Annotated in this window: 49 protein-coding genes and 1 tRNA gene (1 of these 50 cut by a window edge); 32 read left to right on the forward strand and 18 right to left on the reverse strand. The window is 70.5% G+C overall.

All coding sequences use genetic code 11. From position 1 onward, the window contains the following. Positions 1-191: 191 nt before the first annotated feature. Positions 192-1,190, reverse strand: coding sequence for a LacI family DNA-binding transcriptional regulator (locus tag DEJ30_RS15385; protein WP_110862576.1), 999 nt, complete (start codon positions 1,188-1,190; stop codon positions 192-194). A 164-nt stretch (positions 1,191-1,354) separates the two neighbouring features. Between DEJ30_RS15385 and DEJ30_RS15390 the strand changes: the two genes are divergently transcribed. From DEJ30_RS15390 to DEJ30_RS15405, 4 genes are all read left to right on the forward strand, one after another. Next, positions 1,355-3,421 (forward strand): glycoside hydrolase family 127 protein, encoded by a 2,067-nt coding sequence (locus tag DEJ30_RS15390; protein WP_110862577.1) that lies wholly within the window; start codon positions 1,355-1,357, stop codon positions 3,419-3,421. Beyond that, positions 3,418-4,734, forward strand: a complete 1,317-nt coding sequence (locus tag DEJ30_RS15395; protein ID WP_258369987.1) for a sugar ABC transporter substrate-binding protein — start codon at positions 3,418-3,420, stop codon at positions 4,732-4,734. The genes DEJ30_RS15390 and DEJ30_RS15395 overlap by 4 nt, the downstream gene beginning before the upstream one ends. Before the next feature lie 90 nt (positions 4,735-4,824). Further along, complete coding sequence (locus tag DEJ30_RS15400) at positions 4,825-5,793, forward strand: carbohydrate ABC transporter permease (RefSeq protein WP_110862579.1); 969 nt, start codon at positions 4,825-4,827, stop codon at positions 5,791-5,793. Between the two features lie 4 nt (positions 5,794-5,797). Next, the gene (locus DEJ30_RS15405) at positions 5,798-6,751 is read left to right on the forward strand and encodes a carbohydrate ABC transporter permease (RefSeq protein WP_110862580.1); all 954 of its coding nucleotides are present in this window, start codon (positions 5,798-5,800) and stop codon (positions 6,749-6,751) included. 141 nt (positions 6,752-6,892) lie between these two features. Here DEJ30_RS15405 and DEJ30_RS15410 read toward each other — a convergent pair whose 3' ends face one another. Further along, entirely contained in the window at positions 6,893-7,942 is a 1,050-nt protein-coding gene (locus tag DEJ30_RS15410; protein ID WP_110862581.1) for a substrate-binding domain-containing protein, read from the reverse strand. Between the two features lie 180 nt (positions 7,943-8,122). Here DEJ30_RS15410 and chvE point away from each other — a divergent pair, with 180 nt between their 5' ends. The 3 genes from chvE (at position 8,123) to mmsB (ending at position 12,075) form a co-directional block, all read left to right on the forward strand. Then, positions 8,123-9,250 carry a multiple monosaccharide ABC transporter substrate-binding protein gene (gene chvE, locus DEJ30_RS15415; protein WP_110862582.1) on the forward strand — a complete coding sequence of 376 codons (1,128 nt, stop codon included), beginning with the start codon at positions 8,123-8,125 and terminating at the stop codon, positions 9,248-9,250. Between the two features lie 103 nt (positions 9,251-9,353). Beyond that, positions 9,354-10,907 (forward strand): multiple monosaccharide ABC transporter ATP-binding protein, encoded by a 1,554-nt coding sequence (mmsA, locus tag DEJ30_RS15420; protein ID WP_110862583.1) that lies wholly within the window; start codon positions 9,354-9,356, stop codon positions 10,905-10,907. After that, the gene (mmsB, locus tag DEJ30_RS15425; protein ID WP_027466160.1) at positions 10,894-12,075 is read left to right on the forward strand and encodes a multiple monosaccharide ABC transporter permease; all 1,182 of its coding nucleotides are present in this window, start codon (positions 10,894-10,896) and stop codon (positions 12,073-12,075) included. Before mmsA ends, mmsB begins: the two co-directional genes overlap by 14 nt. An 81-nt stretch (positions 12,076-12,156) precedes the next feature. Here the strand turns inward: mmsB and DEJ30_RS15430 are convergent, their stop codons facing one another. Continuing rightward, positions 12,157-13,497, reverse strand: coding sequence for an alpha-amylase family glycosyl hydrolase (locus DEJ30_RS15430; protein WP_258369988.1), 1,341 nt, complete (start codon positions 13,495-13,497; stop codon positions 12,157-12,159). A gap of 82 nt (positions 13,498-13,579) precedes the next feature. Between DEJ30_RS15430 and DEJ30_RS15435 the strand changes: the two genes are divergently transcribed. Further along, positions 13,580-13,978, forward strand: a complete 399-nt coding sequence (locus DEJ30_RS15435) for a DUF3253 domain-containing protein (protein WP_110862584.1) — start codon at positions 13,580-13,582, stop codon at positions 13,976-13,978. Positions 13,979-14,000: 22 nt separating this feature from the next. On the opposite strand, the gene DEJ30_RS15440 is transcribed toward DEJ30_RS15435, so the two are convergent. After that, the gene (locus tag DEJ30_RS15440) at positions 14,001-14,387 is read right to left on the reverse strand and encodes a hypothetical protein (protein WP_146238617.1); all 387 of its coding nucleotides are present in this window, start codon (positions 14,385-14,387) and stop codon (positions 14,001-14,003) included. Positions 14,388-14,398: 11 nt separating this feature from the next. Further along, positions 14,399-14,992, reverse strand: coding sequence for a nucleotidyltransferase domain-containing protein (locus DEJ30_RS15445; RefSeq protein ID WP_110862586.1), 594 nt, complete (start codon positions 14,990-14,992; stop codon positions 14,399-14,401). A 122-nt stretch (positions 14,993-15,114) separates the two neighbouring features. Here DEJ30_RS15445 and DEJ30_RS15450 point away from each other — a divergent pair, with 122 nt between their 5' ends. Next, positions 15,115-16,215, forward strand: a complete 1,101-nt coding sequence (locus DEJ30_RS15450; protein ID WP_110862587.1) for an SDR family oxidoreductase — start codon at positions 15,115-15,117, stop codon at positions 16,213-16,215. A gap of 16 nt (positions 16,216-16,231) precedes the next feature. Here the strand turns inward: DEJ30_RS15450 and DEJ30_RS15455 are convergent, their stop codons facing one another. Then, positions 16,232-17,305 carry a spore photoproduct lyase family protein gene (locus DEJ30_RS15455; RefSeq protein WP_258369990.1) on the reverse strand — a complete coding sequence of 358 codons (1,074 nt, stop codon included), beginning with the start codon at positions 17,303-17,305 and terminating at the stop codon, positions 16,232-16,234. A gap of 44 nt (positions 17,306-17,349) precedes the next feature. Here DEJ30_RS15455 and DEJ30_RS15460 point away from each other — a divergent pair, with 44 nt between their 5' ends. Continuing rightward, on the forward strand, positions 17,350-17,655 hold the full coding sequence (locus DEJ30_RS15460; protein WP_110862589.1) for a biopolymer transporter Tol: 306 nt from the start codon (positions 17,350-17,352) through the stop codon (positions 17,653-17,655). Positions 17,656-17,766: 111 nt separating this feature from the next. On the opposite strand, the gene DEJ30_RS15465 is transcribed toward DEJ30_RS15460, so the two are convergent. From DEJ30_RS15465 to DEJ30_RS15480, 4 genes are all read right to left on the reverse strand, one after another. Further along, positions 17,767-19,596 (reverse strand): beta-galactosidase family protein, encoded by a 1,830-nt coding sequence (locus DEJ30_RS15465; RefSeq protein WP_110862590.1) that lies wholly within the window; start codon positions 19,594-19,596, stop codon positions 17,767-17,769. Positions 19,597-19,682: 86 nt separating this feature from the next. After that, positions 19,683-21,017, reverse strand: a complete 1,335-nt coding sequence (locus tag DEJ30_RS15470; RefSeq protein ID WP_181420171.1) for a sugar ABC transporter substrate-binding protein — start codon at positions 21,015-21,017, stop codon at positions 19,683-19,685. A 97-nt stretch (positions 21,018-21,114) separates the two neighbouring features. Beyond that, complete coding sequence (locus DEJ30_RS15475; RefSeq protein WP_220032968.1) at positions 21,115-22,086, reverse strand: carbohydrate ABC transporter permease; 972 nt, start codon at positions 22,084-22,086, stop codon at positions 21,115-21,117. Next, a complete protein-coding gene (locus tag DEJ30_RS15480) occupies positions 22,083-23,027 on the reverse strand; it encodes a carbohydrate ABC transporter permease (RefSeq protein ID WP_110862592.1) in 945 nt (314 codons plus the stop codon). Before DEJ30_RS15480 ends, DEJ30_RS15475 begins: the two co-directional genes overlap by 4 nt. Before the next feature lie 197 nt (positions 23,028-23,224). Between DEJ30_RS15480 and DEJ30_RS15485 the strand changes: the two genes are divergently transcribed. After that, complete coding sequence (locus tag DEJ30_RS15485) at positions 23,225-24,250, forward strand: LacI family DNA-binding transcriptional regulator (RefSeq protein WP_181420174.1); 1,026 nt, start codon at positions 23,225-23,227, stop codon at positions 24,248-24,250. Between the two features lie 324 nt (positions 24,251-24,574). On the opposite strand, the gene DEJ30_RS15490 is transcribed toward DEJ30_RS15485, so the two are convergent. Next, entirely contained in the window at positions 24,575-26,080 is a 1,506-nt protein-coding gene (locus DEJ30_RS15490; RefSeq protein WP_110862594.1) for an alpha-N-arabinofuranosidase, read from the reverse strand. A 308-nt stretch (positions 26,081-26,388) separates the two neighbouring features. Here DEJ30_RS15490 and DEJ30_RS15495 point away from each other — a divergent pair, with 308 nt between their 5' ends. From DEJ30_RS15495 to DEJ30_RS15505, 3 genes are all read left to right on the forward strand, one after another. Next, positions 26,389-27,744, forward strand: a complete 1,356-nt coding sequence (locus DEJ30_RS15495; protein ID WP_110862595.1) for an extracellular solute-binding protein — start codon at positions 26,389-26,391, stop codon at positions 27,742-27,744. A gap of 84 nt (positions 27,745-27,828) precedes the next feature. After that, complete coding sequence (locus DEJ30_RS15500) at positions 27,829-28,800, forward strand: carbohydrate ABC transporter permease (RefSeq protein WP_110862596.1); 972 nt, start codon at positions 27,829-27,831, stop codon at positions 28,798-28,800. 1 nt (position 28,801) lies between these two features. Further along, positions 28,802-29,716 carry a carbohydrate ABC transporter permease gene (locus tag DEJ30_RS15505; protein ID WP_110862597.1) on the forward strand — a complete coding sequence of 305 codons (915 nt, stop codon included), beginning with the start codon at positions 28,802-28,804 and terminating at the stop codon, positions 29,714-29,716. Positions 29,717-30,230: 514 nt separating this feature from the next. On the opposite strand, the gene DEJ30_RS15510 is transcribed toward DEJ30_RS15505, so the two are convergent. Continuing rightward, positions 30,231-31,061: a siderophore-interacting protein gene (locus tag DEJ30_RS15510; RefSeq protein WP_110862598.1), complete on the reverse strand. Its 831-nt coding sequence runs from the start codon at positions 31,059-31,061 to the stop codon at positions 30,231-30,233. A gap of 28 nt (positions 31,062-31,089) precedes the next feature. Here DEJ30_RS15510 and DEJ30_RS15515 point away from each other — a divergent pair, with 28 nt between their 5' ends. The 6 genes from DEJ30_RS15515 to DEJ30_RS15540 all read left to right on the forward strand — a co-directional run bounded on the left by DEJ30_RS15515 (position 31,090) and on the right by DEJ30_RS15540 (position 36,287). Further along, positions 31,090-32,193 (forward strand): iron ABC transporter permease, encoded by a 1,104-nt coding sequence (locus DEJ30_RS15515; protein ID WP_258369991.1) that lies wholly within the window; start codon positions 31,090-31,092, stop codon positions 32,191-32,193. A gap of 11 nt (positions 32,194-32,204) precedes the next feature. Then, a complete protein-coding gene (locus tag DEJ30_RS15520; protein WP_110862600.1) occupies positions 32,205-33,347 on the forward strand; it encodes an iron chelate uptake ABC transporter family permease subunit in 1,143 nt (380 codons plus the stop codon). Next, positions 33,344-34,327 carry an ABC transporter ATP-binding protein gene (locus tag DEJ30_RS15525; protein WP_110862601.1) on the forward strand — a complete coding sequence of 328 codons (984 nt, stop codon included), beginning with the start codon at positions 33,344-33,346 and terminating at the stop codon, positions 34,325-34,327. Before DEJ30_RS15520 ends, DEJ30_RS15525 begins: the two co-directional genes overlap by 4 nt. 11 nt (positions 34,328-34,338) lie before the next feature. Then, positions 34,339-35,358 carry an ABC transporter substrate-binding protein gene (locus DEJ30_RS15530; RefSeq protein ID WP_110862602.1) on the forward strand — a complete coding sequence of 340 codons (1,020 nt, stop codon included), beginning with the start codon at positions 34,339-34,341 and terminating at the stop codon, positions 35,356-35,358. Positions 35,359-35,470: 112 nt separating this feature from the next. Further along, positions 35,471-36,040 (forward strand): GNAT family N-acetyltransferase, encoded by a 570-nt coding sequence (locus tag DEJ30_RS15535; RefSeq protein ID WP_220032969.1) that lies wholly within the window; start codon positions 35,471-35,473, stop codon positions 36,038-36,040. A 55-nt stretch (positions 36,041-36,095) separates the two neighbouring features. Then, a complete protein-coding gene (locus DEJ30_RS15540) occupies positions 36,096-36,287 on the forward strand; it encodes a hypothetical protein (RefSeq protein WP_110862603.1) in 192 nt (63 codons plus the stop codon). 44 nt (positions 36,288-36,331) lie between these two features. Here the strand turns inward: DEJ30_RS15540 and DEJ30_RS15545 are convergent, their stop codons facing one another. Next, the gene (locus DEJ30_RS15545) at positions 36,332-36,826 is read right to left on the reverse strand and encodes a MarR family winged helix-turn-helix transcriptional regulator (RefSeq protein WP_110862621.1); all 495 of its coding nucleotides are present in this window, start codon (positions 36,824-36,826) and stop codon (positions 36,332-36,334) included. A gap of 104 nt (positions 36,827-36,930) precedes the next feature. Between DEJ30_RS15545 and DEJ30_RS15550 the strand changes: the two genes are divergently transcribed. Further along, positions 36,931-37,863, forward strand: coding sequence for an NADP-dependent oxidoreductase (locus DEJ30_RS15550; protein WP_110862604.1), 933 nt, complete (start codon positions 36,931-36,933; stop codon positions 37,861-37,863). A 59-nt stretch (positions 37,864-37,922) separates the two neighbouring features. Continuing rightward, complete coding sequence (locus DEJ30_RS15555; RefSeq protein WP_110862622.1) at positions 37,923-38,912, forward strand: alpha/beta hydrolase; 990 nt, start codon at positions 37,923-37,925, stop codon at positions 38,910-38,912. Between the two features lie 18 nt (positions 38,913-38,930). Here DEJ30_RS15555 and bla read toward each other — a convergent pair whose 3' ends face one another. Next, positions 38,931-39,833, reverse strand: coding sequence for a class A beta-lactamase (bla, locus tag DEJ30_RS15560; RefSeq protein WP_375231883.1), 903 nt, complete (start codon positions 39,831-39,833; stop codon positions 38,931-38,933). Between the two features lie 102 nt (positions 39,834-39,935). Between bla and DEJ30_RS15565 the strand changes: the two genes are divergently transcribed. Continuing rightward, positions 39,936-40,493, forward strand: coding sequence for a GNAT family N-acetyltransferase (locus tag DEJ30_RS15565; protein ID WP_110862606.1), 558 nt, complete (start codon positions 39,936-39,938; stop codon positions 40,491-40,493). A 160-nt stretch (positions 40,494-40,653) separates the two neighbouring features. Here the strand turns inward: DEJ30_RS15565 and DEJ30_RS15570 are convergent, their stop codons facing one another. Beyond that, on the reverse strand, positions 40,654-42,135 hold the full coding sequence (locus DEJ30_RS15570) for a mannitol dehydrogenase family protein (protein WP_110862607.1): 1,482 nt from the start codon (positions 42,133-42,135) through the stop codon (positions 40,654-40,656). 185 nt (positions 42,136-42,320) lie between these two features. Between DEJ30_RS15570 and DEJ30_RS15575 the strand changes: the two genes are divergently transcribed. The 5 genes from DEJ30_RS15575 (at position 42,321) to DEJ30_RS15595 (ending at position 47,796) form a co-directional block, all read left to right on the forward strand. After that, complete coding sequence (locus tag DEJ30_RS15575; RefSeq protein ID WP_181420172.1) at positions 42,321-42,959, forward strand: TetR/AcrR family transcriptional regulator; 639 nt, start codon at positions 42,321-42,323, stop codon at positions 42,957-42,959. Between the two features lie 87 nt (positions 42,960-43,046). Then, positions 43,047-45,698 (forward strand): MMPL family transporter, encoded by a 2,652-nt coding sequence (locus DEJ30_RS15580; RefSeq protein WP_110862609.1) that lies wholly within the window; start codon positions 43,047-43,049, stop codon positions 45,696-45,698. Between the two features lie 231 nt (positions 45,699-45,929). Beyond that, complete coding sequence (locus tag DEJ30_RS15585; RefSeq protein ID WP_017888357.1) at positions 45,930-46,373, forward strand: MarR family winged helix-turn-helix transcriptional regulator; 444 nt, start codon at positions 45,930-45,932, stop codon at positions 46,371-46,373. A gap of 51 nt (positions 46,374-46,424) precedes the next feature. Beyond that, on the forward strand, positions 46,425-46,637 hold the full coding sequence (locus tag DEJ30_RS15590; RefSeq protein ID WP_017888356.1) for a hypothetical protein: 213 nt from the start codon (positions 46,425-46,427) through the stop codon (positions 46,635-46,637). A 64-nt stretch (positions 46,638-46,701) separates the two neighbouring features. Further along, positions 46,702-47,796, forward strand: a complete 1,095-nt coding sequence (locus DEJ30_RS15595) for an alkene reductase (protein ID WP_110862610.1) — start codon at positions 46,702-46,704, stop codon at positions 47,794-47,796. 319 nt (positions 47,797-48,115) lie between these two features. Here the strand turns inward: DEJ30_RS15595 and DEJ30_RS15600 are convergent. The 3 genes from DEJ30_RS15600 to DEJ30_RS15610 form a co-directional block, all read right to left on the reverse strand. After that, positions 48,116-48,188: transfer RNA gene (locus tag DEJ30_RS15600), tRNA-Arg, on the reverse strand. A gap of 110 nt (positions 48,189-48,298) precedes the next feature. Beyond that, positions 48,299-49,084, reverse strand: coding sequence for a dienelactone hydrolase family protein (locus tag DEJ30_RS15605; protein WP_110862611.1), 786 nt, complete (start codon positions 49,082-49,084; stop codon positions 48,299-48,301). Between the two features lie 29 nt (positions 49,085-49,113). Next, on the reverse strand, positions 49,114-50,535 hold the full coding sequence (locus DEJ30_RS15610; RefSeq protein ID WP_110862612.1) for a glucose-6-phosphate dehydrogenase: 1,422 nt from the start codon (positions 50,533-50,535) through the stop codon (positions 49,114-49,116). Positions 50,536-50,611: 76 nt separating this feature from the next. Here DEJ30_RS15610 and DEJ30_RS15615 point away from each other — a divergent pair, with 76 nt between their 5' ends. The 4 genes from DEJ30_RS15615 to DEJ30_RS15630 form a co-directional block, all read left to right on the forward strand. Continuing rightward, positions 50,612-51,769, forward strand: coding sequence for a Gfo/Idh/MocA family protein (locus DEJ30_RS15615; RefSeq protein ID WP_181420173.1), 1,158 nt, complete (start codon positions 50,612-50,614; stop codon positions 51,767-51,769). Further along, complete coding sequence (locus tag DEJ30_RS15620; protein WP_110862614.1) at positions 51,766-52,692, forward strand: sugar phosphate isomerase/epimerase; 927 nt, start codon at positions 51,766-51,768, stop codon at positions 52,690-52,692. Before DEJ30_RS15615 ends, DEJ30_RS15620 begins: the two co-directional genes overlap by 4 nt. Before the next feature lie 116 nt (positions 52,693-52,808). Continuing rightward, complete coding sequence (locus tag DEJ30_RS15625; protein WP_110862615.1) at positions 52,809-54,623, forward strand: thiamine pyrophosphate-requiring protein; 1,815 nt, start codon at positions 52,809-52,811, stop codon at positions 54,621-54,623. A 103-nt stretch (positions 54,624-54,726) separates the two neighbouring features. Then, positions 54,727-56,956: the 5' portion of a bifunctional UDP-sugar hydrolase/5'-nucleotidase gene (locus DEJ30_RS15630; RefSeq protein ID WP_110862616.1), read on the forward strand. It continues 149 nt past the right edge of the window; the window shows 2,230 of its 2,379 coding nt (coding positions 1-2,230); the start codon lies at positions 54,727-54,729; the stop codon falls past the right edge of the window.

Genomic DNA, 56,956 nt, shown 5'->3' on the forward strand with positions numbered 1-56,956 from the left:
CACCCCCACCCGCGCAAGTCCCGACCACCGGCCCGCCGACCCCACGACACCCCGAACCGCGGCGCCGGGGACGGGGACGGTCACGACACCCCGCTGCCTCCCCACCGCGTGGTCACGAACTGTCGGCTGGAGGTGCGCCGAGCGACGAGTCGTGACCGCACGACCACGGCGGACGGGGTGTCGTGACCGCCCTACGCGCCGACGGTGCTCTCGCGGATGACGAGCGACGGGGTCACGGCCGCCGACGCCGCCGTCCCGCCGTCGATCAGGGCGAGGAGCGCCTGCCCCGCGACGCGTCCGAGCTCCTCGAGCCGCAGGTCCACGGTGGTCAGCGGCGGCCTCGAGGCGAGCGCCATCACGTCCCAGTCGTCGAACCCGGTCACCGCGACGTCTCCGGGCACCGAACGCCCGAGCTCCCGCAGCCGGTCGCACACTCCCCGGGCGATCTGGTCGCTGCCACAGACGATCGCGTCGACGTCGGGCGACTCCCGAGCGAGCACGTCCACCGCCTGCCGCCCCCAGCGCTCCGACCACTCGCCGTACAGCGGGTCGGTGACCAGGTGCGACCCGAGGACCGACGAGGCACCGGCAACCCGTCGTGCCGCGGACCGGTGTCGCGCCGGCCCCGTCACGATCGCGACCCGCTGCCGCCCGAGCGAACGCACGTGCGAGGCGACGAGTGCCGAACCGGCGGCGTCGTCGAGGGTGATCGACACGTCGGCGTCGTCGGTCGAGGGCGTGAAGGCGTAGACGACGGGGATCGACACGTCGATCGGGGGTCGGGCGTCGGCGGAACGGCCGGTCACGATGATGCCGTCGACGCCGCGGGCCGCCAGGGAGCGCAGGTAGTGGGCCTCGCGCACGTGGTCGTCGCGGGTGTCGCACAGCAGGACGGCCATCCGCCCGGCGGACAGGGCGTCCTCGGCGCCGAGCAGCACCGGGATCGAGAACCGGCCGAACGAGTCGGTGGTGATCATGCCGACGGTGTAGGTCCGCCCCGACGACAGCGCACGGGCCCGGGCATCGCCGACGAACCCGAGCTTCTCGGCGGCTTCCTTCACCCGCAGCCGGGTGGCGTCCCGCAGCTGCCCGGTGCCGTTCAGCGCCTTCGACGCGGTGCCGATCGACACCCCGGCGAGCGCCGCCACGTCGGTGATCCGGATCGGCTGACCGGTGCGTTCGAGCGTCACGGCAACCACCTTTCCGACGATCAGGACGTGCCGATGACCTTACACAAAACCGCCGGGACACCCTTGCGCGGCGTGCACCCCGTGTCGTAACGTCCACGGCAGAAACCGTTTTCCGGCTGGCTCGAACCATTCGGACGGCTCCAGTCACATCGCAAGGAGGCGACATGACCACCACGCTCGCGACCGATCGCGGCGCGCACACCGCGACCCCGGTCCTCCCGACCGCCGACGCGCACCTCACGCTCCGGCCGCTGCCGACCGGCGACGCCCGGATCACCGGCGGCTTCTGGGCGCTCCGCCAGGAGCGCAACGGCCGCGACGCCGTCCGCAGCGGCTACCAGCAGCTGGAGACGGCAGGCAACTTCCGCAACCTCCGCATCGCCGCCGGGCTCGAGGAGGGCGAGGCCGTCGGCCCGATCTTCATGGACTCCGACGTGACGAAGTGGCTCGAGGCCGTGGCGTGGGAGTACGGCCGCGCCCCCGCCGAGGACCTGCTCGACCTGCAGCGCGAGGTCACGGCCCTGTACGCCCGGGCACAGGCCGACGACGGGTACCTGGACTCCGTGCAGCAGGTGCGCGGGAAGGGTGAGCGGTACACGGACCTCAAGTGGAGCCACGAGATGTACTGCGCCGGGCACCTGTACCAGGCGGCCGTGGCCCAGCACCGTGCGACGGGCGACACCGGGCTGCTCGACGTCGCGATCAAGAACGCCGACCACCTGGTCCGCACGTTCGGCGACGGCACCGCACCGGACGGCACGCCGAAGACCCGCGACGTCGACGGCCACCCCGTCGTCGAGATGGGCCTGGTCGAGCTGTACCGCGAGACCGGCAACCGTGACTACCTCGACCTGGCGCACTGGTTCGTCGATGCCCGCGGACACGGCATCATCGAGCGCGCCGGCGGCGAGCCGACGTACTTCTCCGACCGGGTGCCGAGCCGGCAGGCCACGACCGTCGAGGGGCACGCCGTCCGCGCCGTGTACCTGGCGGCGGGTGCCGTGGACGTCGCGATCGAGACCGGTGACACCGAGCTCCTCGCCGCGAGCGAGCGCCAGTTCGCGGACATGATGGCGACGAAGGCCTTCATCACCGGAGGCCTCGGCGCACGCTGGGACTGGGAGGCGTTCGGCGACCCGTACGAGCTGCCCACCGACCGCGGCTACGCCGAGACCTGCGCGGCCATCGGCGGGGTGCAGTGGGCCTGGCGCCTGCTGCTCGCGACCGGCAAGCCGGTCTACGCCGACGCGATCGAGCGACTGCTCTACAACGCGTTCCTCGCCGGGGTGAGCCTGGCCGGCACCGAGTACTTCTACGTGAACCCGCTGCAGCAGCGCGACCACGCCCACCAGGACGAGAACCGCTCCCCTGCCCACGGGCGACGCGGCTGGTTCGACTGCGCCTGCTGCCCGCCGAACATCATGCGCACCTTCGCGAGCCTCGACGGCTACCTGGCCACGGCGACCGACGGCGGGCTGCAGGTCCACCAGTACGCCACCGCCGACCTCGGTCCGGTGCGGGTCGAGACCGACTACCCGCACGACGGCCGCGTCCGCGTCACGGTCACCGAGGACGGCCCGCTCTCCCTGGGCCTGCGGATCCCGGCCTGGTCGGACACCACGACCGTCACCGGTCCGGACGGCTCCGCGAGCCCCACGGCGGGGACGCTGCACGTCGTCGACCGCGAGTGGTCGGCGGGCGACACGGTCGAGCTCGTCTTCGACACGACGCCGCACCGCTACGTCGCCGACGCCCGCATCGACGCCGCCCGCGGGCAGGTCGCGATCGAGCGCGGCCCGCTCGTGTACGCGGTCGAGCAGGCGGACCAGCAGGGCTTCACGGTCGACGACCTGACGGTCGACGCGGACGCGCCGATCACCGAGGAGCGCCGCGACGACCTGCTCGACGGCGTCGTCACGCTGCGGATCCCGGGGCACGCCCCGGCCGAGCACGTGCAGCCGGCCTGGCCGTACCAGCGTCTCGACGCGACCCGGTCTGGGCCCACGCGTGCCGGTTCCGACGCGTCGCGGAGCCTGCGGAGCGACGTGGCGGCCGAGCACGTGGGGAGAGGCGCGGATCACGCCGGAGACGCGACCAACGTCGACGACGTGGCCGGTCCGCAGGGCGCCACCACGGGCCTCCAGGACGTCACCGCGACCGCGGTCCCGTACTACGCGTGGGCCAACCGGGGAGCCGCGCCGATGCGCGTCTGGCTCCCGCTGGCGCGGTGACCGGCGTGGACCGCCGTGCGTTCCTCGTCGGCGGCGTCGCTGGCGGGGCCGCCCTCGCCCTCGCCGGGTGCTCCGGCACCCTGCCGAAGGTCGTCGCGAAGCCCGCGAGCTTCGGGAAGAACGCGACCGGCACCGTGCAGGTGTGGTGCCGGTCGGCGACCCAGGCCGGCCTGACGTCGGCCGTCGCCGGGTTCAACAAGGCGAACCCGGAGCTGCAGGTCCAGCTGACGCCGGTGCCGGACGCGCAGTACGTGACCAAGCTGGCGACCGCGATCCGCGGGGGTGAGCCGCCGGACGTCGTGGACATCGACGACATCAACTCGCAGCTGTTCATCTTCCGCGAGGCGTTCGCCGACCTGACCGACGTGGTCGAGGGCCTCGACTACTTCGACGCGATCTCACCGGGGCACCTGCGCCTGCTCGAGTACCGCGACCGGTACTACGGCCTGCCGTACCTGGCCGACAACTCGCAGCTGTTCGTGAACACCGAGCTGTTCGACCGTGCGGGCCTCGACGTCGAGGAGTCGACGAAGGACCTGTCCACGCTGCTCGACGCGGCGAAGGCCATCCGGAAGCTCGACGACGACGTGTACGGCTGGTCGATCTCCGGCAACGCCGCGGGCATCATCGGCTTCGTCACGCAGCCGCACGTCTGGGCGACCGGGGTCGACATGATGACCGGCGAGGTGGGATCCCAGCGGGCGAACATCACCGGCAACGAGGCCCTCGAACGGATGCTCGAGTTCTACCGGCAGCTGTGGAAGGACGGGGTGCTGTCGAAGGCGACGTACTCCGACGCCGGCACCACGTGGGGTGCCGACTTCCGGGCCGGCAAGGTGGGGATCTTCCCGACCTCGTACGGGGCGACCGTGCCCGCGGCCACGAAGGCGATGCGGGCGAAGATGCAGACGGTGCTCATCCCGTCGTGGGACGGCCAGCGGTCGTTCTTCGACGGCGGCGACAACATGTGCATCCCGAACGGGGCGGCGAACCCGTCCGGCGGGTGGGCGTTCATGCAGTACGCGAACGGGCTCCAGCAGCAGCAGGCGCTGCCGGACGGCGGGTACTTCCCGACGCGGTCCGACGCCGCCACCCCGGAGTACCGCAAGCGGTTCCCGCTGGCGTACGGGCCGCTCGACGCCATCGACAAGGGCTACGCACCGCAGACGCTGGCGTACAACCTGCTCAACAACCAGCCGTCGTCGCCGTACTTCGCGATGTTCCGCGAGGCCGTGTTCGGGTCGGGGAGCGCTGCCGCCATGCGGACGGCGCAGTCCGACTACCAGCGGATCCTCGACCAGGTGCAGGCCTGAGCCTGCTCCTGCTCCGCTCGTCTCGCTCGTCTCGCTCGTCTCGCTCGTCTCGCTCGTCTCGCTCTTGTTGATGCACAGAGAGGTGCACGCATGTCGACCATCTCCACCCGGCGCCCCGCCGGCCGGACCGGCGCGGACCGTCCCACCGTGGGCCGCGGCCCGGGGAGTGGCGGCTCCGTCCGGACCCGCAACTCGCTCACCCACCCGCCGCGCACCGGCGCCGTCCTCGTCGCCCCGGCGATCCTGTTCGTCGCCGTCTTCGTGCTCGTCCCGCTCGTGTTCGCGCTCTACATCTCGTTCACGAACTGGCCCCTGATCGGCCCGTACCGGTTCATCGGGCTGCAGAACTACCTGACGCTGTTCCAGGACCCGACGTTCGTGCACGCGATCGGCTACACGCTGCTGTACACGGCGATCGTGACCCTGCCGATCCTGGCGCTCGGGTACTTCCTCGCCGTGCTCGTCCGCGCACGCCGCCGTGGCAGCACGGTGCTGCGGACGGTGTTCTTCCTGCCGTACGTGGTCGGGCTGACGACGCTCTCGTTCATGCTCGTGCTCGAGGCGCAGCCGAACTCCGGGGCCGTCAACATGGTGCTCCGGTGGCTCGGGATCACCGACGGCAGCACCGCGTGGCTCGTGAACGGTCCGCTGGCGACGCTGCTCATCTGCGTGCTCGTGGTCTGGGCGGTGTCCGGGCTGACCATGGTGCTGCTCATGTCGGCGATGCAGGGCGTCCCCGACGAGGTCTACGAGTCGGCGCAGCTCGAGGGGGCCTCCTGGTGGCAGACCGAACGCCTCATCACGTTCCCGATGATCCGCTCGACCGTCGCGCTGAGCGTCATCATCTCGGTGATCGGCTCGCTGCTCGCCTTCAACCAGTTCTACATCCTGACCCAGGGCGGGCCGGGTACCGAGACCACCACGATCGTGAACGCGATCTACAACCGCGGGTTCGTGAACCTGCAGCTCGGGGCCGCGACCGCCCAGTCGATCGCCCTCGTCGTGGTGATCGCCGCCGTGACGGTGTTCCAGTTCTGGGCACTGCGAGAGAAGGACTGACGCCATGAGCACCACGACCTCCCGTGCGGCCCTCGCGGCGCCGGACCTGTCCACCAGGGCCCTGACCACCACGGGTGACGGCCGACGTCGGCGCCACCAGCAGGGCAGCGTCCAGCACCCCCGCGACACCACCGTCAAGCGCACCCTGTACGCGATCGCCGGCATCGGTTCGGCCCTCGTGTTCGGCGTCCCGCTCGTCTGGTCGATCCTGCGGGCGTTCCAGTCCGAGGCCGTCATCACGCAGGCCCCGGACCCGGCGACGTTCTTCCAGCTCGGGTGGCAGAACTTCACCGCCGTGTTCGCCTCGTCCTCGCACCTGCTCACCGGCGTCGTGAACTCGCTCATCGTGTCGATCGCCACGGCGGTGCTGACCGCGGTGATCGCGACGATGGCCGGCTACGGGTTCGCCCGCTTCCGGTTCCGGGGCGCCGGGCTCGTGTTCGGCCTGGTGCTGCTGACGATGATGGTGCCGTTCCAGGCCATCCTCACGCCGCTGTACCTCGAGATGAACGCGATGGGGCTGACGAACTCGCTGCTCGGGCTCGTGCTGTTCTACACGACCGTGAACCTGCCGTTCGGGGTGTTCGTGATGCGGAACGCGTTCGAGTCGATCCCCACCGAGCTCGAGGACTCGGCCTTCGTCGACGGGGCCTCGCGCTTCCGGGTCGTGGTGTCGGTGCTCCGCCCGCTGCTCCTGCCGGGGGCGGCGACCGCGGCGCTCTATGCGTTCCTGGCGTCGTGGACGGAGTTCCTCGGAGCCCTGACGTTCCTGACGAAGGACTCGCTGTACACGCTGCCGGTCGCGCTGCTCAACCTGCAGACCGGGGCGTACGGGCAGGTGTCGTACGGCAACCTCGTCGCCGGGTCGGTGGTGGCGATGATCCCGTGCATCGCGCTGTACGTCGGGTTGCAACGGTTCTACGTCGCCGGGCTGTCGTCCGGGGCGTTGAAGGGCTGACGGTCGGGTCAGCTCGCCGGCGGCGCCCCTCGCACCGTGCGAGGGGCGCCGCCGAGCGCGCCGCCGAGCGCGCCGCCGAGCGCGCCGCCGAGCGCGCCGCGGAGCCGGCGCGGTGCGGACCTCGCACGGTGCGAGGGGTCGCTACGTGCTGCGCCGCACCACCAGCTCGGGCGCGAGCAGCGTCTCGTCGCGGGGATCCCCCTCGACCAGGGCCCGCACGGTGTCGAGCACCCGCTCCCCCATCGCCCGGAAGTCCTGCCGCACGGTGGTCAGCGGCGGCGTGAAGTGCGCGGCCTCGGGGACGTCGTCGAACCCCACGACCGCGATGTCGTCGGGCACCCGCAGCCCCTCGTCGGCGAAGGCGTGCAGCACGCCGAGCGCCATCTGGTCGTTGCCCGCGAAGACGGCGTCGACCGTCCCCACGTCGATGTGCCGTGCGGCCGCGAAGCCGCTCGCCGGGGTCCAGTCGCCCTCGAGCACGACCGGTTCGAGCCCGGCGTCCTGCATGATCCGCACGTAGGTGGCGCGGCGCACCTCGGACTCCTGCGACACGTGCGGCCCGGCGATGTGCACGATCCGGCGATGCCCGCGGTCGAACAGGTGCTGCATGACGAGCGAAGTGCCCGCCGCCTGGTCGATGGCGACGGCGGCGACACTCGGCGCGACCGGGGTCCGGACCGCGTCGCGCTGCACGGCGTTCGACACGACGACGGGCACCGTGACCGGAACGGTGAGCGACGCGAGGGCGTCGAGCACCCGGTTGTCGGCGGCGACCAGCACGATCGCGGCGACGTCCTGCGCGAGCAGCGTGGTGAGCGCCCCGGACAGGTCGGACGGCCGCGGCTCCTCCGGCAGGGTCGACAGCAGCACGTGGTACCCCGCGGATCGCGCGGCCCGTTCGAAGCCGATCGAGGTGCTCGACGGACCGTACAGCGCGTCGCCGGCGGTGATGATGCCGAGCGCCTTGCTCCGCCCACCGGCGAGGGCCCGGGCGGCGGCGCGGGGCCGGTACCCGAGCTCGGTGACGGCGTCGGTGACCTGCGTCCGGTACTGCTCGCGGACGGTCGGGTCGCCGTTGATCACGCGGGAGACGGTCTGGTGGGACACGCCGGCGCGTTCGGCGACGTCGAAGATCGTCGGGGCCTTCCGGCGTTTGCCGCCCCTGCCCTCGGGGGCGGTCGTGGTGCTCACGTGGCCAACCGTACCGCTCGGTCCGGCCGCCGCGGCAAGATCACGAAACGGCGGTGTTGAGTTGACACCCCGTCACGGAACCCACAAGATGTGAGCGCTCACACGAGCGCATCCCGCGGGGCACAGCAGCCCCGGCACCCGACCGCGTCGAGGACGACGCGAAGGAACAGAGGTACTTCGATGATGAAGCGCAGGATCATCGCGGGCGTCGCAGCCGTCGGCATCGCGATCTCGCTGGCCGCTTGCTCGGCCGGCGGCCGTGCGTCCACCGATGGTGGCGGCAGCGGCGACAACAAGGGCGCCCTCGTCGGCGTCGCCATGCCCACCAAGGTCTCCGAGCGGTGGATCAAGGACGGCAACGCCGTCAAGAGCGACCTCGAGAAGGCCGGCTACAAGGTCGACCTCGAGTACGGCGACAACAAGGTCCAGCAGCAGGCCCAGCAGGTCAGCAACATGATCACCAAGGGCGCGAAGGTCCTGATCATCGCGTCGATCGACGGTGGCGCGCTCTCCGACCAGCTCGACGCCGCCGCCAAGGCCGGCATCAAGGTGATCTCGTACGACCGTCTGCTCACGGGCAACGAGAACGTCGACTACTACGTGTCCTTCGACAACGAGAAGGTCGGCGTCGACCAGGCGAACAGCCTGCTCACCGGCCTGGGTGTGCTCGACGCGGACGGCGAGAAGACCGGCGAGAAGGGCCCCTTCAACATCGAGGTCTTCGCCGGCTCGCTCGACGACAACAACGCGGGCTTCTTCTTCAACGGCGCCATGAAGACGCTCAAGCCGTACCTCGAGGACGGCACGCTGAAGATCCAGTCCGGCCAGGACGAGCTGTCCCAGGCCGCGACGCAGCAGTGGGACCCGGCCACGGCCAAGGCCCGCATGCAGAACCTGGTGGCCAAGTCCTACTCGGGCGGCACCACGCTCGACGGCGTGCTCTCGCCGTACGACGGCATCTCGATCGGCATCATCTCGGCGCTCCAGGGCGCCGGGTACGGCACGAGCGACCGTCCGCTCCCGACCGTCACGGGCCAGGACGCCGAGGCCGCCTCGGTCAAGTCGATCATCGCCGGCCAGCAGTACTCGACGATCTACAAGGACACGCGCAAGCTCGCCAAGCAGTCGGTCACCATGGCCGAGGACCTGCTCACCGGCAAGAAGCCCGAGGTCAACGACACGAAGAGCTACGACAACAAGGTCAAGGTCGTCCCGACCTTCCTGTTCCAGCCGACGGTCGTCACGAAGGACAACTACAAGGAAGTCCTCGTGGACTCGGGGTACTACACCGAAGCCGACCTGAAGTAGTCAGGCCCATCTCACGGACCGGAGGCGCGGTGCCAGCTGCGCACCGCGCCTCCAGTCCGTCTCCACCAGCGCGCCCACGCGCGCACGACGGAAAGGCGTCCACATGGCGGACACCATCCTCGAGATGCGGGACATCACCAAGACGTTCCCCGGCGTCAAGGCCCTGCAGGGCGTCTCGATCGAGGTCGAGCGCGGCCAGGTCCACGCGATCTGCGGCGAGAACGGCGCGGGCAAGTCGACGCTCATGAAGGTGCTGTCGGGTGTCTACCCGGCCGGCTCCTTCGACGGCGAGATCCTGCTCGACGGCGAACCCGTGCGGTTCGCGAACATCAACGACTCCGAGGCTGCGGGCGTCGTGATCATCCACCAGGAGCTGGCGCTCAGCCCCTTCCTGTCGATCGCCGAGAACATCTTCCTCGGCAACGAGCAGTCCAAGGGCGGCTTCATCGACTGGAACAAGACGAACCTGACGGCCGCCGAACTGCTCAAGCGGGTCGGGCTGAAGGACAACCCCGTCACCAAGGTCGTCGACCTCGGTGTCGGCAAGCAGCAGCTCGTCGAGATCGCGAAGGCGCTCTCGAAGGAGGTGAAGCTCCTCATCCTCGACGAGCCCACCGCCGCGCTGAACGACGACGACTCCGCGCACCTGCTCGAGCTCATCCGCTCGCTGCAGGCCGAGGGCATGACGGCGATCATCATCAGCCACAAGCTCAACGAGATCAAGGCGATCGCGGACAAGGTCACGATCATCCGCGACGGCAAGACCATCGAGACGCTCGACATGCGGGCCGACGACGTGTCCGAGGACCGGATCATCCGCGGGATGGTCGGCCGTGACCTGTCGAACCGGTACCCCGAGCGCGAGAACCCCGTCATCGGCGAGGAACTGCTGCGGATCGAGGACTGGACCGTCCACCACCAGCTCGACTCGTCGCGCGAGATCATCCACCAGGCCAACCTCAACGTCCGCGCCGGCGAGGTCGTCGGCATCGCCGGGCTCATGGGCGCCGGCCGCACGGAACTCGCGATGAGCGTCTTCGGCCAGTCCTACGGCACCGGCATCAGCGGCACCGTCTACAAGCGCGGCACCCCGATCAAGACGCACACCGTCTCGCAGGCGATCGACAACGGCATCGCCTACGTCACCGAGGACCGCAAGCGCTACGGCCTGAACCTGATCGACGACATCAAGCGGAACATCTCCGGGTCGGCGCTCGGCAAGCTCGCGAACTGGGGCTTCGTGAACTCCTCCGAGGAGACCACGGTGGCGAGCCAGTTCCTCAAGAGCCTCAACATCAAGGCGCCGAACGTCGACGTCGTGACGGGGAAGCTCTCCGGCGGGAACCAGCAGAAGGTCGTCCTGTCGAAGTGGATGTACGCCGACCCCGACGTGCTCATCCTCGACGAGCCGACCCGCGGCATCGACGTCGGCGCGAAGTACGAGATCTACACGATCATCAACCAGCTCGCCGACCAGGGGAAGGCGGTCATCGTGATCTCCTCCGAGCTCCCCGAACTGCTCGGCATCTGCGACCGCATCTACACCCTCTCCGAGGGCACCATCACGGCCGACGTCCCGCGCGCCGAGGCGACGCCGGAGGTCCTCATGCAGTACATGACCCAGGAACGGGAGACCCCTGTCAATGAACGCGCTTAAGTCCGCCGTCGGCTACCTCACCGGGCAGCTCCGACAGATCGGCCTGTTCATCGCGCTGATCGTCATCGTCATCTTCTTCCAGGTGACCACGAACGGCATCACGCTGGCCCCGATCAACGTCTCGAACCTGATCGTCCAGAACAGCTACATCCTCATCCTGGCCATCGGCATGGTCATGGTCATCATCGCCGGCCACATCGACCTGTCGGTCGGCTCGGTGGTCGCCTTCACCGGTGCCATGGCCGGCGTGATGATCACGCAGTGGAACATCCCGTGGCCGATCGCGGTCGTGCTCTGCCTGGTGGTCGGTGCGCTCGTCGGCGCCTGGCAGGGCTTCTGGATCGCGTACTTCGGGATCCCGGCGTTCATCGTGACGCTGGCGGGCATGCTCGCGTTCCGCGGTGCGGCGCAGATCGTCCTGCAGAACCAGCAGATCTCGCCGTTCCCAGCCGGCTTCCGCTCGCTCGGCTCCGGCTTCCTGCCGTCCTTCGGCACCACCGGGTACGAGCCGCTCACGATGATCCTCGGCTTCGCCGCCGCGGCCGTCATGGTGATCGCCGCGTTCCGCGGTCGCATCACGCGTCGCAAGTACCAGCTCGAGAGCGAGCCGTTCGCCTGGTTCATCGTGAAGACGGCGTTCGGCGCCGTGCTCGTGATCTACGTGGCACTCCTGCTCGCCAGCTACAACGGCACCCCGATCGTGCTCGTCGTGCTCGGTGCCCTCGTGGTGATCTACTCGGTCGTCATGCGGAGCGCGGTGTTCGGCCGCCACATCTACGCGATCGGTGGCAACGCCCTGGCCGCGCAGCTGTCGGGTGTGAAGACGAAGCGCGTCACGTTCCTGCTCTTCGTCAACATGGGTGTCATCTCGGCCCTGGCGGGCGTGGTCTTCACCGGCCAGCTCAACCTGGCGGCGCCGGGCGCTGGCAACGGCTTCGAGCTCGACGCCATCGCCGCCGTCTTCATCGGTGGTGCTGCCGTCACCGGCGGCATCGGCACCGTGCCGGGTGCCATCGTCGGTGGTCTGATCATCGGCCTGCTGAACAACGGCATGTCGATCCTCGGTGTCGGCACCGAGTTCCAGTCCCTGATCAAGGGTCTGGTGCTGCTCGCTGCCGTCGCGTTCGACGTGTTCAACAAGCGCCGGGCGGCATCCGCGCGCAAGTAGCGGTCGTGCGTTCGCGCGTTCGCGCGTTCGCTTCGTGAGCAGGAACGGTCGGGTCCTCGATGGGGACCCGACCGTTTCTGCTCACGATCGCGACAGGACGGCCCAACCCCCGGCCGGGAGGCGCAGGGTCCCGTCCCCGAGATCGGCACCGCCCGCCTCGACCTGCGTCGCGTCAGCCACGGGCACCTCGACGGGATCGTCCGACAGGTTCAGGGCGGTCACCACGGCGGCGTCCGCCGTCGCGGTCCGCAGCACCACGGCGGTGTTGGTCAGGTGCACGACGTCGGTGTGCGCGCGGTGCAGCCACGGGTTCCGGCGACGCAGGGCGATGAGCGCCTCGTACGCGTGGGTCAGGTCCGTCGGCTCCGGCACCTCGGCCGGGAACTCCGGGCGGACCGCGTCGTCGCCGCCCTCGCGTTCCTCCTTCACCCCGGCCCAGCCGTACTCGTCGCCCGCGTAGACCACCGGGGTCCCCGCCACCGTGAACAGCACCGCGGCGGCGTGCCCGGCGAACCGGTCCCCCACCGCGCTCGCGATCCGGGTGACGTCGTGGTTGCCGACGAACGTCGTCGGGGCGAAGGTGGGCAGCAGGGCGTCGTGCCGCTCGATCGCGTGCGCGAGCTCGTGGCCGTTGCGGTCCGCGATGCCGTGCCAGATCCCCTGCCACAGCTCGTACTGGGTCAGCGAGTCCATCGTCGAGTCGCGTGCGATCGCCGCCGCGTCACCGTGGATCACCTCGCCGCTGAACCAGGCGTCCGGGAACCGCTCCCGCACCCGCGGCAGCACCCGCGCCCAGAACGCCGGCGGCACCGCGTACGCCGCGTCGAGTCGCCAACCGTCCACCCCGCGGTCCAGCCAGTGCGTCATGACCTGCACCACGAGGTCCTCGGTGGCGCGGCTGTCGTGGTCGAGCGCGACGAGGATGTCGTGGCCTTCGAACAGCCCGACGGGCACGGGCTCCCCCGGCTGCCACCCGGACCAGTCGATGGCGAACAGGTCGGCGGTCGGCGCCTCCGGGCCGTGGTCGGACAACGCGCGGAAGGCCGGGTGCTCCCGGCCGACGTGGTTGAACACCCCGTCCAGCAGCACCCGCACGCCCCGCTCGTGCGCCGCGGAGACCAGGGCGTCGAAGTCGGCGTCGTCGCCCAGGCGCGGGTCGATGCGGAAGTGGTCGACCGTGTCGTACCCGTGGGTCGAGCTCGCGAACACCGGGCCGAGCAACAGGCCGTTCAGACCGAGGTCGACGACGTGGTCGAGCCACTCGGTCAGGCGGTCGAGGCGGTGTTCGAGCGGACGCTCCCCCACCGGTGACGTCGGACGGACCTCGGCGCCGACGAAGCCGAGCGGGTAGACGTGCCACCACATCACGTGCTGGACCCAGGCCGGTTCGGACGGACGGGCAGGGACGGTGTCGGGGTTCACCGCTCCGATGCTGCCAGGCGCACCTGGACCGTGTGCGTGGTCGCTGTGTACCGCCATGCCGAGCAGGACGAGGATGGGGGCCATGGGACGGGCGATCAGGACGGAAGCCGATGCGTCGGCGTCGGAGTCGGCACACGCCGAGCGCACCTGCGCCTCGTGCGGGCGACGGATGCCGTCGTCGGCGGCGCCGGAGGCGAAGTGGTGTTCCGGAGCCTGCCGTCGACACGGTCTCGACGACGTCGACCGGGCTCTGGAGCAGCGCATCGACGAACTGCTCGCGGCACGGGCACGGACCTCGAGCATCTGCCCGTCCGAGGTCGCGCGTTCGCTGGACCCGGACGACTGGCGACCGCTGATGGAGCCGGCACGTCGAGCCGCCCGGCGCATGGTCGCGCGCGGCGAGGTCGAGATCACCCAGGGCGGGTCCGTCGTCGACCCGTCGAGCGCCAAGGGTCCGATCCGCATCCGCCGTCCGCGGTGATCAGGGGCGCGGCGTGCCCGTTTCAGGTGCGCTCGTGGACCGTACGGATGAGCCGTTCGAGTGCGGTCACCAGCGCCCGTGTCTTCTCCTGCGTCACACGCGACGTCGAGTACTGGAAGTTCGTCTTCTCATCGGTCAGGCGCTTGAAGTGCAGGCCGGGTCGCGTGTCCGGTGCGCAGGCCGCGTCGAGCAGGCGTCGAGCGGCGGCGTGGTCGTCGCCGAGGTGGTGGTAGCCGAGGATCGCACCGCAGATCGCGTCCGACGCCGCGATCCCGCCGAGCACAGCGTTCGCGCCGGCGGCCTTCCAATCCGCGTGACTCGTCGACTCGACGTAGAGGAGCGCGACCTCGAGGTAGGACTCCGCTTCGTCTCGGCGCATCGCGACTGCGGCCCTGTCGACGGCGCGCACGCGGGCACCCATCAGATGTACGTCCTGATCTCCTCGCCGAAGACTGTTCGGGCTTCTTCTCGCCACGACCCGACGAGCGGGTCTCCCTCGGCCACGAACCGACGGAGATCAGCGCGGGTCACGTCGAAGACCTGGCACTCGTTGCCGGTCCACCGCCGGACGAGGTCACCGAGGCGGACGACGACGTCGATGTCGACGGTCTGCTCGAAGACGACGAGGAGGTCCAGGTCGGACGTCGGCGTCGCGGTGCCCCGGGCCACTGAACCGAAGATCGAGACCGAGAGGACCCCGGCCCGCGCCGACTCGACGTACGCGCCGATGCGACGTTCGAGTTCGTCGCCGGCTTCGAGTCCGAGTTCCACCGCCGGCCAGAGCAGGTGTTCCCGGTTGACCCGGTAGGCCGAGTGCTGCAGACCGCGCTCGACCTGCACGAGCCCTGCTGCCTCGAGCTTGTCGAGCGCTCGTTTGATGCCGGTGTGCTGCGGAGCGCCCGCGACCCGTGCAACCTGTCGTCCGGTCATGCCGGAATCGGTCCGGGCGAGGACGCGGAGCGCGTCGGCCTGTGTGGCTCCCAGCAGCGTGGCGAGTGGTTGCACGAGTTGCATGTCGAGTCCTCCGCAAGGAGTGTACCGCTCAACGGTACAAGTGGTGCGTTATTGTGCACACTGGACTGGGACCGGGACGCAGTGAGGGAACACGTGTCGTCCACTGTGGGTTGCATCGAGGGATGACTGCAACCGGATCGACCGAACAGACTCCTGCCCGCCGCGAAGCCCTGGTCGTCGGAGCCAGTGGCATCACCGGTTCCGCCCTGGTACGCCACCTGCTCGACCTCGGCTGGGACGTGACGGCACTCTCCCGCCGGCCGCTCGCCGAACAGGGCGTCCGCACCGTCGCGGCCGACCTGCGTGCTCCCGACAGCCTGGCGGCCGCACTCGCCGACGAGCACCCGACCCACGTCTTCTTCACCGCCTGGCAGCGGCAGGACACCGAGGCGGAGAACATCCGCGTGAACGGCGGCATGGTCCGCGACCTGCTCGCGGCGCTGTCGCACGCTCCGCTCGAGCACGTCGCCCTCGTCACCGGCCTGAAGCACTACCTCGGCCCGTTCGAGGCGTACGCCGCCGGCGAGATGCCCGACACCCCCTTCCACGAGGAGGAGCCGCGCCTCGACACCCCGAACTTCTACTACGCGCAAGAGGACGAACTCTTCGCCGCCGCCGAGCGCCAGGGGTTCACCTGGTCCGTGCACCGCTCGCACACCGTGATCGGGCACGCGGTCGGCAACGCCATGAACATGGGCCTCACGCTCGCCGTGCAGGCCACGCTGGCGAAGGAGCTCGACCTCGACTTCGTGTTCCCGGGCAGTGAGGCGCAGTGGAACGGCCTGACCGACATGACCGACGCCGGGATCCTCGCCGAGCACATGGTGTGGGCCTCGACGTCGCCCGAGGGTGCGGACGAGCCGTTCAACATCGTCAACGGCGACGTCTTCCGGTGGCGCTGGATGTGGCCGCGCCTGGCCGCGCACCTCGGTGTCGATCCCACGCGCGTGGTGGGCTACGAGGACGCTCCGCGACCGCTCGAGGAGCAGATGGCGCCGTACGAGTCCGAGTGGGCCGGTATCGCCGAGCGCCACGGTCTCGCCGAGGCCGACATCACCCGGCTCGCCTCGTGGTGGCACACCGACGCCGACCTCGGTCGAGCGATGGAGGTCGTCACCGACATGGGGAAGAGCCGCGACGCCGGGTTCACGGCGTTCCGCCGGACCGAGCAGGCCTTCGCGGACCTGTTCGACCGGTACCGGACGGACCGGCTCATCCCCTGATCGGGGAGGTCGCCGATCAGAAGGCGTACCGGATCCGGCACGACGGCAGGTGCTCGGCCACGAGTTCGCGGAAGCGCTCGACGAGCTGCCCCTTCATTCCGGACCGGTAGCGCACGTTCACGGCACCGTTCTGGGACACCTTCTGCTCCTGCAGGTCCGGACGCCACAGCAGGTCCTCGGCCCTGGGGTGCCACCCGAGGTTGACCTCGTGCAGGGGCTGGTTGTGGGTCAGGAAGATCACCTCGGCCGCGAGCTGCGCCTTGGCGGCCGGGGACAGCACGTCGTCGACCTGCCGGAGCAGCTCGGCCCAGTCCGACTCCCACGTCGGCGTGAGGATGACCGGCGAGAAGTTCAGGTGGACCTCGTACCCGGCGTCGACGAAGTCGTTCACCGCGGCGATCCGCTCGGCGATCGGGCTCGTGCGGATGTCGGTGACCTTCGCGGTCTCGTGCGGCATCAGTGAGAAGCGGATCCGGGTCCGGCCCATCGGGTCCCAGTCGAGCAGGTCACGGTTGACGTACTTGGTCGCGAACGACGCCTTGGCCGTCGGGGTCATCCGGAACAGGTCGCACAGGTCACGGACGTTGTCGCTGATCATCGCGTCGACCGAGCAGTCGCTGTTCTCGCCGATGTCGTAGACCCAGGCTTCCGGGTCGCACTGGTTCGGTTCAGTCTTCGGTCCTTGCTTGGCGATGTTCCGCGCCACGTGCTTCGTGATCTGGTCGATGTTCGCGAACACGGTCACCGGGTTGCTGTAGCCCTTGCGCCGCGGCACGTAGCAGTACGCGCACGCCATCGCGCAGCCGTTCGCGGTGGACGGTGCGATGAAGTCGGCCGAGCGACCGTTCGGCCGCGTCACCAGCGACTTCTTCACGCCGAGCACGAGCGCCTCGGTCTTGATCCGCACCCAGCGCTGGACGTTCCGTTCGTCGCCGTGCACCTCGGGGATGTTCCAGTGCGACTCGACCGGGACGATCTCGGCGTCCGGCCAACGCCCGACGATCTCCTGCCCGCGCTGCAGTTCGAGGGCGGCCGGCTCGACGTAGATGCGTCGGACGTCGAGCATCGGGCGGACGCGTTGGTGGCTCATCGGCTCCTGTCTACCCGGCACCACCGACGGTGCAGACTCGGACCATGACCGCCGAACCCGACGACCTCTTCTTCGTCGTGGACGGCCGACGCTGGCGCCGCACCGACCCCGCTCTGCCCGAGGAACTCGCCGCCGCACTCCGCTCCCACCTGGGGCGGGGGCGGAACGCCGTGAAGACCGCGAAGCGTGCGGGCGACGACGAGGCCCTGGCGGCGGCACGGCACCGGAACGGCCTGGCCAAGCACGGGCTGGGCGAACGCGGCCCCGAGTGGTGGACGCGCCCCGAGGCCGACCGGATAGCCGACGCCGAGCGCGCCCTCGCCGACCTGGACGCCCTCGACGCCGACTGATCCTTCCCATAACGCCCGCGATGGAGAGCAGAATCGGGCGTACCTGGTCGAAACTTCCGACCGGGTACGCCCGATTCGACCAGGTACGCCCGGTTCGACCAGGGCGCGCGACTAAGCCTCGGTGTGGCCCAGGTCGGGCTCGACGAGCAGGCACGCTGTGCGCGAAGCCGCCGCGTGCAGCTCGAGCACGACGAGCTCGTTGTGACCGTGGCGGAGCACCGGCCCCGGGATCGCCAGGGTCTGCTGCGGGCCTCGCGACCAGTACCGACCGAGGCAGAACCCGTTGACCCAGGCGACACCCTTCCGGAACCCGTCGAGCGACAGGTACCGGTCGTCCACGGTGTCGAGTTCGAACGAGCCAGCTGCGAACGTCGGTCCGGCGAGCACCTCGCCACCGGTCGGAGCGACCTCGGACAGCGCGGTCACGGCGGCAGGTGCGATGGGGTCGAGGGCGAGCGGCGATGCCGTCCACCGGGCCACCCGTGCGCCGTCGATCGAGACGCCGCCGATCAAGCCCTTCGGCTCGCCGATACGGACGCCGTAGTCGACGCGGCCCTGGTCCTCGACGAGGAGCTCGAGCGTGCCGGTCACCGGCGGCAGGGTGATCGCGCGGTCGTGGTGCTCACGCTCCAGGACCCCGACGACGACACCGTCGGCCGACACGATCGCTCGGTCGCGCACCTCGGTGCCGACGGTCAGCACCCCTCCGGCGGGCAGGTCGACCTCGGCGCGGTACGCGACGAAGCCGCTCGCGGCCCCGAGGGAGTCGAAGGTCGGCGTCTCGTCGTGCGCGGACCACGCCGTGAGGGTGGGCAGCAGGGAGCGGAGCGACGCCACGCGGTCCAGGCGGACGGCGAGGTCCGTGGCGGGGGTGACCCGGGCCTCCAGACCGACTCCGTCCGCCGCATCGGACGCGAGTCGACCCGATCCACCAGGCTCCATCGTCGCGGGCAGCGGCGGGACGGGCGCGTAGCGCGCGATCACCGAGCGGAACGCGTGGAACTTCTCGGTCGGCCGGCCGGCCTCGTCGAGCGGGGCGTCGTAGTCGTACGACGTCGCGATCGGGCGGTAGACGCCCTTGTCGTTCGCGCCGTTCGTGAAGCCGAAGTTCGTGCCGCCGTGGAACATGTAGATGTTCACCGAGCCGCCGGCGGCGAGCAGGACGTCGAGGTCCTCGGCACTGGCGGACGCCGGCGTGGTGTGGTGGTGCTCACCCCAGCTGTCGAACCAGCCGTCCCAGAACTCCGAGCACATCAGGGGCCCGGTGGGCTGGGCCTGCCGCAGGCGCTCGAGCCGGGCGGCGGAGCGTGAGCCGAACGAACCGGTCTTGTGCAGCGAGGGCAGGGAGCCGTCCTCGAGCATGGTGCCCATCGGCTGGTCGACGCTCGTGAAGGCGACGCTCAGCCCGATGTCGCGGTGCATCTGCTCGAGTGCGCGCAGGTACTCGGGGTCGGAGCCGTAGGCGCCGTACTCGTTCTCGACCTGCACCAGGACGATGGACCCGCCCTGGTCGATCTGCCGCGGGACCAGCACGGGGGCCAGGTGCTGCAGGTACGTCTCGACCGCTGCGAGGAACCCGGGCTCGTTGCGCCGGACGCCCACGGTGCCGTCCGCGAACAACCAGTACGGCAGTCCGCCGTTCGTCCACTCGGCGCAGATGTAGGGGCCGGGGCGGACGATGGCGTGCATGCCCTCGGCGGCCACGAGGTCGAGGAAGCGACCGAGGTCCAGGCCACCCGACAGGTCGAACACCCCGGGCGACGGCGCGTGTGCGTTCCAGGCGACGTAGGTCTCGATGGTGTTGAGGCCCATCAGCTTCGCCTTGCGGATCCGATCGGCCCACAGGTCGGGGTGCACGCGGAAGTAGTGGATCGCGCCGGACAGGACCCGGTGCGGCTCGCCGTCGAGCAGGAAGTCGGTGTCGCCGATGGCGAAGCGCATGGTTTGACTCTTTCGTTGCCGGGCGTGCCGGGCGTGGAGCGGGGCCGTGCGGACGTGTCCGCACGGCCCCGCGGGGATACCTTGAACTACTTCGACGAGACCGTGAAGCCCTGGTCCTTGCCGTACTTGGCGAGGGCCTTCTGCCAGGCCTCGAGGCCGGCGTCGAGCGAGGTGCCGTTCTCGTACGCCTGACCGACGGTGTCGGCGTAGACGCTGTTCGCGTACACCTGGTACGGCAGGTAGGTGAAGTCGTTGTCCGAGGACTTCGACGCGTCGACGAGCACCTTGTTGATCTGCTGGCCGCCGAAGTACTCCGGCTTCTCGTCGAGGAACGCCGACGACTCGAGGTCCGCGGTGGTCGACGGGAAGCCGCCGGACTCCATGAAGACCTTCGTGGACTCCTTCGACGAGTTCAGCCACTTGAGGAAGCCCGCGGCGAGGGCCGGGTTCTTCGACTGCTTCATGACGACCTGGGCGCTGCCGCCGTTGTTCGCGGTCTGTGCGGTGCCGCCGTCGTAGGTCGGCATCGGGGCGACGCGCCAGTCACCCGAGGCCTGGGCGACGCCGGACTCCAGGTTGCCGGGCATCCAGGCGCCGGTGATCAGCGTGGCGATCTCACCGTTGCCGAGCTGCTTGTACCAGTCGTCGGTCCAGCCCACTGTCTTCGACAGCAGGCCCTGCTCGACGAGCTCGTTCCAGGTGCTCGTCCACTTCTTGGTGCCCTCGTCCTGCAGGTTGATGGTCACCTTGTCACCGTCGGTGGCGAAGGGGGTGCCGCCGGCCTGGGCGATCATGCTGGTGGTGAAGCCGGCGTCGCCGGAGTCCGCCGCGATGTAGGCCTTCGGGTCGGCCTCGTGCAGCTTCTTGGCAGCGGCGACGTACTCGTCCCACGTCTTCGGCACGGCGATGTCGTGCTTGTCGAAGACCTTCTCGTTGTAGAACAGCGCCATGGGGCCGGAGTCCTGCGGCAGGCCGTAGACCTTGCCGTCGATCGACACCGAGCTCCAGGTGCTCTTCGCGAAGTCCTTCTCGAGCGAGTCGAAGCCGTAGCTCGACAGGTCGAGCAGCGACTCGGACAGCGCGAACTGCGGCAGGGCGTAGTACTCGACCTGGGCGACGTCGGGGGCGCCCGAGCCGGCCTTGATCGTGTTCTGCAGCTTCGTGTACTGGTCGGCGCCGGTGCCCGCGTTGACGAGCTTGACCTTCACCTTGGGGTACTGCTTCTCGAACGCCGCGACCTGGGCCTTGGCCGACGGGGTCCACGACCAGTAGGTCAACGTGCCGCCGTCCTTCAGGGCCTTGTCGATGTCGTCGGCCGAACCGCCGGAGCCGGAGCCGCCGGAGGCGCACGCGGCGAGGGCGATCGCGGCGGTGACGCCGATGGCGAGGGCGCTGAGCCCGCGCCGGAGACGCTTGTTCATGGGAGTGCCTTTCACTTCTTCGTGGAGGGGGTGGTGCTGCTGTGTGCCGGACCGGCCGGCGCGTGGCGGGGTCGCCACGGGCCTGGTGTCCGAGGGGTCAGGCCTTGACCGACCCGGCCGCGAGGCCGGACTGCCAGAAGCGCTGGAGGAAGAGGAACGCGACCACGATCGGGATGATCGTGAGGAGCGATCCCGTGACGACGAGGTTGTAGATCGGCTGCGCGCCGGACCCGGTGGCCTGCGCGTTCCACTGGTTCAGGCCGACCGTCAGCGGGTACCACTTCGGGTCGCTCAGCATGATGAGCGGCAGGAAGTAGTTGTTCCAGGTGGCGACGACCGCGAACAGCAGGACGGTGACGACACCGGGCGCGAGCAGGCGGAGCGCGATGGTGAAGAAGATCCGGAACTCACCGGCGCCGTCCATGCGGGCGGCCTCGAGCAGTTCTGCCGGGATCGCGTCGACCGCGTACGTCCAGATCAGGTACATGCCGAACGGGCTGATCAGCGAGGGCAGGATGATCGCCCACGGGGTGTTGGTCAGGCCGACCTGCGAGAAGAGCAGGAAGGTCGGGACCGCCAGGGCCGTGCCGGGGACCGCGATGGCGCCGAGGACGACGGCGAAGACCGCGCGGCGACCGGGGAACTGGAACTTCGCCATGCCGTAGCCCGCGACGGTGGCGAGCAGGGTGGCCCCGCCGGCACCGACGACGACGTAGAGCAGCGTGTTGCCGAACCACTGCAGGAAGATGCCGTCGTTGTACGTCAGCGTGTCGACGATGTTCTGCCAGAGGTTGAAGTCCCCGCCGAACCACAGACCGAACGTGGAGAGCAGCGACGCCTGCGTCTTCGTGCTGTTCACGAGCAGGTAGAACAGCGGCGCGAACGAGTACACGACGAAGACGACCATGACCGCGGTGAGCAGGCCGGAACGCTTCGGCTTGCGTCCGTCGACGTGCTGCTCCGCCTTCCTGGAGGCCCGGATCGAGCGGGTGCGCGGCGCACGTTGCGTCGTGGTCGCCTCGGTCACCGTGGCCGCTGCGGGCCCGGCGGGGTGCTGGATGGTGCTCATCGGTTCTCCTCGCGGGTGCCGCGGACCTGGACGACGTAGGCGATCACCGCGGTGATCACGCCCATCACGATCGCGACCGTGGCGGAGTAGTTGAACTGCTGTCCGCTGAAGGACAGCGAGTAGGCGTACATGTTCGGGGTGAAGGCGCTGCCGATGACGTTCGGGGCGAGCGTCTTGAGCAGGTTCGGCTCGTTGAAGAGCTGGAAGCTGCCGATGATCGAGAAGATCGTGGCGATGACCATCGGGCCGCGGAGCGCCGGGAGCTTGATCGAGAAGACCGTGCGCATCGGGCCGGCACCGTCGAGCTCGGCGGCCTCGTACAGCTCACCGGGGACGGTGCGGAGTGCGGCGTAGAAGATCAGCATGTTGTAGCCGAGGAACTCCCACGTGACCACGTTGCCGATCGACGTCAGGACCCAGCTCGGGCTGAACGGCTGCAGCAGGTCGATGCCGAGCGCGTCGTTCGCGGCGCCCGTCAGACCGAACTGGTTGCCGTAGATGAAGCCCCAGATCAGAGCCGCGACGACCCCGGGGACGGCGTAGGGCAGGAACACCGCGATGCGGAAGAAGCTCGTCCCCCACAGTCGGGCGCTGTCCAGGGCCAGGGCGGCGACGAGCGCGAGGCCGAGCATGATCGGCACCTGGACGACCAGGAAGATCGCGACCCGACCGAACCCGGACCAGAACTTGGCGTCCTGGAAGAGCTGCACGTAGTTGGCGAACCAGACGAACTGGTTGCCGCCGATGAGCTGGTCGCGGAACAGGCTGAGCCAGAGCGCGTAGCCGATCGGCACGATGAGCATCAGGACCAGGACGACGACGAACGGGCCGACGAACAGCCATCCGGTCAACCGTCCCCGCGGCTTGCGGCGGCGGCCGGCGGGGCGCTCGGCGGTGGGGCGCGGTGCTGCCTCACCGGGGCGCGCTGCGAGCGTGCTCATGTGACTCCTTCGTCTGCTGCGTTCGGGTGGTCGATGTCGGCGGCTCGGCCCGGGCCGGATCAGGGTGTCCGGGCGGTCACCGATGTTGACGTCAACATCGAACGACGCGACGATAGCATGGCAACGTCAACATGCGCTAGCGTCCGGGGAGGCCGATCGCTCGGCCACCTCGATCCGGAAGGAGCGCCAGCGTGACGATGGAGTCCCCCGCCGGCACCCGCCGCGCACCCTCGATGGCCGCCGTGGCCGACGCCGCCGGGGTGTCGATGCAGACGGTCTCGCGCGTCGCCCGGGGCTTCGACAACGTCAGCCCGGAGACCCGCGACCGCGTCCAGCGCGCGATGGAGTCCCTCGGCTACCGGCCCAACCGTGCCGCCCGCGCCCTGCGCTCCGGCCGCTTCCGCACCATCGGCGTGATCATGTTCACGCTCGCTTCCTTCGGCAACATGCGCACGCTCGAGGCGATCGCCGACGCCGCCGGCGTCGCCGACTTCACGATCACCCTGCTGCCCATGGCCTCGCGTACCGAGGCCGGTGTCCGGTCGGCCTTCTCGCGCCTGCACGAACAGGCCGTCGACGGCGTCGTGATCATCATCGAGTCGCACATCATCGACACCGCCGAGGTCGTGCTGCCCGACGGCGTGCCCATGGTCATCATCGACTCCACGGGCAGCACCGACCACCCCGCGATCGACACCGACCAGGCCGACGGCGCCCGGCAGGCCACGCAGCACCTGCTCGACCTGGGGCACGAGACCGTCTGGCACGTCGCCGGCCCGGAGTCGTCGTACTCGGCAGCCCGTCGCCTCGCCGCGTGGCAGGACACCCTCGAACGCGCCGGTCGCCAGGTGCCCCCGGTGTTCCGCGGCGGCTGGACGACCGAGCACGGGTACGAGGCCGGGCTCGAGATCGCCGCACGGCCGGAGATCACCGCGGTGTTCGCCGCGAACGACCAGACCGCCCTCGGGGTCCTGCGCGCCGCACACGAGTCCGGTCGCCCGGTGCCGTCGTCGCTCAGCGTGGTGGGGTTCGACGACTCCCCCGAGTCCGACTCGTTCTGGCCGCCGCTGACCACCGTGCACCAGTCCTTCGACGAGGTCGGCCGCCGAGCGGTGGCGAACCTGCTCGCCCAGATCGACGGCGAACGGGTCAGCGTGGCGGCCGACCTGGTGCCGGTGCGGCTCGTCGAGCGCGCGAGCACGGCGGCGCCGCCGGCGCGCTGACGGCCGCGCCGAGACTCGGCCACGCGGACGGACTGTGCCGTGCGCGTGCCGCATCCCGTCCGCCCAGACGAGATTCGGCCCGTGGCCGCGACCGCACGCCGGCCGGGAGGCCCGGTGCCAGGCCACCACGGGCCTCCCGGCCGCCGCGCGGGCCACGTTTCGGGCCCAGCGACAGTCCACGCGCCCGTCACCCCGTGAGGTGTCGCCCACCCCGTGAACTCGCGCCCGCCGCACCCGCGCAACGAGCAGAGGACGTCGGGCGCGAGCGCCCGACGTCCTCTGTGCTCACTCGACGCCCGCCGTGGCGTGCGCCGAGGCGTCTTGTCAGCCGATCGAGACGGCGGTCCAGGAGACCGGCGGGAGCTCGATCGTGACGGTGTCGCCCTCGCGGCGGACCGACTCGTTCGTGCGGAGTCCCACGCGGGAGGTGTTCTCCAGGTCGTTCACGGCGTGCAGGTCGTCGTCCCAGACGCCCTCGGCGTGGACGTCGCCCGTCGCACCGATGCCGGCGAGGTCGATCGTCACCGTGGTCGGCTCGGACGGGTGGCGGTTGACCAGGAAGACCGCGGCCTTGCCGTCCTCGGACACGGTGGCGGCGGAGTCCACGACCGGGACCTCGCCGTGCTTGCCGCCGTCGACCGTGTCACCGGAGGCCTTGACCTGCAGCGAGGTGCCCTGCGCCAGGCGCGAGGTGACCGAGAACGGGAAGAACGTCGTCTGGCGCCAGGCCGGGCCACCGGGCTCGGTCATGATCGGGCCGATCACGTTGACGAGCTGGGCGAGCGAGGCCGAGGCGACACGGTCGGCGTGGCGGAGCAGCGAGATGAGCAGGCCACCCACGACGACGGCGTCGGCGACGGTGTAGACGTCCTCGAGCAGACGCGGGGCGACCGGCCACTCGTCGAGCGTGAAGGTCTTGGCCTTCGCTTCCCACTTCTTGATCGACCAGACGTTCCACTCGTCGAACGAGATGTCGATGCGCTTGTCGGACTTCTTCTGCGCCTGGACGTGGTCGGCGGCCGTGGTGACCGTCTTGATGAAGTGGTCCATGTTGACGCCCGAGGCGAGGAACGACGGCAGGTCGTCGTCCTCCTCGTAGTAGGCGTGCGCGGAGATGTAGTCCACGTCGTCGTAGGTGTGCTCGAGGACGGTGCGCTCCCACTCGCCGAACGTCGGCATCGATGCGCTGGAGGAACCGCAGGCGACGAGCTCGAGGTCGGGCTGGATCTGGCGCATGGCCTTGGCGGTCATGGCGGCGAGCTTGCCGTAGTCGTCGGCGTTCTTGTGGCCGAGCTGCCACGGGCCGTCCATCTCGTTGCCGAGGCACCACATCTTGATGGCGAAGGGTTCCTGGCGACCGTTCGAACGACGGTACTCGGACAGTGCGGTGCCGGCGTCGATGTTGGCGTACTCCAGGAGCTCGATCGCCTCTTGCGTGCCGCGGGTCCCGAGGTTCACGGCGAGCATGAGCTCCGAACCGACCTGGTTCAGCCAGTGCTGGAACTCGTGCAGGCCGACCTCGTTCGTCTCGGTCGAGTGCCAGGCGAGGTCGAGGCGGCGGGGGCGCTGCTCGACGGGGCCGACGCCGTCCTCCCACTTGTAGCCGGAGACGAAGTTGCCACCGGGGTAGCGGATGGCGGAGACGCCGAGTTCCTTGACGAGTTCGACGACGTCCCTGCGGAAGCCGTGCTCGTCGGCGGTCTCGTGGGTGGGCTCGTGGATGCCGTCGTAGACGTGGCGGCCGAGGTGCTCGACGAACCCGCCGAACAGGCGACGTCGCACCGGCCCCACGGTGAACGCGGCGTCGAGGACGAGGTGTGTGCGGGGCATGGATCTCCTTCGATCGTGGCAGTGCGGTTCGTGCGGTGAGCAGGGTGGCGTGCTGGGCGGAGGACACTTCGGGAACCGAAGCGGGCCGTCACGAAAGTGAGCGCTCACCTGCCGGAAACGCTACCGGGTTCCGCGCCGTCGCGAAAGGGGTGGCAAATGCCGGGAGCGAGCGCTAATGTGAGCGCTCACGGAGCACCGGAAGGTCGTTCCGTGTCCGGAGCAGCAGTGCTCCGGGTCCGGAGCAGCGATGCTCCGGCGGGAGCACCGACCCTGTTCCCGAGCCCGGCCCATCCCGATGGAGTGATGCCATGCCGATCCCACCCGCAACACCCGCGTCGCGCCTGTCGCGCCGGGGCTTCCTCGCCGCCGGTGCAGCGGCCGCGACGGTCCTGCCGCTCGCCGCCTGTTCCAGTCCCCTCGCCGCCGGTCTCGCCGGCAGCGCCCTCAACCCCGAGACGCTCGTCTTCTGGAACCTGTTCGGCGGCGGCGACGGCGTCCGCATGCAGTCCATGGAGGACGGCTACGCGAAGCAGCACGGCGGTTCGAGCGCGCTGCAGGGCACCACGTTCGCGTGGGGCAACCCGTACTACTCGAAGCTGACACTGGCGACCGTCGGGAACAAGCCGCCGGACGTCGCGGTCGCGCACCTGACCCGCGCGAAGCCGCTCTGGGACGGTGACCTGCTCGACCCGATCACGTCCGACGACCTGGCGAGCGTCGGCCTGAGCGCCGCCGACTTCAACCAGAAGGCCTGGGCGGCGCAGAAGACCGACGGCAACAACATCGCGGTCCCGCTCGACACCCACCCCTTCGTCCTGTTCTACAACGTCGACGTCTGCAAGAAGGCCGGCCTGATCGACGGTGACGGCAACCTCGTCGACCTCAACGGCATGGACAACTTCGAGAAGGCCCTCGCCGCGGTGGCCAAGGTCACCGGCGGCACAGCGCTCAACGTCGCGAACGTGGTGCCGGAGACGGCCACCCCGTGGCGCTTCTTCTGGACGATGTACAACCAGCTGAAGGACGCCACCCCGTTCATCAGCGACGGCGGCTCGAAGCTCACCGTCAACGAGGACGCCTACAACGAGGTCACGAGCCGCACCCAGAAGTGGGTGAAGGAGGGCTGGCTGAACAAGGCCCTCGACTACGCCACAGCGCAGTCGCTCATGTTCGACGGCAAGGCCGGCTTCTTCATGCAGGGCGAGTGGGAGATCAGCACCGCGCAGTCGATCAAGGGCCTGAACTTCGGCATGGCGCCGATCCCGCAGCTCTACGACAAGCCGGCGACCCAGGCGGACTCGCACACGTTCGTCCTGCCCAAGAAGGCCCGCACGCCGGAGCAGCGCAAGCAGCACATGCTCTTCATCAAGCAGATGCTCGAGCAGAGCCTGACCTGGGCCGAGGGTGGGCACGTGCCGGCCTACATCCCGACGTTCGACAGCTCCGCGTACAAGAAGCTCACGCCGCAGTCGAACTACGCGGCCGCAGCCGAGACCGCCGTGTTCGACGACGCCGCCTGGTACGGCGGATCCGGCTCGACGTTCGAGGGCACGGTGGGCGCTCAGCTCGCCCTCGTGCAGCAGGGCAGCTCGTCCCCCGCGCAGGCACTGCGCGCCATCAAGTCGCAGCTCGCGACCTACCTCAACACCCCGAGCCCCCTGTGACCCGGCACGCGACCGCCCGGCAGGACCACTCCGGGCAGACGACCACCGCGATCGCCGTGAACACCGCGCGAAAGGCACGATGACGTGACCACAGCACCTGTCCTCGACCGGCCGACCGACGCGGCCACCGCGCCGCGTCTCCGCCGGAACCGCTCCTACGGCTCCAGCGTGAACCGCGGCCAGGGCCGCAGCGGCTGGCTGTTCCTCGCCCCGTTCGGCCTGTTCTACGTGGCCTTCCTGCTCGGCCCGACGATCTGGATGATCGTCACGAGCTTCTTCAACACCTCGACCGTCCGCACCGGGCTCGGCAGCTTCGCCGGGTTCGCGAACTACGCCGAGATGCTCGGGCGCAGCGACTTCTGGTCGTCGCTCTGGCACACGCTGCAGTTCACGCTGTACACGACCCCGCCGCTCGTCATCCTGGCGTTCGTGTTCGCCGTGCTGACGAACCGGATGAACCGCGGGCAGTGGTTCTTCCGCCTGGCGTTCTTCCTGCCGTTCATCCTGCCGTCGGCGACGATCTCGCTGATCTGGGTGTTCATCTTCACGCCGAGCACCGGTCTGTGGGCGAGCCTGCAGTCGGCGATCGGCATGACGCCCGGCTCCGGCATGCTGTCGAGCCCGAACACGGCCATGATCGGTGTCGCGATCGCCACCGTGTGGTGGACCCTCGGCTTCAACTTCGTGCTCTACCTGGCCGGCCTGCAGGAGATCCCGCGCGAACTGTACGAGGCCGCCGCCGTCGACGGTGCGTCGAACTGGCAGCAGATCAAGTCGATCACGCTCCCCCTGCTCGGCCGCACCACGACGCTGGTCGTCCTGCTTCAGATCATCGCGAGCCTGAAGATCTTCGACCAGGTCTACCTGATGACGAACGGCGGGCCGGGCATCTCGACCCAGGTCTCGCTGCAGCTCATCACCGGCGTCGGCTTCACCGACAACCGACTCGGTGCCGCATCGGCCGCGTCGGTCCTCCTGTTCATCGTGATCGTGGCGATCGCGGTCATCCGGCAGCTCGTCGAGCGCGCTGCCGCCAAGCGAGAGATCGGGGCCTGACATGACCGCCACCGAGAGCATCACCACCACCGGCCGCAAACTCCGCACCGGCGTCTCCTCGGCCGCTCCCACGAGCGCCGCGAAGATCGGCGTCAGCGGTCGTGGCTTCACGATCGCGTCGGGGATCGTCCTGACGATCTTCGCGATCATCTGGCTCATCCCGAGCGTGTTCGCCCTGAAGACGTCGCTGTCGGAAAACGGCGTCGCCGCCCTCGGCGCGAACGCGATCCTGTCGAACTGGAACCCGACGCTGCACTCCTACTCGTCGCTGTTCCAGGCGGGCGACATCTGGAACTGGTACCTCGCCAGCGCCATCACGAGCGTCGTCACGGCGGCACTCACCGTGCTGTTCGCGTCGATGGCGGCGTTCGCGCTGTCGCGACTGGTGTTCCGCGGCCGCAACATCGCGTTCCTGCTCATCATCCTCGGGATCATGATCCCGACGCAGGTGCTGATCATCCCGATCTTCCAGGAGCTCAACGCGGTCGGCCTGCTCAACACCTACTGGTCGGTGATCTTCCCGCAGGTGCCAGCCGTGATCGCGGTGTTCATCTTCAAGCAGTTCTTCGACGGCATCCCGAAGGAGCTGGAAGAGGCGGCGCGCATCGACGGCGCCGGCATCTGGAAGGTCTACTGGTCGGTCATCCTGCCGCTGTCGCGTCCGGTGATCGCGGCCGTGACGATCCTGACCTTCGTCGGGGTGTGGAACAACCTGCTGCTGCCGCTGTTCGTGCTGTCCAACCCTGACCTCATGACGATCCCGGTCGGGCTCGCCACGGTCCAGGGCAGCTTCGGTCAGCGCTACGCCGACATCCAGGCCGGTGCGATCCTCGCGGCGCTGCCGCTGATCATCCTCTACCTGATCTTCCAGCGGCAGATCGTGGAGGGCGTGACGGGCTCGGGCCTCAAGGGCTGACGCCACCCCACCACGGACGGGAGGCCCGGTGCCAGCTGGCACCGGGCCTCCCGTCCGTCCGTTGGTCGCGTCGCGTGCGCGGCGCACCTGGTGCTTTCGGGCGTACCTGGGCGGAAGTTCTGGAGCGGTACGCCCGGAAGCACCAGGCATCGCGGGCGCCGGGGGAAGGATCGGGCGTACCTGGCGGAGTCGGGCATACCTGGCGGAATCGGGTATACCTGGGCGGAAGTTTTGTGGCGGTACGCCCGAAAGCACCAGGCATCGCGCCCGCCAGGGGAAGGACCGGGCGTACCGGGCCGAAGCGGGCATACCTGGCGGAACCGGGCATACCTGGGCAGAACGGGCGTACCTGGGCAGAAGTTCTGTAGCGGTACGCCCGGAAGCACCAGGCACCACGCGCGCTAGGGGAAGGACCGGGCGTACCTGGCCGAAGCGGGCATACCTGGGCAAAACGGGCGTACCGGGGCGGAAGTTCCGGGGGCGGTACGCGCGAAAGCACCAGGCACCGCGCGGGTCAGGCGGGGACGGAGACCTTCGTATCGTGCTTCCAGAACCCGGAGAACGTGATGCGCGACTTGGGCAGGCCCGCACGGTGCAGGTGGCGGCGGCCCTCCGTTGCGAGTCGCGACTCCCCCACGACGAACGCGTAACCCTGGTCGTCGGACGGCACGTGCCGCTGCAGCTCGGCGAGGGCGCCACTGCCCGGGACGGTGCCCGGCTGCCGGACGATCCAGGTCACCTGCACGCCGGCGGGGGCGTCGAGGTCGCGGATGTCGGCGGCGGTCGGGACCTCTTGGATGATGCGGCCGACGGTGTCGCGCGGCAACGAGGCGGCGATGCCGACGACGCCGGGTAGGCCGGTCTCCTCGGCGGCGACGACGACCTCGCTGGTGCCGGCGGGGACATCGAAGATGCAGCCCTGGTCGAGCATCGCGAGCTCCTCGCCGGGACGTGCGGCGCATGCCCAGATCGCGGCGCGGCCCTCGAGCTCGCCGCGGTGGTCCAGGTGCACGACGAAGTCGATGTCGAGCTCGGCGGTGCCGTCGGCGAGCAGGCGGTACGCGGCGACGGTGTAGTTCGCGCAGTGGGGGCGGATGTCCTCGGGGATGCCGAGGAACGTCGGCCACCACTTCTTGCCGTCCAGGTCGGGCATCCGGAAGGCGTCCTGGTCGGGGCGTCGGACGAACAGGCGGAACCAGTGGTCGAAGCCGAGGTAACCGAACTCGTGCAGGTCGTCCCCGGTGACGGTGACGCGCTGCATCGAGGGGGTCACCCGCTGGGTCCGGAGGACACGGGCGCGGAAGAGCCGGGGGTTCGTCGGCAGGAGCCGCGGGGTCTTCGCCATGAGGCAAGGCTAACCTAAGATGACTTCCGTGCCAGCCCCCAATCCCGTTCTGGCTTCCGGTCCGGAGGCCCCCGAACCCGTCGCGTCCAGCGCCCGAGACGGCGATGCGTCGCGCGCCGTCGGCGTCCACCGGACCGCGATGCGGCGGCGCACCGCGGTGATCGTCGGACTCGTCGTCGCCCTGGTGCTCGTCGCCGTGGCCAGCATGCTGCTCGGCAGCAACCGCATCGGTGTCGCCGAGGTGTGGGCGGGGCTCACACGCTCCGGGTCGAGCACCGACGAGGCGATCGTCTGGGGCTCCCGCATCCCGCGCACGCTGATCGGTGCTGCGGTCGGTGCGGCTCTCGGCATCGCCGGGCTGCTCATGCAGGGACACACCCGCAACCCGCTCGCCGACCCAGGCCTGTTCGGCGTCTCGTCGGGAGCGGGGCTCGCGGTGGTGCTCGGCGTCTACGTGTTCGGGGTGACGAGCACGAGCGCGACCGTCTGGTTCGCCCTGGTCGGGGCCCTGGTCGCCAGCGTCGTCGTCTTCTCGGTGACCATCGCCGGCAGCGGCACGGCCAGTCCGGTTCCGCTCGCCCTCGCCGGGGCCGCGGTCTCGGCGCTGCTCGCCGCCCTGACCTCCTTCGTCGTGCTGACCGACCAGGCCTCGCTCGACGCGTACCGGCTCTGGGTCGTCGGGTCGCTCGCCGCACGCCAGCTCGACATCCTCGGGGCGGTATGGCCGTTCCTGGCCGCCGGGCTCGTGCTCGCGGTGCTGAACGTCCGCGCCCTCGACGCCCTCGGGCTCGGGTCCGAGCTGGCGAAGGGGCTCGGCGAGAACGTGCTCGTCGCCCGGCTCGTCGGCCTGGGCGGGATCACGCTGCTCGCCGCCGGGGCGACCGCTGCTGCCGGCCCGATCGGCTTCGTCGGCCTGACCGTGCCGCACGTCGCCCGCGCGCTCGTCGGCACCGGACACCGCTGGACCCTGCCGGTCTCCGGCCTGGTCGGCGCCGCCCTCGTGCTGCTCGCCGACGTCATCGGTCGCCTGATCGGCGGGTTCTCCGAGGTCGAGGTCGGCATCGTGCTCGCCGTCATCGGTGGCCCCGTGTTCGTCGCCGTGGCCCGTCGCCGATCGCTGGTGTCGCTGTGAGCGGGGCAGCGGTGCGCAGCACCGGGAGCACGCCCGGCAGCACGCCCGGCAGCACGCCCGAGACCATCACGCCGGGCACGCCCGCCCCCGCCGCCCACACCCCCGGCCGCGCCGGCATCCGCATCGGCCCCGTCGGCCTCGCCTGGCGCCCGCGGGTGTTCTGGTACACCGTCGGATCGCTCGCCACCGTCCTGGTGCTCATCGTGATCGGGACGGCGGTCGGCTCGACGTGGATCGCTCCCGGGGTCGTCATCCGGTCCCTGCTCGGCCTGGAGTCCGGGCCGGACGCCTTCATCATCACCACCCTGCGCCTGCCCCGCGTGCTCACCGGCGCACTCGTCGGCCTGACGCTCGGGGTCGCCGGCGCGCTCACCCAGACCTTCACCCGCAACCCACTCGGCACCCCGGACATCATCGGTGTCACCGCGGGCGCGAGCGTCGGTGCGGTCGCGGCCATCGTCCTCGGCGGCGGGACGTACTCGGTGTCGTCCCTGGTGCTCGGGGGCGGGATCCCGGTGGCCGCGACGATCGGCGCCCTGGTCGCTGCGGTCCTGGTGTACGGCCTGGGCTGGCGCGGCGGCGTGCAGAGCTACCGGCTCGTGCTGGTCGGCATCGGCGTGAGCGCGACGCTCGACGCCGTGACCAGCTACCTGCTCGTCCGCGCGAAGATCACCGTCGCCACCGCGGCGTCGCAGTGGCTCGTCGGCAGCCTGTCGAGCACCTCGTGGGAGAGCGTCTGGCCGCTGCTCGTGGTGGCCGCCGTCGCGGTGCCGATCGCACTGGCGACGAGTGCGGCGCTCGGCATCGGGCAGCTCGGCGACGAGGTCGCGACGGGCGTCGGACTCGGCGTCCAGCGGCACCGGCTGCTCGTCATCGCGCTCGCGGTCGTGCTGACCGCCGCCGCCGTGGCCGCCGCGGGGCCGGTCGGCTTCGTCGCGTTCGTCGTGCCGCAGGTCGGGCTCCGGCTCGCCGGCACGAACCGGCCGCCGCTGCTGCTCGCCGGTGCCCTCGGCGCCGTGCTCGTGCTCGCCGCCGACCTGCTGTCCCGTTCCGCGTTCCCGTGGCAGGTGCCGGTCGGCATCATCACCACCGTGATCGGGGCGCCGTACCTGATCTGGCTCCTCGTCCGTCACCGCAAGGAGATGTCCCGATGACAGCACCGCACCAGAACCAGCACGAGCACCAGCACCAGCACGAGCACCAGCACCAGCACCAGCACCAGCACCAGCACCAGCACGACACCCCCGTCCTCGAAGCCACGGGCCTGTCCGTCGGCTACGACCGCCACCCCGTGCTGCGGGACCTGGACCTGCGCATCGAACGCGGCACCGTCACGACGTTCCTCGGTGCGAACGGCTGCGGCAAGTCGACGCTGCTCAAGGCGTTCGGCCGCGTGCTCAAGCCGCAGGCCGGCGAGGTCCTGCTCGACGGCACCCCGATCCGCAGGGAGCCGAACCGCCAGGTGGCCCGCAAGCTCGCGATCCTGCCGCAGTCCCCCGTCGCCCCCGCGGGCACCAGCGTGCTCGACCTGGTGATGCGCGGCCGGAACCCGCACCAGTCGTGGGCGAAGCCGTGGACCGCCGAGGACGCGGCCGTCGCCGAAGCGGCCATCGCCGCCACCGGTCTGACCGAGGTCGCACACCGTGACGTCACGAGCCTGTCCGGCGGGCAGCGTCAGCGCGCCTGGATCGCCATGGTCGTCGCGCAGCAGGCCCAGACACTCCTGCTCGACGAGCCGACGACCTACCTGGACCTCGCGCACCAGCTCGAGGTGCTGCGGCTCGTCCGGCGGCTGAACCGCGAGCAGGGTTCGACGATCGTGATGGTGCTGCACGACCTGTCGCTCGCGGCGCGGTACTCGGACCGGCTCGTGGTGCTGCACGACGGCGGGGTCGTCGCCGACGGCACACCCCACGACGTCCTCACCCCGGCACTGCTCGAGCACGCGTTCGGCCTGCACGCCCGGGTGTTCCCCGACCCGGTGACCGGTGCACCGATGATCGTGCCCGAGGCGGACGAGCACGACCCCGTCCCGAGTGCCCCGACCGAGCACACGGTCCCGAGTGCCCCGACCGAGCACACGGTCTCGACGAAAACCGAAGACGTGCTGGCGAGTGCCGCGAACTTAGGTTAGCCTCTCCTAACGTGAAGACCTCCCGACGTGGCCACCTGCGCGCCGCCCTCCTGACCTCCGTGACCGTCTCGGCACTCCTCCTGACCGGCTGCTCGAGCACCGGCAACTCGAACGACTCCGACTCCGACGGCGGCACCGCCGCGTCGAAGGCGTGGTCCTACGAGGACGCCACGGGCGCCACCGTGAAGGTCGACCACACGCCGAAGCGTGTCGTCGTGCTGAACGACATCGCCCTGTCGTTCATCGAGTACGGCCTGAAGCCCGTCGGCACCTTCGGGCAGCTGACGATGGCGAAGGACGCCCGCTTCGAGGGCCTGGACACCGACGGCATCACGCAGCTCGGCACCGCCTACGGCGACATCGACCTCGAGCAGCTCGCCGCGCTCAAGCCCGACCTCGTCGTCACCTCGGTCTACCCGACCGACGCCAAGGGCACGCTCGACACGAAGCAGCCCGGCTACGGCTTCAAGGACACGGCGCAGGAGAAGCAGATCGAGGCCATCGCGCCCGTCGTCCAGGTGAAGTGGGGCGGCAAGGGCGAGGACGTCATCGAGACGATCGCGGAACTGTCCGAGTCCCTCGGCGCGAAGGAGTCGACGGTCGACGCCGCCGAGGAGCGCTTCGACACCGCGGCCGACGAGCTCGAGAAGGTCTCGAAGGAGAAGGACCTGTCGGTCGTCTCGATGTACGCCGACGGTGACGGCGCCTACGTCACCCGCCCGACCGACGAGCCGTCGCTGCAGATGTACGCGTCGTACGGGGTCGACTTCGTCAACCCGAAGCCCGAGGGCTTCTACTGGGGCATCTACTCGTGGGAGAACGCCGGCCAGATCACCGGTGACGTGCTGCTGCTGTCGCAGCAGGGCTACCAGGTCGCCGATCTGGAGAAGCAGCCGACCTTCGCCGACAACGCCGCACTCGAGGCGGGCCAGGTCCACAGCTGGACGTTCCCGGCCCTCGACTACGCGTCGCAGGCCGACTACATGACCAAGCTCGCGGGGTGGCTCGAGGACAGCAAGAAGCTGTCCTAGGACCCACACCCACGGCGGCCTGGAGGCGCGGTGCCAGCTGGCACCGCGCCTCCAGGCCGTTCGTGGTTCCGTTCCGGTGGCGGGATCACCCGGACCGGAGGATCATCGGCCCATGGAGTACTCGACGGCGATGCTCACCGAGGAGACGTGGCCCGACTTCGCCGCGCTCGTGACCCGCAGCAACGGCGTGTGGGGCGGGTGCTGGTGCATCGGTTTCCACCCGGACGGCCCACGCGGGACGCCCGACCCGACGGTGTCCCACCAGGAGGCGAAGCACCGACACGTGCGGAACGGCACGAACCACCAGGTGCTCGTCTACGCCGACGGCACGGCGGTCGGCTGGTGCCAGTTCGGGCGGCCGGTCGAGCTGCCGACGATCCTGAACCCCGGTGCCTACGCCCGCGAGGCCGGCACCTCGCCGGACTGGCGGATCGGCTGCGTGTTCGTCGAGTCCCGACACCGCGGCCAGGGGGTCGCACGCGCCGCGGTCACGACCGCGCTCGACCAGATCCGACGGGCGGGCGGCGGGACGGTCGAGGCCTACCCGGAGCAGACGGTCGAGCGGAAGCCGCAGCGCGGGGCCTACCTGCACACCGGACCGGAAGAACTGTTCACGCAGTTCGGGTTCGTGCGCGACCGCCGCATCGCGAAGTGGCGGTGGGTGATGCGCACGACCGTGTGACCGGCGTGCCCGCTCGACGCCGCACTGCCAGCCCGGCGCGCGTACCGTGGGCGCTGTGACACGCACCGCTCCGGTACGACCGCATCGCCTCGCCCTCATCGGCGCCGCCGTGGCCCTGGTGATCGGGGTCGGACTGCTCTTCACCCCCTGGGACGGGCCGGTCATCGTGCTCGCCTGGGCGCTCATCGTCGCCGCGGTCGTCCTCGGCGCCGTCACGCTGTTCCTGGTGCGGGCACCCCGCAGCTAGACCGCGAGCCCCGGCTGGCGCGACGGCGCAGCGCAAGCGTTCCGTCAGCTGCGCCGCCGCGCGCCCGCGGACCGTGGTGGGTTCGCGCGCAGGTGCTCCGCCGCTCCCCCGAGGATCCGCGCGAGGTCGTCGACGTCCGCGTCCGACATCGACGCGAACAGCAGGGTGTGCAGCGCCTCGATGTGACCGGGGAAGACGGCTGCGAGGACGTCACGACCGCCCCGGGTGATCGTCACGACCGTGCTGCGTTCGTCGTCGGGCGAGGGCCCGCGGGTGACCAGCCCACGCTGCTCGAGCAGTTGCGCCTGGTACGTCAAACCGCTGCGGCTGTAGACGACCCCGTCGGCGAGGTCGGTCATGCGCTGCTGCCCGCCCGGTGCGTCACCGAGCCGGGCGAGCAGCTGGAACTGCACGTAGCTCAGGCCGCCCACGTCGCGCAGCTGCCGCTCGACCGCGTGGCGCAGCAAGCTGCTCACCTCGGTGAAGGCGAAGTACGCCCCGAGCTGCGTCGGGGTCAGGGAGTTCGGCGCATCCGTCACGGAACCCATCCTACCTGTTGCTTCGAGTTCGAAGCAGTGCTAGCGTCATCGTCAGTTGCTTCGAACTCGAAGCACAACGAGCAACACCGACGAAGGGCACGATCATGCAGGCAGTACGGTTCCACGAGGTCGGCGGTCCCGAGGTGCTCCGCACCGAGGACGACGAGCAGCCCACCCCGGGTGCCGGGCAGGTGCGACTCCGCGTCGCCGCCTCGGCGTTCAACGCGGCGGACAACGGGATGCGGGGCGGGTTCCTGCCGATCCCGGTCCAGCTGCCGCACGTCCCCGGCTACGACGTGTCCGGCACCGTCGATGCGCTCGGCGACGGTGTCGAGGGGATCGCGATCGGGGACGCCGTCATCGCGTTCCTGCCGATGGAACTCGACGGCGGGGCGGCCGAGTACGTCATCGCCCCGGCGGACGCGGTGGTCGCCGCACCGACGAGCATCCCGCTGGCCGACGCGGCAGCACTGCCCTCGGTGGCACTCACCGCGTGGCAGGCCCTGTTCGACGACGGTCGGCTCGAGGCGGGCCAGCGGGTCCTCGTGATGGGCGCCGGCGGTGTCGTCGGGAAGTACGCGATCCAGCTCGCCGTCCGCGCCGGGGTCCACGTCATCGCGACGGCGAGCCCGCGCAGCATCGAGGCCGTCCGGGCGGCCGGCGCCCACGAGGTGATCGACCACACCACCACCGACGTCCGCGCCGCCGTGACGGAGCCGGTCGACGTGCTGCTCAACCTCGCCCCGATCGACCCGCAGGACTTCGCGGCACTGGTCGACGTCGTGCGCGACGGCGGCGCGGTCGTCAGCACCACGGCGTTCATGGCCACACCGGGCGACGAGTCCCGCGGGGTCCGGGCGGCGACGGTGTTCGTCCTGCGCAACCGAGAACGCCTGGCGGAGCTGGTGTCCCTGGTCGACGCCGGGGCGCTCACGGTCGAGGTCACCCGGCGCATCCCGCTGACGGAACTGCCGTCGCTGCACGCCGAGGCGGCCGCGGGACGGATCAGCGGCAAGGTCGTGGTCCTGGCCGGGTGACCGCCGCACGACCCCGCCGCACCAGCACCACCCGCAGCACCGCCGGATACGCTCGGCGCATGACGGACCAGGGGTGGCACGAGGACGTGCTCGGAGCACCGTACGAACGGCTCGAACTGCCGCTCGGCACCGACTCCGAGGGCCCCGTCGTCGCCACCCTGGTCCGCCGCCGGCACACCCCGACGGACCTGCTGCTGCACGGTCGCGGGCCCCTGCACGGGGTCGACGTGCTCTACGTGCACGGCTGGTCGGACTACTTCTTCCAGGTCGAGCTCGCCGAACGCCTCGAGCGGCTCGGTGCCCGGTTCCACGCGCTGGACCTGCGGAAGTACGGTCGGAGCCTGCGCCCCCACCAGACCCCGGGCATGGTCGACGACCTGGCGGTGTACGACGAGGACATCGCCGCAGCGCTCGACGCGATCTCGGCCGAGCACCCCGGCTCGGACCGCCGCCGGCTCGTCCCGATGGGCCACTCCACAGGCGGCCTGACCCTGTCTCTCTGGACCGCTCGGCACCCGGAGCTCGTGCACGGCCTCGTGCTGAACAGCCCCTGGCTCGAGTTCCAGGCCACCGCGGTCGGCCGGGCCATCGTCGCACCGGTCATCAAGCTCGGTGCCCGTCGGAACCCCCTCGCTCCCATGCCCGCCGTCGACCCCGGCTTCTACACCCGCACCGTCTCGGCCGAGGGCGAGGGGTCGTGGACCTACGAGCAGAAGTGGCGGCCGGAGCGCGGGTTCCCCCTGCACCCCGGTTGGCTCGCCGCGGTCTTCGACGGCCAGGCACAGGTCGAGAAGGGCCTCGGCATCGGGGTCCCGACCCTGGTGATGCTGAGCGACAAGAGCATGCTCCAGCCGCGGTGGGACCCCGGGATGGCGCGGGCCGACGTCGCCCTGAACGTCGACACGGTGGCGCACCGCTCGCTCTCCCTCGGCGAAGAGGTGACGGTCCGCCGGCTCGAAGGCGCCCTGCACGACGTCGTGCTGTCCGCGCCGGAGGTGCGGGAACGGGCGTACGACGCCATCGGGCGCTGGGCGACCACGCTCCGCTAGTCCCGCGACGCTGGCGACTCAGTCGGTCAAACCGGCGACCGCGGCACGGGTCGCCGCGGCGACGAGCGCGTCCGACGGCTCCGCGTCGGGATCGGCCCGGCTCGTCATCACCACGAGCACGATGGGTGCCCGCCCCGGCGGCGTCACGATCGCGATGTCGTTCCGCACCCCGTAGGACGCCGTGCCGGTCTTGTCGGCGACCCGCCACGACGGGTCCACCCCGGCACGGATCGTCGCGTCGCCGGTCATGTTGCCGAGCATCGCCTCGCGGAGCACCCGCCGGTCGGCGGCGTCGAGGGCGTCCCCGAGCAGCACGGTCCGGAGGTCCGCCGCGAACCGTTCCGGCGTCGTCGTGTCCCGCCGGTCGCCCGGGGTCGCCTCGTTCAGGTCGGGTTCGACCCGGTCGACATGCGTCGTCCGGTCCCCGACGCCGCGGAGCCACCGCTCGACGGCGTCCGGCCCGCCGAGCCGCTCCACCAGCAGGTTCGCCGCGGTGTTGTCGCTGGAGCGGAGCGCAGCGTCGATGAGCTCGCGCACCGTCATCCCGGTGTCGACGTGCTCGCTCGTCACGGGCGCGTACTCGAGCAGGTCGCCGCGGTCGTAGTGCACGACGGCCGCCAGGTCGGCGTCGGACGAGGCGTCGAGGACCGCCGCCGCGATGAACACCTTGATCGTCGACGCGAACGCGAACCGCTCCCCCGCGCGGTGCGCGATCGTCCGACCGTTCCCGGTGTCGACGGCGACGACCCCGAGCCGTGCGTCGTACCGCTGCTCCAGCGCCGCGAAGACCCGGGCGGTGGCCGGGTCGGTCGACGGCGCCACGGACTCGGAAGCCGACCCAGAACCAGAAGCCGTTGCAGAAGCCGACGCCGACGACGTCGGCCCGGTCGTCGCCCCACCCGGGCCGCCGGAGCACCCCACCAGCCCGCCCAGCACCAGGGCCGTCAGGGCCGCGGTCGTCGTCTTCGTCCCACCTCGCACGCCCCGAGCCTGCCCGATGACCGTGCAACTACCCTGAGCGGCATGCCAGCTCCCGCCGTCCGACTCACCCGCCTGGACCCCGCCGGCGCCGACCGCCAGGAGTTGCTCGCGTTCCTGACCTCCGAGGAGTTCCCGTTCCACGTCCGACGCCACATCAGCGCGGCCGACGCGGCGAGCGCCGTCGACTCCGGTGCCTACCGCGACGACGAGCACGACACCTCCTGGCTCGACCACGACGACCACGGCCGCATCGGTCTGGTCCGCCTCGAGGACCTGGCCGACCCCGTCCCCCTGTTCGACCTGCGCCTGGCCGGTCGGTTCCGGGGTCGGGGCCTCGGGGTCCCCGCCCTGCGTGCGGTGACCGACCACGTGTTCCGGACGATGCCTGCGATCACCCGCTTCGAGGGGCAGACCCGCGAGGACAACACCGCCATGCGACGGGTCTTCGTCCGCGCCGGGTGGGTGCAGGAGGCCCACTACCGCGAGGCGTGGCCCGTCGACGGCGGCCCGGCCGTCGGGTCGGTCGGCTACGGCGTGCTGCGCCGCGACTGGGAGACGGGCGAGACCACCCCGGTGCCGTGGGACGACGTCGCGCAGTGAGCGGCTGACGGTTCTGGTTCACGATCCTCGGGGTTCGCGAACCGGAACCGTCAGCGCGCGGACACGAACCGCCGTCCCACGCCCGTCACGCGGGCAGCAGGCGGACGGGAGGCCCGTGGCGGCGCCGCCACGGGCCTCCCGTCCGTATGTCGGTCGCGTCTCAGGACCGCGACAGGCGCGTAACGGTGGCGTGCGCGCCGTCCGCGATGAGCCCATCCAGGGCGTCGCGGTACGCGGCGACGAACCGTTCGTCGTCGACCAGGTCGCCGAAGACCTGGCGGTTCGCGATGAAGGCGAGACGGTCCTCGCGCTGGGTCAGGGCGATGCGGTGCAGGGGTTCGGCGAGCCGGTCGACGATCTCGATGGGCTCACCGGCCTCGTCCGTGCCCTCGTCGTAGCGGGCCCACGACGCGACGATGCCGGCGGACAGCGTGACGGGCCGACCGGTGGCCAGGTTCTCGCGCACGACGGGGAGCAGCCACTTCGGGATCCGGTCGCTCGACTCGGCGCAGAGCCGGGCGAGGGTATCGCGCACCTCGGGGTTCTGGAAGCGCTCGATCAGGGTCGACTTGTAGTCCTCGAGGTCGATGCCGGGGACCGGGTGCAGCGTCGGCGTGCTCTCTTCGTCCATGTAGCGGCGCAGGAAGGTCGCGATGGCCGGGTCCTGCGTGGCCTCGTGCGCGTAGCGGTACCCGGACAGGTACCCGAAGTAGCAGAGCCCCTGGTGGCTGGCGTTGAGCAGCCGGAGCTTCATGAGTTCGTACGGCTCGACGTCATCGACGAGCTGGACGTCGGCGTCCTCGTAGGGCGGGCGGCCGGCGGGGTGGTCGTCCTCGAGCACCCACTGGAAGAACGGTTCGGCGACGACGGGCCAGGCGTCGTCGATGCCGAGCTCGTCGCGGACCCAGGCGCGGTCCTCGTCGGCGGTGACCGGGGTGATGCGGTCGACCATCGAGTTCGGGAACGCCACGTGCTCGTCCATCCAGTCCGCGAAGGCCGGGTCCTGCAGCCGGGCGTAGGCGGTGAACATCGACCGCGCGACGTGCCCGTTGCCCTGGATGTTGTCGCAGGACATCACGGTGAACGGGTCGAGGCCGCGGTCCCGTCGGCGACGCAGCGCCTCGACCACCAGGCCGAACACCGAGCGGGGCGGGCCGTCGCCGCGCAGGTCGGCCGCGACGCCGGGCTCGTCGGCGACGAACTCGCCGGTGACGTGGTCGAAGTTGTAGCCACCCTCGGTGATGGTCAGGCTGACGATCCTGGTGTCCGGGTGCGCCATCTTCTCGACGACGGCGTCCGGGTCGTCGACGGCGAGCAGGTACTCGACGATGCTGCCGATGACACGGGACTCGCGGGTGCCGTCCGGGTGCTTGAGGACGAGCGTGTACAGGCCGCCCTGCTCGGCCATCGCGGTCGCCATCCGACGGTCCTGCTCGAGCACGCCGACGCCGCAGATGCCGTACTCGCGGGCTTCGCCACGCTGCAGGAGCCGGTCGATCACCATCGCCTGGTGCGCGCGGTGGAACCCGCCGACGCCGAAGTGGACGATGCCGGCGGTGATGCCGTCGCGGTCGTAGGTGGGCACGACGACACCGCTCGCGGCGATCTCGTCGAGGGTCTCCGGGGACAGGCGGACGGGCATCGGGTACTCCTTCGTACGGCGGCGGATCCGCGGGCGGTGGCGCGGCGGTTCGTCCGTCCAGTCTGGCACCCGACACCTCCGACAGAACAACGGTGCAGCACGGGCGTTCTGCACCGGGGGACGAACCTGGGGATGCACTCAACCTCGTTGCACCGAGTGCATCGATGCACCTAGTGTTCGATCTCGTGACCGTCGCGACCGACCGCCGTGCTGCCCTCAAGGCGAAGCACCGCGCGGCGATCCTGCAGGCCGCTCGCGACCTGATCGACGAGCGCGGCGGCCGCGACTTCAGCGTGGACGACCTCGCCGCCCGGGCCGACATCGCCCGGCGCACCGTCTTCAACCACTTCGCCTCGCTCGACGAGGTCCTGCTGGCCGTGTGCGAACAGGAGCTGTCCGTCATCATCGACCGGTTCCTCGCCGACATGGCCCGGACCCCGGTGGGCGACGGCAGCCGGGCGTCGATGTTCGACGAGCTCGAGTCCGCCGCCCGCGGCGCCGACCTGGCTCCGGCGATCGCCAGCATGTACCGGATCCTCGGCGACCCCGGCAAGGACGACCCGAAGGCCGCGGTCCTGACCCAGACGGCGTTCTCGCGTGTGACCGAACGGCTCCGGCACGAGGTCGCCCGGCGCTACCCGGCCGCCGACCCCCTCGACGCCGCGCTGCTCGTCGAGTCGCTCATGAGCGGCATCGTCGTCATCGCGGAGCACTGGCTGGCGACGTCCGGCCCCGAGCTCGACCAACCGGCGCTCGACGCGTGGGACGACCTGCTCGCACGACTCGTGCACAGTGTCCGCAGCGGCTACATGGCCGACGACTGACACCGCCCCACCTCCTCATCCCCCAGGGGTCCACCGGCGCACCCCGCACCACCAGCACCTGACAACGAAAGGACCGCAGGCAACCGCATGGCCGGTCTCCTCTACCGTCTCGGACGGTTCTCCGCACGACGCCACTGGCTCGTGATCATCACCTGGGTCGCGATCATGGCCGTCGCGGGCGTCACGTACACGCTCTTCGCCGGCACGATCTCGTCGTCGATCACGATCCCGAACACCAAGACCAGTCAGGTGCAGGACCAGCTCGCCGACAAGTTCCCGTCGGCGAACGGCGGCAACGGCACGATCGTCTTCGAGACGAAGGACGGCAAGGCGTTCTCGTCGTCGCAGCAGTCCGAGATCGACGACTTCCTGACCGGCCTCGAGGAGCTCGACGGCGTCAAGGGCACGACGAGCGGCTTCGACACCCAGCAGCAGCTCGACGACCAGCGGCAGAAGATCGTCGACGGGCGTGACCAGATCGAGTCCGGTCGCGCGGAGATCGAGACCGGCCAGCAGCAGCTCGACGCGCAGAAGGCGCAGCTCGAGTCCGGCAAGCAGCAGATCGCGGACGCCCAGGCAAAGCTCGACGCGCAGAAGGCCCAGGCACAGGCAGCCGGCGGCGCAGCGGTCCCCGCTGCCCAGGCCCAGGCTGCGGCCGCCCAGCTCCAGCAGGCGCAGGCGCAGATCGACGCCCAGCAGGCCCAGATCGACGCCGGTGAGCAGCAGCTCGCCGACGCCCAGAAGACGATCGACACGAACAAGCAGAAGCTCGACGACAACGAGCAGGAGCTCGAACAGGGCTCGGACCTGCTCGACCTGTCGAAGGACATCCGCTTCGTGTCGGACAACGGCAGCGCAGCGATCGGCACCGTGCAGTTCACGAAGTCGACCTACGAGGTCCCCGCGGACACGAAGACCGCCATCGCGGACGACGCCGAGTCGGCCGACATCCAGGGCGTCAACGTGTACGTCTCGAACGACATCGCACAGGGTGTGCCGTCGATCCTCGGCCCGGGTGAGATCGGCGGTGTCATCATCGCCGCGATCGTGCTGCTCCTGATGCTCCGCACGGTCATCGGCGCCGCGGTCCCGCTCGTCAGCGCCGTCCTCGGCGTCGGCGTCGCCTCGCTCACCGCCCTGTCGTTCTCGAGCGTCGTCGAGTTCATCTCGGTCACGCCGGTGCTGGGGGTGATGCTGGGCCTGGCGGTCGGCATCGACTACTCGCTGTTCATCCTGAACCGGCACCGCACCCAGCTGAAGCAGGGCATGCAGGTGCACGAGTCGATCGGGCTCGCGAACGGCACCTCGGGCAACGCCGTGGTGTTCGCCGGTGCGACGGTCATCGTCGCGCTGCTCGCGCTGAACATCACCGGCATCCCGTTCCTCGGCCTGATGGGCACGGTCGGTGCTGTCGCGGTGCTCTTCGCGATCCTCATCGCGACCTCGTTCACCCCGGCCCTGCTGTCGCTCATCGGCATGCGGATCCTGCGGAAGAAGGAGCGCGCGAAGATCGGCAACACCGACTCCACGCGGATCCCGAACAAGCCGATGTCGAGCTGGCGCGCGGTCATCACGCTCGTCCTCGGTGTCGCGGTGCTGGGCACCATCGCCCTGCCCGCGACGCAGATGCGCCTCGGCCTGCCGAGCGGTTCGTCCGAGGCCGTCGAGTCGAGCCAGTACAAGGCGTACAAGACGCTCGAGAAGGAGTTCGGCGCCGGTCAGAACGGCCCGCTGCTCGTCGTGGCGACCCTGCCGGAGTCGATCAGCAAGAGCGACGTCACCGCGACCGAGGTCACCATCGGCCAGGCGATCGCGAAGAACGACGACGTCAAGGCCGTCCTGCCCATCGGCGCCTCGAAGGACCGCGACATCATCGCGTTCCAGGTGAAGCCCGCCGGCGGCCCGGACAGCATCTCCACCGAGGACGTCGTGAAGGACCTGCGCGAGCAGACGGTCTCCACCGACGACGGCAAGGTCACCCTCGGCGTCGCCGGCAACGCGTCGGCGAACATCGACGTGTCCGAGAAGCTCTCGAACGTGCTGCCGCTCTACCTCGTGGTGGTCGTCGGGCTGTCGCTGATCATCCTGATCATCGTGTTCCGGTCGTTCCTCGTGCCGATCACCGCCACCGCCGGGTTCATCCTGTCCGTCCTGGCCTCGTTCGGTGGTCTGACCGCGATCTACCAGTTCGGCTGGCTCGGCTCGGTCTTCGGTGTGCACGACCCGGCACCGATCCTGAGCTTCCTGCCCATCATCGAGATCGGGATCCTGTTCGGTCTGGCGATGGACTACCAGCTGTTCCTGGTGTCCGGCATGCGTGAGGCCTACGCCCACGGTGCGAGCGCGAAGGTGGCCGTCCAGCGCGGTCTGCACGCGGGTCGCGCGGTGGTCACGGCGGCGGCGATCATCATGATCTCCGTGTTCGCGGGCTTCATCTTCTCGGACTCGTCCACCATCAAGCCGATCGGCTTCGGGCTGGCGTTCGGTGTGCTGATCGACGCCTTCGTCGTCCGCATGCTGCTCATCCCGTCGGCGATGCACCTGCTCGGCAAGAGCGCCTGGTGGTTCCCGAAGTGGCTCGACCGCATGGTGCCCGACGTCGACGTGGAGGGCGCGAAGCTCGAGCGCACCCACCCGGTCGCCGGCCACGAGGACACGCACACCGGCACCCACGCGCTCCCCGTGGAGCCGGACGCGACCACGCACGACTCGGGGCACCCGCCCGCGCACCGCGCGTAGTCGACGCACCAGCGCCACCACCCTGGAGGCCCGGTGCCGGTCCACGAGACCGGCACCGGGCCTCCAGGCCGTTGCGCCCACCGCCCCGGGGCGGTGCCCCTCCCGCATACGCATGTTCCGACGTTCCACGCGTTGATCGACGGGTGGAATGTCGGAAGATGCACACGCATCGAAGCGTCGCACCCACTCGGCGCACGCCACTTCGTGCACGAACGAAGTACCCTGGGGCGCATGACCCAGACCGCACCGGACCCGCTCGCGCTCGACCGGCAGCTCTGCTTCGCACTCGCGGCGACGAGCCGCAGCGTCATCGGGCTGTACCGCGACCTGCTCGAACCGATGGGGCTGACGCACCCGCAGTACCTCGTGATGCTCGCCCTGTGGGAGCGGGACCCGCGGTCGGTGCGCGAGATCGCCGGCGAGCTGCGACTCGACTCGGCGACGCTGAGCCCGCTGCTCAAGCGGCTCGAGGCCTCCGGCTACGTCCGCCGCACCCGCAGCGCCGCCGACGAACGCCAGCTCGAGGTCTCCCTGACGACTGCTGGGCACGCCCTGCGCGACCGAGCCCAGGCGGTGCCGCTCGCCGTCGCCGACCGGCTCGGGTGGCCACTCGCCCGGCTCGAGTCCCTGAAGGACGAGCTGACCGAGCTGCTGGAGCGCGTCGACCAGGTGTGATCCGTGGCCATCGGTGCCATAATGGTTCGTGCACGAACGAAAGGATGCACCGTGGGACGCTTCGGCCAGTGGTACGAACGGTGGAACACGACGCTCATCGACAAGATGGGCCCCTCGCAGATCGGCGCCGGTCGCCCCGAGGGCATCGACGACCGGACGATCGACCGGGGGTGCCCCCTGTGCGGCAAGCCCCTCTCCCAGCACCAGGTGATCCGGCCCGAGGGCCAGGTCCGCTCGTCGACGCTGGTGTGCCCGCGCGACTGACCGCACTGCCTGAAGAAGTGCTCCGAGGTGGAATTGCATCGGACAACTCGTCGTTCGCCCTGAGGTGAAGCTCTTCGAACCCGCCTCCATCGGCGCCCTGTCCCTGTCGAACCGCGTCGTCATGGCCCCGCTCACGCGCACCCGCGCCGGCGAGCACGGCGTCCCGAACGACCTGCTCGTCGAGCACTACCGACAGCGCGCCGGCCTCGGCATGATCATCACCGAGGGCACCTGGCCCGTGCAGGAGGGCCGCTCCTACCCGGGGCAGCCCGGCATCGAGACCGACGACCAGATCGCCGGTTGGCGCCGCGTGACCGACGCCGTGCACGCCGCCGGCGGCACGATCGTCATGCAGCTCATGCACGGCGGCCGCGTCTCGCACACCGACATCTCGCAGACCCCGCGCATCGTCGCCCCGTCCGCCATCGCCGCCCCCGGGCAGACGCACCTGGCCGACGGCTCGAAGGCCGACATGCCCGTCCCGCACGAACTGACCACCGCCGAGGTGCAGGAGGCGGTGCAGGGCTTCGTGCAGGCCGCCCGCAACGCGATCGCCGCCGGGCTCGACGGTGTCGAGGTCCACGGCGCCAACGGTTACCTGGTGCACGAGTTCATGTCGCCGGTGTCGAACACCCGCACCGACCAGTACGGCGGCTCCCCCGAGAACCGCGCGCGCTTCGCGATCGAGGTCACCACCGCCATCGCCGAGGCCATCGGCGCCGACCGCACCGGCATCCGCCTGTCGCCCGAGCACGGGATCCAGGGCGTCATCGAGGACGACGCCGACGACGTCCGCGCCACCTACACCGCCGTCGCCGAGGGCCTCGCGCCGCTGGGGCTCGCCTTCGTCGACGTCCTGCACGCCGAGCCGACCGGCGACCTGGTGCAGCACGTCCGCCGCACCGCGGCCGCGCCGTTCATCGTGAACTCGGGCTTCTCGTCGCTCACCACCCGCGACGAGGCCATCGCGATCGTCGAGGGCGACCACGCCGACGCCGTCGCGGTGGGCCGCGCCGCGATCGCCAACCCGGACCTCGCGCACCGCTGGGAGCACGACGCCGAGCTCAACGAGCCCCGTCCGGAGCTCTTCTACGGCGCGACCGCCGAGGGCTACACCGACTACCCGTCGCTGGCCGAGGCGCGCGCGACCGTCGCGTAGTCGACGCACCGACAGATCGGACGGGAGGCCCGTGGCGACACCGCCACGGGCCTCCCGTCGGTCGTGCGGGACCGAGCGCTTCACCGGACGCGCCCAGCTCGGCGTAGCGCAGGGCGCTGTGGCACCGCTCTTCACGTCCTTCGGCATCGCCGGTGCGTCGGAGGTCGTCGCGGCCGCGGAACCGTACTCCCCCGCCACTTCGTGAGCAGGAACGGAGTCGCACGGACGTGACGCGACGCACGGGCCCGGACCCGCAGCCGTGCAACGACGAAGGGCCCCGGTGGAATCCACCGGGGCCCTTCGTCGTTCTGCTTGCCTGTGCGCTCGAAGGGACTCGAACCCCCAACCTTCTGATCCGTAGTCAGATGCTCTATCCATTGAGCTACGAGCGCGTGGCCTTGCGGCCGTGGAAGACTCTACAACAGGTGCGGCCCGGGCGCCAATCGAGGCGCTCCGGCCCCCGTGCTCGGCGTGTCGCGAGCGGTCTCCGACGGCCGCACCGTCACAGCGCCGCGGGCTCCTCGTCGAACACCTCGGCCAGGAACACCCGGAGCGCCTGCCACGATCGGCGGCCGGCACGCTCCTGGTACTGCGCGCCGTGGTCCGGGGCGTCGGTGCCGGGCACCGCGAACGCGTGCATCGCGCCGGAGTACGTCACGACCTGCCAGTCGACGTCCGGCGCAGCCCGCATCTCGTCCTGCCACGCGTGCACGGCATCGTCCGGCACGACGGGGTCGGCGCCCCCGGTGAGGACGAGCAGCTTCGCCCGGATGTCCGCGGCGTCCGAGGGGTCGTGTGCGATGAGGCCGCCGTGGAACGCCACGGCACCGACCAGGTCGGCCCCGGTCCGTGCGAGTTCGAGTGCGGTCGAGCCGCCGAAGCAGTACCCCATCACGACGACGCGGGCGGGGTCGACGTCCGGGTCGGCGAGCAGTCGCTCGAGCCCGGCGGTGGCGCGGGCCCGCAGCAGCGGCAGGTCCCGGTAGAAACCGCCGGCGACCTGCGCCGCGGTGTCGTCACCTGGGCGGATGCCCGCACCGTAGACGTCCGCGCCGAAGGCGACGTAGCCGAGTCGGGCGAGCATCGTCACCCGGGCCTCGACGTGCTCGTTCACGCCGTGCCAGTCGTGCACGACGAGGACGGCCGGACGACGGCCCGCGATCGCGGCGTCCTTCGCGAGCACACCGAGCAGTTCGGTGCCCTCGTGGTCGTAGGAGACGTCGTCGACACGGATGTCGGCGCCGGCGGGTTCGGGAACGGTCTGCAGGACGTCGTCGGTGGTGTTCACGTCGCCCGACGCTACGCCGCCGCTCGGGCTCAGGCCTCGATGTTGTCCCAGCCGTCGGGGCCGACGGACCCGGCGGCGTACTCGTCGAGGGGTGCCCCGCCGGCCTTCCACGCGTCGAGGAACGGCCCGACGACCTTCCAGCCCTGCACGGCGCTGTCGCCGCGGACCGACAGCGTGGCGTCGCCCTCGAGCACGCCGGCCAGCACCTCGCCGTAGGCACTCAGGCGCCCGGGGTTGAAGGTCACCTCGAGGCTCGTGTGGTCGATCGTGTACGGGTCGCCGGCACCGTTGACGTTGAGCTCGAGCTGCATCTCGTCCGGGGCGATCCAGATGCGCAGCCGGTCGGGCAGCTCGGTGCCGGTGAGCCCCTCGGGCACGTGCGGGGAGTCCTTGAACGTGATGACGATCTCGCGGCGCTGCGCGGCGAGCGCCTTGCCGGACCGCAGGGTGAACGGGACGCCGGCCCAGCGCCAGTTCGCGATCTCCAGGGTGAGCTGGGCGAGGGTCTCGGTTCCGAGCGACGGGTCCACGCCGTCCTCGTCGACGTACGACGGCAGCTGGCGGTCCCCGACGGTGCCGGCGGTGTACCGGGCGCGCTTGCCCGCGGTGACGACGTCGCCGCCCCACGGCCGGACGGCCCGCAGCACGAGCTCCTTCTGGGTGCGGAGGTCGTCGGCCTTGATCGAGGCGGGGGCCTCCATCGCGACGACGGCCATCACCTGCAGCAGGTGGCTCTGGATCATGTCGGTGAGCGCCCCGGCCTTGTCGTAGTAGCGCGCCCGGCCCTCGAGCCCGAGGGTCTCGTCGTAGACGATGTCGACGCGCTCGACGTGCTGCGACGACAGCAGCGGTTCGATGATGCGGTTGGCGAAGCGCAGCCCGAGCAGGTTGAGCACGGTGGAGCGGCCGAGGAAGTGGTCGACGCGGTGGATGCGCTCCTCGGGGATGAACGAGTGCAGCAGGTCGTTGAGGTGCGAGGCGCTGTCGGCGTCGGTGCCGAACGGCTTCTCGAGCGCCAGGCGGGTGCCGGCGGGCAGGTCGAGGTGGGCGAGCTGCTCGCAGCTCTTCTCGGTGACCGCCGGCGGCAGTGCGAAGTAGATCGCCGGGTCGTGGTCGCACGCGGCGAGCAGTGCCCGCAGGTCGTCCGGGTCCGTGACGTCGGCCTTCCGGTAGGTCGAGGCGTCGACCACGGCCTGCAGTCGGTCCGGCAGCGACGTCTCGCCCGAGGCGCCCTCGTCCTCCTCGTTCTTCGACGCCTGCGCGTTCTCGAAGGACTCGCGCACCTGCGCCTTCCAGTCGGCGTCGGACAGGTCCTCGACACCGGCCCCGACGAGCTGGACGTCCCAGTCGTCCTTCACCTGGAGCAGGGTGGCGAGGCCGGGCAGGAGCAGGCGCTTGGACAGGTCGCCGCTGGCGCCGAGGATGAGCAGGCTGGTCTGGAGGCTCGACATGCACCAGACCGTACTCACCGTCCCCCGGGGACGGCCGGGCCGCTACGGTGGTGTCAGTCCGGCGCGAGGGAGCACCATGAGCAGTGGGTACGAAGGGCGACGCCTCCGTGTCGCCGTGGTCGGGACGGGCATGATCGCCGGGGTCCACGCCCGGGCGGCCCGGGCCTCCGGTGCCGAGGTGCTCGGTGTCCTCGGCCGGAACGCCGCCCGGTCGGAGCAGGTGGCGGCGCAGCTCGACCTGCCCCGCGGCTACGCCTCCCTCGACGAGGTGATCGCCGACGCCCCCGATGTCGTGCACGTCTGCACCCCGAACGACCAGCACCACCCGCAGGCGCTCGCGGTGATCGCGGCCGGCATCAACGTGGTGTGCGAGAAGCCCCTGGCGATCGACCCCGCCCGGGCCGCTGAACTCGTCGCCGCCGCTGCCGAGGCCGGTGTCGTGGCCACGGTGCCGTTCGTGTACCGGTACCACCCGATGGTCCGCGAGATCCGGGCGCGCATCGCCGACGGGGAGCTCGGCCGGCTGCTCGCGGTGCACGGCCACTACCTGCAGGACTGGATGCTCGACGAGGACGCCTCGAGCTGGCGGGTCGACCCGACCTCGAGCGGGCTGTCCCGCGCGTTCGCGGACATCGGCTCGCACTGGTGCGACCTGGTCGAGTTCGTGACGGGGGAACGCTTCGCCTCGGTGTCCGCGGCGACCGACATCGTCTACCCGACCCGGCCGGCGGCGTCCGGTCCGTCGTTCTCCGGATCCCCGGACCCGGACCCGGTGGCCGACGCGGCCGAGCGCGCCGAGGTCACCACCGAGGACACCGCGGTCGCGACGTTCCGCACCGCCACGGGCCGCATCGGCAACGTCGTGATCTCGCAGGTCGCCTCCGGCCGCAAGAACCGCCTGTGGTTCGAGGTCGACGGCACCCGCGGCAGCGCGGCCTTCGACCAGGAGCAGCCCGAGTCCGCCTGGTTCGGCAACGAGCGCGGCGCACAGATCGTCGTCCGCGACCCGTCGCAGGGGTACCCCGACCAGCGCCGGTTGGCGGTCGTCCCGGCCGGGCACCCGCAGGGGTACCTCGACGCCTTCGCGGCCTTCGTCGCCGACACCTACACCGCGGTCCGCACCGGGGTGGCTCCCGACGGGCTGCCGACCTTCGCGGACGGCGCCCGCTCTGCCGACATCATCGAGGCCGTGATCGGCAGCGCGGCCGAGACGACGTGGCGGGAGATCCGGTGAAGCTCGGCATGCTGACCGCCTGCCTGCCCGGCTGGTCGCTCGACCGGATCGCCGGGTTCGCCCAGCAGCAGGGCTACGAGCGGCTCGAGGTCGCCGTCTGGCCGGGCACCGGCGGCCGGGACTTCGAGGCGGCGCACCTGCCGGTCGCCACGTTCACCGACGAGGACGCCCTGGCCACCCGCGACCTGCTCGACCGCACCGGCCTCGAGATCTCCGCGCTCGCGTACTACGAGAACAACCTGCACCAGGACCCGGAGCGCCGTGCCGCGGTGCGGACCCACCTCAAGCACGCGATCGACACCGCGCAGGCGCTCGGCATCCCCTACGTCGGCACGTTCATCGGCCGTGACACCACCAAGTCCGTCCGCGAGAACATGCGCGAGGGCGACCGGGTCCTGCCCGAGCTCGTCGACTACGCCGGCGAGCGCGGCGTGCGGCTGATCATCGAGAACTGCGTGATGGAGGGCTGGCACCCCGACGGGTACCCCGGCAACATCGCCTACTCCCCCGAGCTCTGGGGCTGGGTGACCGGTCTGGGCTTCGGCCTGAACTGGGACCCGTCGCACCTGACGTGGATCGGGATCGACCCGGTCGAGACGATCCTGCCGTTCGCCGAGCACATCGTGCACGCCCAGGCGAAGGACCTCGAGCTGTTCCCCGAGCGGCGCAACGCCTACGGGTTCTTCGGCAAGGTCGACAAGGGCGACGACCCGTGGGACATGGGGTGGTGGCGGTTCCGGGTGCCCGGCCGCGGTGTGGTGGACTGGCCGCACGTCGTCGACCGCCTCTACGAAGCGGGCTTCGACGGCACGCTGAGCGTCGAGCACGAGGACCCGCTCTGGGGCGGCACCGACGACAGGGTGCTCGAGGGACTGCGCATCGCGCACCGCACGCTCCGTCCGCTGATCGCGCAGGAGCCGTAGCGACCACGGGCACTGGCCGGGAGGCCCGGACCACGTGACCGACGTCGGTCACGCGATCCGGGCCTCCCGACCAGAGCCTGTGAACGGACCCGTGCGCGCCCGCGCACGCTGGTGCCATGAGCACGACCGTGAGCGACTTCGTCATCGACCGCATCAAGGCGTGGGGGGTCTCCCGCGTGTTCGGCTACCCCGGCGACGGGATCGGCGCCTTCGACGGCGCGCTCGGCAAGGCGGCGTCGAAGGGTGACGGCCTGGAGTACGTCCGGCCCACGCACGAGGAGATCGCGGCGCTGATGGCGACCGCGCACGCGAAGTTCACCGGCGAGGTCGGGGTGTGCGTCGCGACGTCGAGTCCCGGCGCCTTCCACCTGCTGAACGGCCTGTACGACGCGCAGATGGACAACCAGCCGGTGGTGGCGATCGTCGGTCAGCAGGGGCTCGCCGCGATGGGCTCGTTCACGCAGCAGGAGTCGAACCTGGAGCGCGTCTTCGCCGACGTCGCCTGCTACGTGCAGACGGTGGCCACTCCCGAAGCCGTCGGCGTGGTGCTCGACACCGCTTTCCGCACGGCGTCGCTCCGCAAGCAGCCGGCCGTCGTCGTGCTGCCCCACGACGTGCAGGCGATGACGTACGACGCACCGCCGCTGGAGCACTGGGCCTCGCGATCGAGCGACGTCCCCGCGTCCACCCGGATCACGCCGCCCGCCGACGAGGTGCGGAAGATGGCGGAGATCATCAACGCCGGGTCGAAGGTGACGTTCCTGGTCGGCGCCGGTGCGCGCGGTGCGACGGCCCAGGTGCTCGCCGCGGCCGAGAAGGCGGGCGCGGGGATCATCACGGCGCTCCGCGGCAAGGACGTGATCCCGTCCGACGTGCCGTACCACTCGCAGCAGCTCGGGTTGCTCGGGTCGCTGCCGTCGCTGCACCAGATCCGCGACTGCGACACCCTCGTGCTCCTCGGCACCAACTACCCGTACGGCGAGTACATGCCGAAGTCCGGGCAGGCCCGGGGCATCCAGGTCGACATCAAGCCGGAGCAGCTCGGTCTGCGGTACCCGACCGAGCTGAACCTGTGGGGCGACGTCGGCTCGACGCTCGACGCCGTGCTCCCCCTGCTCGAGCAGAAGACCGACAGGTCCTTCCAGCAGACGGTCGCCCACGAGATGCGCGAGTGGGAGTCGGAGATGCGTGCGCAGTCCGAGGTCGCCTACGACGACGGGGTGAACCCGCGCCGGGTGATCCAGGCCGTGAACGACCGGCTGCCCGACGGCGTCACGGTCACCGCGGACGCCGGCACCACCGCCGACTGGTACGGCCACCACATCCGGCTGCGCGAGGGGATGCGCGGCGACATGTCCGGCCGGCTCGCGACGATGCTCGCGGCGATGCCGTACGCGGTGACGGCGAAGTTCGCGTTCCCGGACCGTCCGGCGGTGTGCACGATCGGCGACGGTGCCTTCCAGATGCTCGGCATGAACGAGCTGATCACCGTGAAGAAGTACCTGGCGGCCTGGCCGAACCAGCAGCTCGTCATCGTGGTCATGCACAACGACGACCTCGGCCAGGTGTCGTGGGAGATGCGCACCGAGGACGGCAACCCGATGTGGCGCGGCTCGCAGGACGTCGAGTCGATCGACTACGCCGGGTACGCGACGCTGCTCGGGTTCCAGGGCATCGCGGTGCACGAGGACTCCGAGGTCGAGGCGGCGGTCGAGCGGGCGTTCGCCCACCAGGGGGTGACCCTCATCGACGCCTACGTCAGCCGGAGCGTCCCGCCGCTGCCCCCGCACATCACGAAGGAGTACGCGATCAACACGGCGAAGAGCCTGCTGAAGGGCGACCCGGTCGAGTTCGACGTCGTGAAGGACTCCGCCAAGGCGATGGCGACCGAGGTCACCGAGCGGGTGAAGGGCGCCCTCGGCCGCGACTGAACCGGGTCGGGCGGTGCGAGGGGGGACGGCCGTGTGAACGTCGTGTGACGACTTGCGATGGGGTCTGGCGAGTCGCCTGTGCGCCTTCGTAGGTTCGACGGCGATGAACACTTCCCACACCACCGGAACCGCCGGTGCGACGACCCGACGACGCCTCGGCGCCGGCGCGGCCCTCGCCACCGCCGGGGTCCTGGTCGCACTGTCCGTCCCGTCCGCAGCCGTCGCCGCCGAGGGTGACACGACGATCGACATCATCGACGTCAACGACTTCCACGGTCGCATCGAGTCCGAGGGCACCGCCGCCGACAAGGCCGCCGGCGCCGCGAAGCTCGCCGGCGTCGTGCAGTCGTACCGCGAGGCCAACCCCAACACGATCTTCGCCAGCGTCGGCGACAACGTGGGCGCCTCGACCTTCACCTCGCTCATCCAGCAGGACTCCCCCACGATCGACGCCCTGAACGCCATGGACCTCGACGTGAGCGCGATCGGCAACCACGAGCTCGACAAGGGTCAGAGCGACCTGACCGGCCGAATCGAGGACCGTGCCGACTGGCCGTACGTCTCGGCGAACATCGTCAAGGCCGGCACCACCGACCCCGCGTTCACGCCGTACTCCATCGTGGAGAAGGGCGGCGTCAAGGTCGGCTTCATCGGCGCGACCACCGAGGACCTCATCCCCGGACTCGTCAGCCCCGGCGGGGTCGAGGGCCTCGCGATGGCGCCGATCGTCAGCCAGGTCAACCGGTACGCCGAGCAGCTCACCGACGGCGAGGACGACAACGGCGAGGCCGACGTGCTCGTCCTGCTCGTGCACGAGGGCGCCACCACGAGCGCGCTCGCCGACGCCACCGGCACCGGTTCGTTCGGCAAGATCACCTCCGGCGTCTCGTCGAAGGTCTCGGCAATCGTCTCGGCGCACACCCACGCGACGTACGACCACTCCATCGCCGGCCCCGGCGGCACGAAGCGTCCGGTGATCCAGGCCGGCTCTTACGGCGTCGCCTTCGGGCACCTGCGGCTCACGGTGGACGCTGACAAGCAGCTCACCGGGATCACGTCCGAGGTCAAGTCGGTCAACGCCGAGACCCGGGTGCCCGCCGACGCCACCTCGGTCAACGCCGTGAGCGGCATCGTGACCGCCGCGAAGGCCGTCGCCGACGTCAAGGGCAGCGAGAAGCTCGGCGAGATCACGGGTGACCTGCGTCGCGCCGTGCAGTCCGACCGCAAGGCCGAGAACCGCGGTGGCGAGTCCGTGCTCGGCAACTACATCGCCGAGGTCCAGCGCAGCGCCACCGCCCGCAACGGCTCGAAGATCGCCTTCATGAACCCGGGCGGCCTCCGCACCGACATGGTCTACGCGTCCAGCGGCGCCGGCGACCCGGACGGCACCGTCACCTACAAGGAAGCCGCGCTCGTCCAGCCGTTCGCCAACACCCTGGTGACGAAGGACATGACCGGCCAGCAGATCAAGAACGCCCTCGAGCAGCAGTGGCAGCCGGACGGACTCGAGCGTCCGTTCCTGAAGCTCGGCGTCTCGGACGGCTTCGCGTACACCTACGACCCGTCGAAGGGCCGCGGCGAGCGCATCACCGGCATGACCCTCGACGGCGGGGCGATCGCGCTGACCGACACCCTCAAGGTGACCGTCAACTCGTTCCTGTCGACCGGTGGCGACAACTTCGCCGCCTTCGCGACCGGCACGAACGTCGCCGACTCCGGCCAGGTCGACCTGCAGGCCCAGGTGGACTACTTCCTCGCCCACCCGAAGGTCGAACCCCCGAAGGACCAGCGCGCCGTCGGCGTCACGGTCACGCCGACCCCGGCCGGTGGGTTCCAGCCCGGTGACGAGATCGAGCTCGACCTGTCGTCGCTCGTGTTCAGCAGCGAGGACCCCGCGAAGGCGGGCACGGTGTCGGTCAGCGCGGACGGCAAGGAGCTGGCATCGGCCGCGATCGACCCGACGATCACCGACAAGAACGACGAGCAGGGTCGCGCGACCCTGACCGTCACGGTCCCCGAGATCGAGGCCCCGGCTGCACGCGCCGCCGCCCGCACCGCCGGCTCCGTCTCGCTCGCCGCGGTGGCCGAGCCCGTCGCCACGACGGACGCACCGCTCGTGGTCACCCTGCCGGGCCAGACCATCACCCTCGCCGTGACCATCCCGGTGGCCGCAGCGGTCGACCCGACCGACCCGACCGACCCCACCGACCCGACGGACCCGACGGACCCGGTCGACCCGACCCCGGGCACGGGCGGCGGGGTCACCCCCGGCCCCGGCGCGGGTGCCGGTGACGACGCCGGCATCGGTGGCGTCGGCGGGACCGTCGACGACC

The sequence above is a fragment of the Curtobacterium sp. MCPF17_003 genome, assembly GCF_003224385.1.
Lineage (GTDB): Bacteria > Actinomycetota > Actinomycetes > Actinomycetales > Microbacteriaceae > Curtobacterium > Curtobacterium flaccumfaciens.

Excerpts from the sequence above, each read along its gene's own strand:
- DEJ30_RS15525 (WP_110862601.1), top strand. The coding sequence starts at position 33,344 with ATGACAGCACCGCACCAGAACCAGCACGAGCACCAGCACCAGCACGAG.
- DEJ30_RS15465 (WP_110862590.1), bottom strand. The coding sequence starts at position 19,596 with ATGCGCTTCGCCATCGGCGACACCGACTTCCTGCTCGACGGCGAGCCG.
- mmsA (WP_110862583.1), top strand. The coding sequence starts at position 9,354 with ATGGCGGACACCATCCTCGAGATGCGGGACATCACCAAGACGTTCCCC.
- DEJ30_RS15460 (WP_110862589.1), top strand. The coding sequence starts at position 17,350 with ATGACCGCCGAACCCGACGACCTCTTCTTCGTCGTGGACGGCCGACGC.
- DEJ30_RS15475 (WP_220032968.1), bottom strand. The coding sequence starts at position 22,086 with ATGAGCACCATCCAGCACCCCGCCGGGCCCGCAGCGGCCACGGTGACC.
- DEJ30_RS15405 (WP_110862580.1), top strand. The coding sequence starts at position 5,798 with ATGAGCACCACGACCTCCCGTGCGGCCCTCGCGGCGCCGGACCTGTCC.
- DEJ30_RS15510 (WP_110862598.1), bottom strand. The coding sequence starts at position 31,061 with ATGGCGAAGACCCCGCGGCTCCTGCCGACGAACCCCCGGCTCTTCCGC.
- DEJ30_RS15610 (WP_110862612.1), bottom strand. The coding sequence starts at position 50,535 with ATGTCGAGCCTCCAGACCAGCCTGCTCATCCTCGGCGCCAGCGGCGAC.
- DEJ30_RS15480 (WP_110862592.1), bottom strand. The coding sequence starts at position 23,027 with ATGAGCACGCTCGCAGCGCGCCCCGGTGAGGCAGCACCGCGCCCCACC.
- DEJ30_RS15485 (WP_181420174.1), top strand. The coding sequence starts at position 23,225 with ATGGAGTCCCCCGCCGGCACCCGCCGCGCACCCTCGATGGCCGCCGTG.
- DEJ30_RS15455 (WP_258369990.1), bottom strand. The coding sequence starts at position 17,305 with ATGAGCCACCAACGCGTCCGCCCGATGCTCGACGTCCGACGCATCTAC.
- DEJ30_RS15435 (WP_110862584.1), top strand. The coding sequence starts at position 13,580 with ATGGGACGGGCGATCAGGACGGAAGCCGATGCGTCGGCGTCGGAGTCG.
- DEJ30_RS15490 (WP_110862594.1), bottom strand. The coding sequence starts at position 26,080 with ATGCCCCGCACACACCTCGTCCTCGACGCCGCGTTCACCGTGGGGCCG.
- DEJ30_RS15565 (WP_110862606.1), top strand. The coding sequence starts at position 39,936 with ATGCCAGCTCCCGCCGTCCGACTCACCCGCCTGGACCCCGCCGGCGCC.
- DEJ30_RS15495 (WP_110862595.1), top strand. The coding sequence starts at position 26,389 with ATGCCGATCCCACCCGCAACACCCGCGTCGCGCCTGTCGCGCCGGGGC.
- DEJ30_RS15400 (WP_110862579.1), top strand. The coding sequence starts at position 4,825 with ATGTCGACCATCTCCACCCGGCGCCCCGCCGGCCGGACCGGCGCGGAC.
- DEJ30_RS15390 (WP_110862577.1), top strand. The coding sequence starts at position 1,355 with ATGACCACCACGCTCGCGACCGATCGCGGCGCGCACACCGCGACCCCG.
- DEJ30_RS15625 (WP_110862615.1), top strand. The coding sequence starts at position 52,809 with ATGAGCACGACCGTGAGCGACTTCGTCATCGACCGCATCAAGGCGTGG.
- DEJ30_RS15585 (WP_017888357.1), top strand. The coding sequence starts at position 45,930 with ATGACCCAGACCGCACCGGACCCGCTCGCGCTCGACCGGCAGCTCTGC.
- DEJ30_RS15505 (WP_110862597.1), top strand. The coding sequence starts at position 28,802 with ATGACCGCCACCGAGAGCATCACCACCACCGGCCGCAAACTCCGCACC.
- DEJ30_RS15615 (WP_181420173.1), top strand. The coding sequence starts at position 50,612 with ATGAGCAGTGGGTACGAAGGGCGACGCCTCCGTGTCGCCGTGGTCGGG.
- mmsB (WP_027466160.1), top strand. The coding sequence starts at position 10,894 with ATGAACGCGCTTAAGTCCGCCGTCGGCTACCTCACCGGGCAGCTCCGA.
- DEJ30_RS15450 (WP_110862587.1), top strand. The coding sequence starts at position 15,115 with ATGACTGCAACCGGATCGACCGAACAGACTCCTGCCCGCCGCGAAGCC.
- DEJ30_RS15470 (WP_181420171.1), bottom strand. The coding sequence starts at position 21,017 with ATGAACAAGCGTCTCCGGCGCGGGCTCAGCGCCCTCGCCATCGGCGTC.
- chvE (WP_110862582.1), top strand. The coding sequence starts at position 8,123 with ATGATGAAGCGCAGGATCATCGCGGGCGTCGCAGCCGTCGGCATCGCG.
- DEJ30_RS15445 (WP_110862586.1), bottom strand. The coding sequence starts at position 14,992 with ATGCAACTCGTGCAACCACTCGCCACGCTGCTGGGAGCCACACAGGCC.
- DEJ30_RS15550 (WP_110862604.1), top strand. The coding sequence starts at position 36,931 with ATGCAGGCAGTACGGTTCCACGAGGTCGGCGGTCCCGAGGTGCTCCGC.
- DEJ30_RS15535 (WP_220032969.1), top strand. The coding sequence starts at position 35,471 with ATGGAGTACTCGACGGCGATGCTCACCGAGGAGACGTGGCCCGACTTC.
- DEJ30_RS15555 (WP_110862622.1), top strand. The coding sequence starts at position 37,923 with ATGACGGACCAGGGGTGGCACGAGGACGTGCTCGGAGCACCGTACGAA.
- DEJ30_RS15570 (WP_110862607.1), bottom strand. The coding sequence starts at position 42,135 with ATGCCCGTCCGCCTGTCCCCGGAGACCCTCGACGAGATCGCCGCGAGC.
- DEJ30_RS15580 (WP_110862609.1), top strand. The coding sequence starts at position 43,047 with ATGGCCGGTCTCCTCTACCGTCTCGGACGGTTCTCCGCACGACGCCAC.